61 protein-coding genes (2 of these 61 only partly in view) are annotated in these 57,671 nt (G+C 36.3%); 24 read left to right on the top strand and 37 right to left on the bottom strand.

The genetic code is table 11. The annotated features are described in order from the left end of the window. Together GIY83_RS05575 and GIY83_RS05570 are read left to right on the top strand one after the other, a co-directional pair. A protein-coding gene (locus GIY83_RS05575) for a glycosyl hydrolase (RefSeq protein ID WP_208685497.1) crosses the window boundary here: on the top strand, positions 1-451 show its 3' end. Its footprint begins 2,351 nt before the window's first position; 451 of the gene's 2,802 nt are visible here — the last part of the coding sequence; its start codon lies beyond the left edge, outside the window; its stop codon occupies positions 449-451. A 22-nt stretch (positions 452-473) separates the two neighbouring features. After that, positions 474-1,598: a glycoside hydrolase family 88 protein gene (locus tag GIY83_RS05570; RefSeq protein WP_208685495.1), complete on the top strand. Its 1,125-nt coding sequence runs from the start codon at positions 474-476 to the stop codon at positions 1,596-1,598. A gap of 439 nt (positions 1,599-2,037) precedes the next feature. Here the strand turns inward: GIY83_RS05570 and GIY83_RS05565 are convergent, their stop codons facing one another. The 15 genes from GIY83_RS05565 to GIY83_RS05495 all read right to left on the bottom strand — a co-directional run bounded on the left by GIY83_RS05565 (position 2,038) and on the right by GIY83_RS05495 (position 16,717). After that, a complete protein-coding gene (locus GIY83_RS05565; protein WP_194619503.1) occupies positions 2,038-2,838 on the bottom strand; it encodes a hypothetical protein in 801 nt (266 codons plus the stop codon). A gap of 29 nt (positions 2,839-2,867) precedes the next feature. Next, positions 2,868-3,701, bottom strand: a complete 834-nt coding sequence (gene traN, locus GIY83_RS05560) for a conjugative transposon protein TraN (protein ID WP_208685493.1) — start codon at positions 3,699-3,701, stop codon at positions 2,868-2,870. Between the two features lie 17 nt (positions 3,702-3,718). Then, positions 3,719-5,005 carry a conjugative transposon protein TraM gene (traM, locus tag GIY83_RS05555; RefSeq protein ID WP_208685490.1) on the bottom strand — a complete coding sequence of 429 codons (1,287 nt, stop codon included), beginning with the start codon at positions 5,003-5,005 and terminating at the stop codon, positions 3,719-3,721. A gap of 4 nt (positions 5,006-5,009) precedes the next feature. After that, positions 5,010-5,468 (bottom strand): hypothetical protein, encoded by a 459-nt coding sequence (locus tag GIY83_RS05550; RefSeq protein ID WP_208685487.1) that lies wholly within the window; start codon positions 5,466-5,468, stop codon positions 5,010-5,012. Positions 5,469-5,474: 6 nt separating this feature from the next. Next, positions 5,475-6,083 (bottom strand): conjugative transposon protein TraK, encoded by a 609-nt coding sequence (gene traK / locus GIY83_RS05545; RefSeq protein ID WP_228520594.1) that lies wholly within the window; start codon positions 6,081-6,083, stop codon positions 5,475-5,477. A gap of 26 nt (positions 6,084-6,109) precedes the next feature. Continuing rightward, positions 6,110-7,312, bottom strand: coding sequence for a conjugative transposon protein TraJ (traJ, locus tag GIY83_RS05540; protein ID WP_208685484.1), 1,203 nt, complete (start codon positions 7,310-7,312; stop codon positions 6,110-6,112). Between the two features lie 9 nt (positions 7,313-7,321). Continuing rightward, a complete protein-coding gene (locus GIY83_RS05535) occupies positions 7,322-7,960 on the bottom strand; it encodes a TerB family tellurite resistance protein (RefSeq protein WP_208685481.1) in 639 nt (212 codons plus the stop codon). Positions 7,961-7,970: 10 nt separating this feature from the next. Further along, positions 7,971-8,585 (bottom strand): hypothetical protein, encoded by a 615-nt coding sequence (locus tag GIY83_RS05530; RefSeq protein ID WP_194619517.1) that lies wholly within the window; start codon positions 8,583-8,585, stop codon positions 7,971-7,973. Positions 8,586-8,597: 12 nt separating this feature from the next. Beyond that, entirely contained in the window at positions 8,598-9,287 is a 690-nt protein-coding gene (locus tag GIY83_RS05525) for a conjugal transfer protein TraI (RefSeq protein WP_208685478.1), read from the bottom strand. 7 nt (positions 9,288-9,294) lie between these two features. After that, a complete protein-coding gene (locus GIY83_RS05520; RefSeq protein WP_208685475.1) occupies positions 9,295-11,766 on the bottom strand; it encodes a TraG family conjugative transposon ATPase in 2,472 nt (823 codons plus the stop codon). A gap of 35 nt (positions 11,767-11,801) precedes the next feature. After that, complete coding sequence (locus tag GIY83_RS05515) at positions 11,802-12,110, bottom strand: DUF4133 domain-containing protein (protein WP_194619523.1); 309 nt, start codon at positions 12,108-12,110, stop codon at positions 11,802-11,804. Positions 12,111-12,139: 29 nt separating this feature from the next. Then, positions 12,140-12,430 carry a DUF4134 domain-containing protein gene (locus GIY83_RS05510; RefSeq protein ID WP_228520600.1) on the bottom strand — a complete coding sequence of 97 codons (291 nt, stop codon included), beginning with the start codon at positions 12,428-12,430 and terminating at the stop codon, positions 12,140-12,142. A gap of 183 nt (positions 12,431-12,613) precedes the next feature. Continuing rightward, positions 12,614-13,099: a hypothetical protein gene (locus tag GIY83_RS05505; RefSeq protein WP_208685472.1), complete on the bottom strand. Its 486-nt coding sequence runs from the start codon at positions 13,097-13,099 to the stop codon at positions 12,614-12,616. A 241-nt stretch (positions 13,100-13,340) separates the two neighbouring features. Continuing rightward, complete coding sequence (locus tag GIY83_RS05500) at positions 13,341-14,720, bottom strand: hypothetical protein (RefSeq protein ID WP_208685469.1); 1,380 nt, start codon at positions 14,718-14,720, stop codon at positions 13,341-13,343. An 8-nt stretch (positions 14,721-14,728) separates the two neighbouring features. Then, a complete protein-coding gene (locus tag GIY83_RS05495) occupies positions 14,729-16,717 on the bottom strand; it encodes a phospholipase D-like domain-containing protein (RefSeq protein ID WP_208685466.1) in 1,989 nt (662 codons plus the stop codon). A gap of 346 nt (positions 16,718-17,063) precedes the next feature. On the opposite strand from GIY83_RS05495, the gene GIY83_RS05490 reads away from it, so the two are divergent. Both GIY83_RS05490 and GIY83_RS05485 read left to right on the top strand, forming a co-directional pair. Continuing rightward, a complete protein-coding gene (locus GIY83_RS05490; RefSeq protein ID WP_208685464.1) occupies positions 17,064-17,921 on the top strand; it encodes an AraC family transcriptional regulator in 858 nt (285 codons plus the stop codon). A 77-nt stretch (positions 17,922-17,998) separates the two neighbouring features. Further along, the gene (locus GIY83_RS05485; protein WP_208685461.1) at positions 17,999-18,577 is read left to right on the top strand and encodes a DUF417 family protein; all 579 of its coding nucleotides are present in this window, start codon (positions 17,999-18,001) and stop codon (positions 18,575-18,577) included. A gap of 467 nt (positions 18,578-19,044) precedes the next feature. Here the strand turns inward: GIY83_RS05485 and GIY83_RS25085 are convergent, their stop codons facing one another. Continuing rightward, on the bottom strand, positions 19,045-19,176 hold the full coding sequence (locus GIY83_RS25085; RefSeq protein WP_255474394.1) for a hypothetical protein: 132 nt from the start codon (positions 19,174-19,176) through the stop codon (positions 19,045-19,047). Positions 19,177-19,816: 640 nt separating this feature from the next. On the opposite strand from GIY83_RS25085, the gene GIY83_RS05480 reads away from it, so the two are divergent. Genes GIY83_RS05480 through GIY83_RS05455 form a run of 6 tightly spaced genes read left to right on the top strand, consistent with a single transcriptional unit; the run spans position 19,817 to position 23,447 of the window. Further along, positions 19,817-20,122: a TIGR03643 family protein gene (locus GIY83_RS05480; protein ID WP_208685458.1), complete on the top strand. Its 306-nt coding sequence runs from the start codon at positions 19,817-19,819 to the stop codon at positions 20,120-20,122. 17 nt (positions 20,123-20,139) lie between these two features. Then, positions 20,140-20,556: a DUF2452 domain-containing protein gene (locus GIY83_RS05475; protein WP_208687107.1), complete on the top strand. Its 417-nt coding sequence runs from the start codon at positions 20,140-20,142 to the stop codon at positions 20,554-20,556. Between the two features lie 16 nt (positions 20,557-20,572). Beyond that, positions 20,573-21,223 carry a flavin reductase family protein gene (locus GIY83_RS05470; RefSeq protein ID WP_229029227.1) on the top strand — a complete coding sequence of 217 codons (651 nt, stop codon included), beginning with the start codon at positions 20,573-20,575 and terminating at the stop codon, positions 21,221-21,223. Continuing rightward, on the top strand, positions 21,220-22,647 hold the full coding sequence (locus GIY83_RS05465; RefSeq protein ID WP_208685456.1) for a cryptochrome/deoxyribodipyrimidine photo-lyase family protein: 1,428 nt from the start codon (positions 21,220-21,222) through the stop codon (positions 22,645-22,647). The genes GIY83_RS05470 and GIY83_RS05465 overlap by 4 nt, the downstream gene beginning before the upstream one ends. Further along, complete coding sequence (locus GIY83_RS05460; protein ID WP_370514237.1) at positions 22,592-22,771, top strand: DUF2256 domain-containing protein; 180 nt, start codon at positions 22,592-22,594, stop codon at positions 22,769-22,771. The genes GIY83_RS05465 and GIY83_RS05460 overlap by 56 nt, the downstream gene beginning before the upstream one ends. Position 22,772: 1 nt before the next feature. Further along, the gene (locus GIY83_RS05455; RefSeq protein WP_229029226.1) at positions 22,773-23,447 is read left to right on the top strand and encodes a cryptochrome/photolyase family protein; all 675 of its coding nucleotides are present in this window, start codon (positions 22,773-22,775) and stop codon (positions 23,445-23,447) included. A 258-nt stretch (positions 23,448-23,705) separates the two neighbouring features. Here GIY83_RS05455 and GIY83_RS05450 read toward each other — a convergent pair whose 3' ends face one another. After that, positions 23,706-24,053 (bottom strand): DDE-type integrase/transposase/recombinase, encoded by a 348-nt coding sequence (locus GIY83_RS05450; protein ID WP_208685450.1) that lies wholly within the window; start codon positions 24,051-24,053, stop codon positions 23,706-23,708. A 191-nt stretch (positions 24,054-24,244) separates the two neighbouring features. On the opposite strand from GIY83_RS05450, the gene GIY83_RS05445 reads away from it, so the two are divergent. Next, entirely contained in the window at positions 24,245-25,090 is an 846-nt protein-coding gene (locus GIY83_RS05445) for a GNAT family N-acetyltransferase (protein ID WP_208685448.1), read from the top strand. Between the two features lie 413 nt (positions 25,091-25,503). On the opposite strand, the gene GIY83_RS05440 is transcribed toward GIY83_RS05445, so the two are convergent. From GIY83_RS05440 to icd, 3 genes are all read right to left on the bottom strand, one after another. Beyond that, positions 25,504-25,695, bottom strand: coding sequence for a cold-shock protein (locus GIY83_RS05440; protein WP_194617527.1), 192 nt, complete (start codon positions 25,693-25,695; stop codon positions 25,504-25,506). A 328-nt stretch (positions 25,696-26,023) separates the two neighbouring features. Next, entirely contained in the window at positions 26,024-26,299 is a 276-nt protein-coding gene (locus GIY83_RS05435) for a DUF983 domain-containing protein (protein ID WP_229029308.1), read from the bottom strand. Positions 26,300-26,486: 187 nt separating this feature from the next. Further along, the gene (gene icd / locus GIY83_RS05430) at positions 26,487-27,707 is read right to left on the bottom strand and encodes an NADP-dependent isocitrate dehydrogenase (protein WP_370514263.1); all 1,221 of its coding nucleotides are present in this window, start codon (positions 27,705-27,707) and stop codon (positions 26,487-26,489) included. A 262-nt stretch (positions 27,708-27,969) separates the two neighbouring features. Here icd and GIY83_RS05425 point away from each other — a divergent pair, with 262 nt between their 5' ends. After that, on the top strand, positions 27,970-28,575 hold the full coding sequence (locus GIY83_RS05425) for a Crp/Fnr family transcriptional regulator (protein WP_229029225.1): 606 nt from the start codon (positions 27,970-27,972) through the stop codon (positions 28,573-28,575). Positions 28,576-28,618: 43 nt separating this feature from the next. Here the strand turns inward: GIY83_RS05425 and GIY83_RS05420 are convergent, their stop codons facing one another. Beyond that, a complete protein-coding gene (locus tag GIY83_RS05420; RefSeq protein WP_208685441.1) occupies positions 28,619-29,365 on the bottom strand; it encodes a YoaK family protein in 747 nt (248 codons plus the stop codon). Between the two features lie 692 nt (positions 29,366-30,057). On the opposite strand from GIY83_RS05420, the gene GIY83_RS24870 reads away from it, so the two are divergent. From GIY83_RS24870 to GIY83_RS05405, 3 genes are all read left to right on the top strand, one after another. Next, the gene (locus tag GIY83_RS24870) at positions 30,058-30,423 is read left to right on the top strand and encodes a DUF6624 domain-containing protein (RefSeq protein ID WP_370514262.1); all 366 of its coding nucleotides are present in this window, start codon (positions 30,058-30,060) and stop codon (positions 30,421-30,423) included. Between the two features lie 22 nt (positions 30,424-30,445). Then, complete coding sequence (locus GIY83_RS05410) at positions 30,446-30,673, top strand: hypothetical protein (RefSeq protein ID WP_208687270.1); 228 nt, start codon at positions 30,446-30,448, stop codon at positions 30,671-30,673. A gap of 236 nt (positions 30,674-30,909) precedes the next feature. Further along, a complete protein-coding gene (locus tag GIY83_RS05405) occupies positions 30,910-31,926 on the top strand; it encodes a chemotaxis protein CheB (RefSeq protein WP_208685440.1) in 1,017 nt (338 codons plus the stop codon). A 370-nt stretch (positions 31,927-32,296) separates the two neighbouring features. Here GIY83_RS05405 and GIY83_RS05400 read toward each other — a convergent pair whose 3' ends face one another. Beyond that, positions 32,297-32,572, bottom strand: coding sequence for a hypothetical protein (locus tag GIY83_RS05400; RefSeq protein ID WP_208685439.1), 276 nt, complete (start codon positions 32,570-32,572; stop codon positions 32,297-32,299). A gap of 400 nt (positions 32,573-32,972) precedes the next feature. Between GIY83_RS05400 and GIY83_RS05395 the strand changes: the two genes are divergently transcribed. Then, positions 32,973-36,158 carry a CheR family methyltransferase gene (locus tag GIY83_RS05395; RefSeq protein ID WP_208685438.1) on the top strand — a complete coding sequence of 1,062 codons (3,186 nt, stop codon included), beginning with the start codon at positions 32,973-32,975 and terminating at the stop codon, positions 36,156-36,158. A 631-nt stretch (positions 36,159-36,789) separates the two neighbouring features. On the opposite strand, the gene GIY83_RS05390 is transcribed toward GIY83_RS05395, so the two are convergent. Both GIY83_RS05390 and GIY83_RS05385 read right to left on the bottom strand, forming a co-directional pair. Further along, entirely contained in the window at positions 36,790-37,167 is a 378-nt protein-coding gene (locus tag GIY83_RS05390; protein ID WP_208685437.1) for a hypothetical protein, read from the bottom strand. Between the two features lie 290 nt (positions 37,168-37,457). Beyond that, positions 37,458-38,318, bottom strand: coding sequence for a LysR family transcriptional regulator (locus GIY83_RS05385; RefSeq protein ID WP_208685436.1), 861 nt, complete (start codon positions 38,316-38,318; stop codon positions 37,458-37,460). 89 nt (positions 38,319-38,407) lie between these two features. Here GIY83_RS05385 and GIY83_RS05380 point away from each other — a divergent pair, with 89 nt between their 5' ends. Next, positions 38,408-39,382: an alpha/beta fold hydrolase gene (locus tag GIY83_RS05380; protein ID WP_229029223.1), complete on the top strand. Its 975-nt coding sequence runs from the start codon at positions 38,408-38,410 to the stop codon at positions 39,380-39,382. Between the two features lie 708 nt (positions 39,383-40,090). On the opposite strand, the gene GIY83_RS05375 is transcribed toward GIY83_RS05380, so the two are convergent. The 5 genes from GIY83_RS05375 to GIY83_RS05355 form a co-directional block, all read right to left on the bottom strand. Continuing rightward, positions 40,091-40,504 (bottom strand): response regulator, encoded by a 414-nt coding sequence (locus GIY83_RS05375; protein ID WP_208685434.1) that lies wholly within the window; start codon positions 40,502-40,504, stop codon positions 40,091-40,093. 475 nt (positions 40,505-40,979) lie between these two features. After that, positions 40,980-41,402, bottom strand: a complete 423-nt coding sequence (locus tag GIY83_RS05370; protein ID WP_208685432.1) for an organic hydroperoxide resistance protein — start codon at positions 41,400-41,402, stop codon at positions 40,980-40,982. Between the two features lies 1 nt (position 41,403). Further along, entirely contained in the window at positions 41,404-41,838 is a 435-nt protein-coding gene (locus GIY83_RS05365; RefSeq protein WP_208685430.1) for a MarR family winged helix-turn-helix transcriptional regulator, read from the bottom strand. A 28-nt stretch (positions 41,839-41,866) separates the two neighbouring features. Beyond that, positions 41,867-42,499, bottom strand: coding sequence for an NAD(P)H-dependent oxidoreductase (locus GIY83_RS05360; protein WP_208685427.1), 633 nt, complete (start codon positions 42,497-42,499; stop codon positions 41,867-41,869). A 257-nt stretch (positions 42,500-42,756) separates the two neighbouring features. Further along, positions 42,757-43,734 (bottom strand): fasciclin domain-containing protein, encoded by a 978-nt coding sequence (locus tag GIY83_RS05355; RefSeq protein ID WP_208685425.1) that lies wholly within the window; start codon positions 43,732-43,734, stop codon positions 42,757-42,759. Positions 43,735-44,065: 331 nt separating this feature from the next. On the opposite strand from GIY83_RS05355, the gene GIY83_RS05350 reads away from it, so the two are divergent. After that, positions 44,066-44,488 (top strand): response regulator, encoded by a 423-nt coding sequence (locus tag GIY83_RS05350; protein WP_208685422.1) that lies wholly within the window; start codon positions 44,066-44,068, stop codon positions 44,486-44,488. A gap of 68 nt (positions 44,489-44,556) precedes the next feature. Here GIY83_RS05350 and GIY83_RS05345 read toward each other — a convergent pair whose 3' ends face one another. From GIY83_RS05345 to GIY83_RS05335, 3 genes are all read right to left on the bottom strand, one after another. Further along, a complete protein-coding gene (locus GIY83_RS05345; protein WP_208685420.1) occupies positions 44,557-45,222 on the bottom strand; it encodes a GNAT family N-acetyltransferase in 666 nt (221 codons plus the stop codon). Between the two features lie 323 nt (positions 45,223-45,545). After that, entirely contained in the window at positions 45,546-46,199 is a 654-nt protein-coding gene (locus GIY83_RS05340) for a GNAT family N-acetyltransferase (RefSeq protein ID WP_229029222.1), read from the bottom strand. Positions 46,200-47,066: 867 nt separating this feature from the next. Further along, positions 47,067-48,983, bottom strand: a complete 1,917-nt coding sequence (locus GIY83_RS05335; protein ID WP_208685418.1) for an RICIN domain-containing protein — start codon at positions 48,981-48,983, stop codon at positions 47,067-47,069. A gap of 12 nt (positions 48,984-48,995) precedes the next feature. On the opposite strand from GIY83_RS05335, the gene GIY83_RS05330 reads away from it, so the two are divergent. Continuing rightward, entirely contained in the window at positions 48,996-49,307 is a 312-nt protein-coding gene (locus GIY83_RS05330; protein WP_208685416.1) for a hypothetical protein, read from the top strand. A 204-nt stretch (positions 49,308-49,511) separates the two neighbouring features. After that, entirely contained in the window at positions 49,512-50,126 is a 615-nt protein-coding gene (locus GIY83_RS05325) for a class I SAM-dependent methyltransferase (protein ID WP_208685414.1), read from the top strand. 437 nt (positions 50,127-50,563) lie between these two features. Here the strand turns inward: GIY83_RS05325 and GIY83_RS25160 are convergent, their stop codons facing one another. From GIY83_RS25160 to GIY83_RS05305, 4 genes are all read right to left on the bottom strand, one after another. Continuing rightward, positions 50,564-50,680, bottom strand: coding sequence for a DDE-type integrase/transposase/recombinase (locus tag GIY83_RS25160; protein WP_208685412.1), 117 nt, complete (start codon positions 50,678-50,680; stop codon positions 50,564-50,566). Between the two features lie 172 nt (positions 50,681-50,852). Continuing rightward, complete coding sequence (locus tag GIY83_RS05315; protein ID WP_208685410.1) at positions 50,853-51,224, bottom strand: helix-turn-helix domain-containing protein; 372 nt, start codon at positions 51,222-51,224, stop codon at positions 50,853-50,855. Positions 51,225-51,391: 167 nt separating this feature from the next. After that, a complete protein-coding gene (locus GIY83_RS05310) occupies positions 51,392-51,982 on the bottom strand; it encodes a Crp/Fnr family transcriptional regulator (RefSeq protein ID WP_208685392.1) in 591 nt (196 codons plus the stop codon). Positions 51,983-52,327: 345 nt separating this feature from the next. After that, positions 52,328-52,720: a hypothetical protein gene (locus tag GIY83_RS05305; protein ID WP_208685390.1), complete on the bottom strand. Its 393-nt coding sequence runs from the start codon at positions 52,718-52,720 to the stop codon at positions 52,328-52,330. A 1,205-nt stretch (positions 52,721-53,925) separates the two neighbouring features. Here GIY83_RS05305 and GIY83_RS05300 point away from each other — a divergent pair. The 3 genes from GIY83_RS05300 to GIY83_RS05290 all read left to right on the top strand — a co-directional run bounded on the left by GIY83_RS05300 (position 53,926) and on the right by GIY83_RS05290 (position 56,536). After that, positions 53,926-54,753 carry an AraC family transcriptional regulator gene (locus GIY83_RS05300; RefSeq protein WP_208685388.1) on the top strand — a complete coding sequence of 276 codons (828 nt, stop codon included), beginning with the start codon at positions 53,926-53,928 and terminating at the stop codon, positions 54,751-54,753. Between the two features lie 113 nt (positions 54,754-54,866). After that, positions 54,867-55,442 carry a sugar O-acetyltransferase gene (locus GIY83_RS05295; protein ID WP_208685386.1) on the top strand — a complete coding sequence of 192 codons (576 nt, stop codon included), beginning with the start codon at positions 54,867-54,869 and terminating at the stop codon, positions 55,440-55,442. 8 nt (positions 55,443-55,450) lie between these two features. Beyond that, positions 55,451-56,536 carry an alpha/beta hydrolase gene (locus GIY83_RS05290; RefSeq protein ID WP_208685384.1) on the top strand — a complete coding sequence of 362 codons (1,086 nt, stop codon included), beginning with the start codon at positions 55,451-55,453 and terminating at the stop codon, positions 56,534-56,536. Positions 56,537-56,977: 441 nt separating this feature from the next. Here the strand turns inward: GIY83_RS05290 and GIY83_RS05285 are convergent, their stop codons facing one another. After that, positions 56,978-57,154: an IS6 family transposase gene (locus tag GIY83_RS05285; RefSeq protein WP_208685382.1), complete on the bottom strand. Its 177-nt coding sequence runs from the start codon at positions 57,152-57,154 to the stop codon at positions 56,978-56,980. Between the two features lie 369 nt (positions 57,155-57,523). Between GIY83_RS05285 and GIY83_RS05280 the strand changes: the two genes are divergently transcribed. Next, positions 57,524-57,671, top strand: partial view of a hypothetical protein gene (locus GIY83_RS05280; protein WP_194617499.1) — the start only. 1,142 nt of this gene lie beyond the right edge of the window; the window shows 148 of its 1,290 coding nt (coding positions 1-148); the start codon lies at positions 57,524-57,526; its stop codon lies off the right edge, out of view.

The following is a 57,671-nucleotide window of genomic DNA, read 5'->3' as shown; positions in this document are numbered from 1 at the left end:
GGAGCTTCCTGCAAATGCAACAGTAGCTACTTTAGAATCCTGGACAAAATTAGGTCCTCAGGCAGAAGCATTTTCAGGAACTGCAACTTACAGCTTAGAATTTGACAAACCAAATACTAAAGCAGAACAATGGAGTCTTAATTTGGGAGATGTTCGCGAAAGCGCCAAAGTCTGGCTCAATGATGAATTTATCGGTACGGCCTGGTCTGTTCCCTATCAATTGAATATTAACAAACTAAAAACCGGAAAAAATACGCTGAAGATTCAGGTTACCAATCTCTCTGCCAACAGAATCAGGGATAAGGAACTTAAAGGCGAAGAATGGAAGATTTTTTACGAAATCAATATGGTCGATAAAGATTATAAAAAATTCGATGCCACAAAATGGACTCCAATGCCTTCGGGATTATTAGGCCCTGTTACAATTACGCCATTAAAACAAGAAAACTAATTACTAAATAACGAATATTAAAATGAAAAAGTTGCTTTTATTTTTCGCTATATGCCTGTGCTATACTAACTCTACAAATGCACAACAAGCCTTTGATAAAAAACTGGTACTCAAACAAATGATGCTTGCCAATGATTATTTCATGCAAAAATGGCCTGAGACCGGCAAAACCATCATTACCAATAAAGAACGCCCCAGTAATATCTGGACGCGTGGGGTTTATTATGAAGGACTCATGGCATTACACGAAATTTACCCTAAGGAAGCGTATTACGATTATGCCTACGCGTGGTCTGAGTTTCATAAATGGGGTTTTAATGGCGGAAATACCACCCGAAATGCCGATAATTATTGCGCGGCACAGACTTATATCGATTTGTATAATCTGGAGCCTGATGCTAAAAAATTAAAAAACACAAAGGCGAATATCAATATGCTTTTAAATACACCTCAAGTAGATGACTGGTCATGGATTGATGCCATACAAATGGGGATGCCGGTTTTTGCAAAACTAGGGGTTTTAGAAAAAGACAATCGCTATTTTGAGAAAATGTATCAGATGTATATGTACTCGAGAGACAAACATGGCGATCACGGGCTATATAATCCTAAAGATGGCCTGTGGTGGCGTGATGCTGATTTTGATCCTCCTTACAAAGAACCTAACGGTGAGGATTGTTACTGGAGCCGCGGAAATGGCTGGGTAATTGGAGCCCTTGCAAAAGTGCTTTCTATTATTCCTGAAAATGCGCCTGGCAGGGCGCAATATGTAAAAGATTTAAAAGCGATGGCTGCAGCCCTGGTTCCCATCCAGAGAGCTGATGGTTTTTGGAATGTAAGTCTTCATGATCCAACTAATTTTGGCGAAAAAGAAACTTCAGGCACAGCATTATTTGTCTATGGAATGGCCTACGGAATCAACAGCGGAATTTTAAAAAAAGAGACTTACCTGCCTGTAATTCAAAAAGCATGGAATGCTATGACAACCGAGAGTTTACACAACAATGGCTTTTTGGGCTATTTGCAATCCACAGGAAAAGAACCAAAAGATGGCCAGCCTCTGTCTTATGATAAAATTCCGGATTTTGAAGACTATGGTCTGGGATGTTTTTTACTGGCAGGCTCTGAAATTTACAAAATCAAATAATGCCAATTGCGCTGATGTCAACGGGCTCTGAAAATAAAAAACAGTAAAGAGAATACCTGTAACCAAAAGCCTGCTCCACTTTAAAAAAGAGGGCAGGCTTTCTGGTTTAGCGGGTTTTGATTTTTGTGTTCAATTAGTTTGCCTATCGCATGCTCCCAGCAAATAAATACAGCTGGGCTTGTTTTTCTTAAAAGAAGCCTCGTACTTGATATAGCCGTACTGGCTTAGTTCGCCAATGTATTTGATATAGGTCCGCGGGGCCGATATTTTGGCCAGTGGCATGATCTGATAGCTATACGCATTGATGGGATTCACAAACCCACTAAGACTATAATAGTGTAGCAGGGCTGCAAATAAACCAAGGTGGATATGGCCAATGCGCAAATCTTTTTCTGCGCCAGCAAAAAATACACTCAGTGATTCTTCAACAATTCCCTGCTTAGAGGGAATTGGCGCGTTTTTGTCTTCTCTTACTCCCTTCTCTGGGTTCTTCATCCTCACTGCTCTGGGGTCGCTGGCTTTTTTTTTTATGCTCTCCTACCTCTTCATAAACCACTAGAATCTGTCCGATGTCCTTGTAATGGCGGTTATCGAGTTTTTTTAGATCCTGATCGTAAATTCCGATGGTTTTAAATTGTGGGCTGGCCTCTATAAAAAGCTTAGATTCCTCAGACCCTCTTAAAAAAGTAACCTGGTGCAAATTCCCTCTTTTAAGGGAGCGCAAAAGATCCTCTTTAAAAATATCGTTACCTAGCTCCTTAATAGGATATTTATCAAGAGTGGCCTCAAGGTCATAGCCGTAATTTTGATGGTACTGTTTGAATTTAAAATTTTCATTTTCATCGCACTGTATAAAATCGATCTGCACCCAGGCGTTGTAGGTGTGTCCCTCTTTGCTGGCCAGTTCTTTATAAACAGATCTTCCCATCAAAAGATTATAAGACTCTTTCATGGTAATATTGCCTGTCTTTCCCATATAAAAGGTATGCTCCAGAACATCTGGGATATTCTCTTTTTGAACTTCTACCGTGTAGGAGTTAAAAAAATAAAGATCCCCTTGCTTAGCCTTATTGAAATTCAGTGTGGCCCTTGCTACCCGATCCTCATAGTAGGTCTCATGGTACAAGGTAAAAGAGGGTTCTTGCTGGTGAAGTTTTTGTTTTAATTCCATTTGCAATGCTTCACCAAATCCGGTGTATTTGAGCTGATCGCTCAAGTACTCAAAATTTTTCTCATTCATGATATTTAAGTTTTAAAATTCGTTTTTCCTTACAGGGCTCCGAGTATTTCAAGATCCATTAGCTGGTGATCTTTAATATCAAGTCCCAGTTGTCTCTGGCCGTTTTTCTCCAGAAGCTCTACGGTGAGGTATTTTCTCTCACCGATAGTAAACTTAGGCAAGGCGCAAACAAGGGAAAGCTCCGATCTCTCAGGGATTTTGATCAGCTCTGAGGTGAGCAGAAGGGGACTCATTTCAATTTCCTGGGATGCCGTGCGGGTGGACTTGCGCTGGTCACCGATAAAAAAGCGCAGCTGGTCGATATCAAAATTAATTTTGGATTTGTTACCCAATAAAAGCCTTAGGTAGATGACATCCTGATGAATGTATACCCCTGTAAGGCGAAGGCTGATATCAAACTTGCTCTTACTTATCCCAATTAGTTTTCTCTTTTTCATCAGGGCCAACTGGGCATACTGCTGTATTTTTTTTTGATTTTCATTATCAAGGCTAAAAACAATATCGTCATTTAACGCTGATGCGCTCTGTACCAAAAAATTCAGATCAGGACACTGCTCATCGTAATTCAAAATAAAGCCGTAGAGATTGCCCTCTGTGGTTACAACTGTTAGATTGGTCTGTGAGAAATTCTCTTTACCGGCTTTCACCAAAAGGATATTCTCTACCCCTTTGGCCTTTTGTATTAATACTTGCGAGCTTCCCTTATCGATGCTCTTGATGGGATAAGGAAAAACCACACTGGTGGTCTTCATCTGGGCTATTTGCAGATTTTTAAATTCAGCCTGACTACTGCCTCTCTGTCCAAAGACTGTCATTGAGATCAAAGCCATAAAGGGCGCAAACCATAAATTTCTATTTTTCATCTCTTTCAATTTAGTGTTCAATGGGAATTATTTTGCTTTTTGTCATATAAAAGCACCCGGTAGCCTGCCTTTACCATGACTTTTATAAGTTTTACTTTTTTACTCATCAGGCTCTTGGCAGCTTCAATACCCATACCGGCTGCCTGTGCTCCCCAGGAGTCCGTAAGAGATGCTACCCCCAGGGTCTGGATGGAGCGATCTGCAGAGGCTTTGGCCACATCGCGGTTAATGGCCCCGGGTATGTAAATCCCCTCAATACCGTCCAGGTCATACACGACGAGTTCAACGGGAAAAATCGAATTGCCATATTTTATATTGGTAATTTTAATTTCTAATCGCTCTGCTTTTAAAAGGGCCGTTCCAAACAAAAAACTGTTTCTTGGAATCTCTACACCTCGAATTAAGACCTCATTGCACAGGCGCAGTTTCACTAGCGATCCGTCTACAATACTCTGGGTGAGATGTATCACCGCCTCAATGGCATTTTGCCCCTGATGTGTTGTATCTACTTGCTGAAGGGAATAAAATGAATTGGATTGTAAAGCCATCTGCTCATTGCCCACATAATTATCGATTGCAGCAAGATTATTTTGCCCATTTTTGCGCACCACTCTGAGCGCTTTTTCTTTTCTACCCTCAGAGGCCTTGTTTAATTTTTCCTGCATGCGGGCCGGATGCTGAATATCGAGAATATTTTCAAGTATTCCCCCTAATTGCCTGAGCTCGGGATCCTCCCCTTGAGGCTGACCCATAACCGAGATTAGCTGCTCGAGTTTTCTCATGTCTTCTGACTCAGACGATGAGCCGTAGTGTTCAAACTCGCGCATGTCGTGCTCTTGCTTCTCCCCCACACCGGGCTGCTCAATGGCTTTTTGAAGTGCCTGTAATTTTTGATATACCTTTTTCGTGTTCTGATCCTGGTATGAGAAGGTGTTAAGGCCCGACTTGCCTCTTGGAAAACTTCTCATCTCGGGCCCTTTTGACCATCCAGAGATGGAATCACCTATTAAAAGGGTACTGGAGTAGTTGGGATCCTTTCTCATTTGTTCGCTTCTTTTTAGCGAATCCATAGCAGCCCTCTGGTAATAACTCAATTTGTCCAAGGTCATCTCTTCTTTGAACTCAGGGCCAGGAAGTGCGGTATTGAATTTCCTTTTCTCTAGTGTCTCTGCACTTATAGTTGGCTCTTTTCCCCCACCCAGACTCCAGAATAAGAGCGTTATAAAGGGCAGGGCCAATAAAGGGAGTACCAGTAGCATTTTTCGTTTTTTTAACTCTTTAATTGAAATTGTTTTTCTCTCCATGGCCTTACTCTTTTACATTGGACTTATAATAATTTTCAATAAAAATCAGGCTGTCCAGAAGTCCCGGACGCCTATGCATAATATTATCATATGATGTTTTACCTTCCGCGCTTGCCTTTAGACTATCCAGGTACTGCCGCGCGCCAGTGATGCTTTTATATTCCGCCGGTGAGATAAAAAAAGATTTTCTTTCTATTTTTATCACTCTCTCATGGGGCTGTATCCGCTCAGAGATCCGATCCATAGAGATAACAGAAGAGGTACCTGAAACAAGCCCCCTGTAGAGGATAACCAAACTAATCGCGCTACTAAGCCCTGTAAATACAAGCAAAAACACAATGAGCTTTTCTCTGGATAACCCTGAGGTAATACGGCTCATTTCTCTGGCCCACTTCTGTTTTAAAAGCTCATAATACCTGTTAGTTCCTTTGCTATTGATACGTTTTTTAAACCAAGGTTCCATCACTTTTTATTTTCGGGTCTCCATACTGAGATCTTTGTTCTCCAGGGTACTGAGGCGCTCTATTAAAAAGCCATGCGGATTATTATCACTTCTCGATACGTTTCTTAAATTCCCCTCTGTGATAAGACTCCGGTTGACAACACTCGTGGAACGGACTATTTTTTGTCTGGCAAAACATTTAAAGAAGTACGGATACTGCCTCAAATCAATCTGGATACTATCAATGGTAATGCTCTGGCTAATATTTCCCGAGATAATTCCCGAGTAGTAACCGTTCTCTCTCAGATCATCGTAGATCCTCTTGGCACTCTTATCGGCCAGGTAAAGCGACCTTGTAATGTTTGTTTTGATCACCTTATCATCGGGATCAAGGGTAAAGAAATAACTATGGAAAGTCTTTACGTGATCACGCGCCTCCACCACAACATTGTCTTTCCTCTCCGAGGCGTAAGCCTCCAGAGCTTTACCGTTGGCCAGGATATACACCTTGTCCTGCAATAGACTTACAGTGGTAAAACTTTTATGCAGGGTATAGCAGCAAATTACAATACACCCCACAATAATTAGCATAGTAAAGCCGCGCACATAGCCAAAGGCGGTATCGATATTTTTCATTTTGGTAAACATCTTTTCTATTGGTTTTATGATTTGGAATTTCCTTTTAATCTCTGGGACATATAATTTCCTTTTTCCTCAAAGTAAGCAGAACTCCCCGATGAGGAGGACATGCTCTGAGACATTCTGCCCGGGGCATCTCCCATGACATCCATCACCATTGCATTTCCTTGTATGGTTCTGTTATCTCCTGCACTGGCAGTGCTGTAAAACAGGTTGGTTGCTCTTTGAGAAAGGGCATCACCCCCTGCGGCGTGCACAATGTAATTGGCCACCGAGGGTACGGTGAAATAACCAATAATGCCGATGATTATAAAAATAAGGTAAGCCATATCGGTCCTGCTAAAAAAAGTATCCCCGCCTTGATTGACCTGCGCAATATCAAGCTTTAGCATCTGCTCCTGTATCTTGCCTATAATACTTCCAAAAATATTGGCCACGGGAAGCCACAAATAAATATTGATATAACGCGCCAGCCAAATGGTCAGAGTATGCTGAAAGCCATCAAATACAGCAATTCCAAATACCAAAGGCCCCAGTATAGATAATACCACCAGCTGAAAGGTGCGAAGGGTATCAATGCAGAGCGCTGCCGCTTCAAAGAGGACGTACAAAACCTCGCTCATCCATTCCTTTACCGAATTTCTAAAATTGTACGAGGCTTTTTCCATGGCAAATTTCACATCATTTCCAATACCAGCAATGACCCCTTCATCGGCAGGATCCCCGCCATGGGTGGTATACCTATACCACTGCTCGCGATTACCCGCTCCTGTCTCCCCCACATACATTTTCCAGGGGTCGGTTTGCTTGATGGCTTTTTCTTTCTCTTTTAAAAGAACTTCAATGGCTTTATTGGATCCTTCTACCATCGCGGAGGTGGCAGTGACTGTAGGCTTCATCACCCCGTTGATAAGGCCAAGAACCGATGGGAAAATCATAATACAAAAGCCAATGACAAAGGGCCGGAAAAGCGGATAAAAATCTATGGCCTCGGCCCTTGCGATATGCTTCCAGACGCGCGCGGCGATATACCAAATGGCGGCAAAACCTGCAATTCCCTGCCCTGTTGCCATAAGGTTACTGCAAAGGGGCATCATCTCATCGTAGAGCTGCTCGAGTATCTGGTGCAACCCTTTTGAATTACCCCTTGCCCCTTGCGCCTGCAGGGTAAAGGACACCATAAATGCTCCCAGTATAAAGCAACTCCTTTTACTGAATTTCAACATATAGATTACTTATTGGTTTTTAAGGCCCTGGATTGCGCGGGCTGTACTGATATCATTAGATTCCCTAGCCCTTTGGATGACCAGCACATTGGAAGAGGCATTAAAATTTCTCATAAAAAGCAGTTTATCTTGCATCTGAGCATAGATCCTATCAATGGCCTGCAGCCTTTCATCATCGGACATCCTGAGCGTGTTAGCGCTGAGGATCATCAAGAGTTCATCGAGATTTCTAAGGCTCTGGCCCAGCAAATTCTCATACACTTTTTCAAAGTAAGTGATCTCTTGGGGTGTAAAACTCCTACTTTTGCTGTAGCGAACAAAAGCTGCCTTACTTTCCTTTACCAGCAGGACCTGGAATGTGATAATATCCCCAACTTTTTTGTAATTTCTCACCAGAGGACTCACCTGAAAAAGCGCATCTAAAAACCTCTTATGCAAGGTGAAATTTCCCTGGGAGAGATCCCTTACCGCGTTGTAGCCCCCTGATAAAATATCATAGCCTTTTTTCATGTCTTTAAGGATCCCTTTGAACTGGCTTAGCTTTTCAATATTTAAAACAAGCTGCTGGATCTCCTGAGACTGAGCCTGGGCTTTTACAGGCAATAAGATTGTTATTGCCAGAGTTATTTGTAGAATTAGTTTTCTCATCCTATCAATTTTATAATCCATTTAAAGTGCGGCTCCAAATAATATTATTTCTCTGCTTGGCTTTCCACAAAGCAAGCATCTTGGCCTGGTGACTAAAGGCCAAAGAGAACTCATAATCAGATACCATCGTTGCGTATAGCGCATCGATACGCTCCAGGCGCTCATCATCTTTCATCTCCAGCTTGTCATTACCGCTAAGCCGTAAAAGCGCATCCAGGGTACTGTTGCAATTCTCAAACAAACCCTCAAAGGATCTTTGTATAAAATCAATTTCATCGCCATGAAAAAGATCATCCTGTCTCAAGCCCCTTAGCGTATTATTGGAAATTTTAATGATCCTTAACTGCAGTGCTATAATTTCTGCCACCCTGGAATATTTTTTTATCTTGGGGTTTATTTTCTTTAGCGAGGCCAAATAATCACCATGCAGGCTCACTTCTCCTTTTTTGAGATCACCTATGAAATTCAGCCCTTTTCTGGCAACATTGTATCCTTTTTTAGCATAATCCATATACACCTGAAGAGCCGCGATCTGCAATAGCAATTCCTTGCGCCACTTGGCCTGAGCCTGCAGGTTTTGAAAAGAAACTCCCACCAGTACGACTACTACAACTAACTTTTTCATGATTTACCTCTATTAGGGAACTGCGTAAAACTCCTTGACTTTATTTACATCATTACTCGCTCTGGCCCTTTGAAGGCGCAGCATCATATTTTGCCTATTGAATAGCATCAGGCTATCATAATTATCATCGATCCGATCAGCGGCATTGTTGATAATCTCAAGCCTTTTAAGATCGCTCATCTGGGTGGTAAAAGAATCCAGTACCAAAAAAATCTGATCGATGTTCTGAGCACTTTCCCCTAAAATGCCTGAGTATATCCCTTGCATATAATCCAGCTCTGAGGCATTAAAATGATTATCCTGCCTAATGAGGTACCAGGCCCTTTCATACTCGGAGATTAGCCTGGTCTCTTTGGCGGTGATTTCTTTAATGCGCTTGTAATAGGTAATGGCTGATTTTACCCTCATAAGCTCCTGATAGTAGTCCTTATAGAGATCACGCTGTTTTTGGGTCCATTCTGAGATCTGTTCTAGTTTTAATTTAGATAGGATATTCTCAATTTGTTTTTGCGCGTTTTGAAGCCAGATAGTTTTGTTCTGGAGTCGCTGTATCCTCAGATCAATGGCCTTGATCACTTTTTTGGTAACGGCTTTTACTATTTCCAGGATGGGAAGCGCCACAATATTACTGGAGGCTCGCACCGGGCTGCTTACTAAAAATAGACACAGCAGCCCCATAATTATTTTTGAGCTTGTTTTCATTTTTTCTTTATTTGATTTGGTTTCTCATCTCTTGGGCCAGCGCGGCGATGCCTCTTTTAATATCACCCCCGAATTTTCTGGCATACTGCTGCACCTTTACTTTTTCAGGCTCCTCGGTTGTATAGCAATAATACTCTTCAAGCGACACTTCAGTTCGAAATACTTTCGATATAATGCCCCCTAATGATATGAAAACCTCCTTATACTTTTTATCGGGATCATTACTCTTGTTCACCGAGAGCACCAGTGCCTTTGCTTTGTCAGTGAGTCCCAAAAGCTCCTGAATCTGCTCGAATTTATTTTGGTACTTGCTCTGGTCCAGCAGTATAATGCAATCACTGCTATTGATAATGGCCTGCTTGACTATGGGAGAAGAGATAATATCTTCCACCTCCTGAGTCACCACAATGGCCTCGCCAAAGAATTTGCGAACGGTCTTAAAAAGATATCGTATATATTCGGCCATACCCTCGCGGGCAATGGCCTTCCATGCCTCCTCAATTAGAATCATCTTGCGCACACCTTTGAGTTTTCTCATCTTGCTGATAAATACCTCCATGATAATAATGGTCACCACGGGAAAAAGAATCGGATGGTCTTTAATGTTATCCAGTTCAAAGACAATGAGCCTTTCTTTTAAAAGGTCCAGATTCTCTGTGGCATTTAATAGATAATCAAACTCGCCTGCTTTGTAATAGGGACGCAGCACATAGAGAAAGTTATTGACATCAAAATCCTTGTCCTTTACCTTGTCGCTTTCCAGAATCGGCACAAAATCCTCTTTCAGGAATTCATAAAAACTATTAAAACAGGGAAATATCTCAGTGTTTTTCTCCAGTTTCTCATAGTAGAGCTGTAGGGAATTAGACAGGGCCACATACTCACTCCTGTTGAAAGTCTCATCATCTTTTTTCCACAGCGCCAAAAGCAGGGTTTTAATACTTTCTTTTTTCTCGGTATCCAGGCTATCTCCATCGCCTATATAAAAAGGATTAAACCGGATGGGATTATGCTCATCATAGGTAAAATAATACCCGCCCACCATATCACACAGTCCCTTGTAGCTGTGCCCGACATCCACCAGAACAATATGGGTTCCTTGCTCATAATAGCTCCGGACCATATGATTGGTAAAAAAGGATTTGCCGCTTCCCGAAGGCCCCAATATGAACTTATTGCGATTGGTACAGATGCCCATTTTCATGGGCTCATCACTAATATCCACATGCACGGGTTTTCCTGTCTGTCGGTCTCCAAGTCTTATCCCTACAGGACTAAGCGAGGAGCGGTAGGAGGTTTCCATACTCAGAAAACAAGCAGCCTGTTCAATGAAGGTGTCAAAGGTATCATTCATGGGGAAATCTGCCTCATTACCGGGTATTCCAGCCCAATATATCTGGGGTGCCCCAACAGTTTCCTGCTTGGCGGCCGCATCCATCTGGGCCAGGGCTGATATGACTTTGTTTTTGACTTCCTTGAGCTCTTCTTTATCTGTAGACCAGGCCAGTACATTAAAATGCGCCTTTACCGGGAGCCTTTGCTGGGCAATAGCCTCGTTTAAAAAATCATTGGTGGCATCCCGCGCTATCATGTTCTCACGGCTATAGGCCGATAGGGATTGCAGGCGCAGTCTTTTGCTCTCGAGTTTCTGAATGGTTCTCTGGGCATCCTCTATAAAAATGTACTGGTTATAGATATGATTGCACGATAAGAGCTGGCCAAGGGTTGAGGCAAAACCCACACTGAATTTTGTTTTATCGCTGCAATAGCGGTCAAAATTGATTCTCGAGCCGCAAAGGGCAGGAAGATCAGCGGCATCCCCCAGGGTAAAGAGCTGGCAATGCTTGTCTCCGACCTCAAGGCCCTTGTCAAACTTCACATCCTGATAGACAAAGGAATCTGCATCCTGGGATAAAAAACAATACTGTTCAACAAGGCCCATTTTTCTGCTCTGGCTCTTAAGGGCATTATTATCCAGACGCGTGAGCTTTACAAACCCACTGTCCTCCATAATGCGTTTGAACTGGCCTGCGCTATCCATAAAATCCTCAAGGAGCTCAAAGCTCAGGGTCTCCTGGGGCACTATGGAATGCCTGATAAGGTTTGAAAACAGGGAACTCGAAGTTTTCCTTCCCAGAGGCTTTTTGGTAAGCATAATATAACAGGAGTGATCCAAAAAAGGGCGCCCGTTAAAGAATCGCTCACTGGATCTACTTAGAAAACTACTGTCCTCTTTTGTAAAGTCAGCCTTGTAATTACTCTCTAAAAACCAGTCCTGCTTGTGAAAAACACAAAATTTTGGAAGCACTTTCAGGGCCTTTATCCACGACTGATGGAAGGCTTCATATTCCTGGTCCGAGAGGGTGAAAATCTCTGGGAGTTCCACCTTAAATACAATAGTTATATCTCCATGCTTTGATACTATACAATCATGCTCCACGTCCATAATGGGCAGCACATCCTCCATCTTTCTCTCCATCCCTTCTCATTTTTAACATCAACTCTTTACGACTATCACATTATAAAAACTCCCCTGCTTTGCAGCTTTATAACTTTTGGAATTTGTTTTCTAGCCAAGGCTTTCATCATACCGTACTGACCAAAGCGATTGCTCATACGGTAGATCTGAAAGACAAGAAATCCTCCAGAGCTTCCAATAAAACCAACACAGATAACAGAAGGAAGCCCAATAATAAAAAGCACTGCAAAAAGGATCATTAGCCCTACCACTCCTGCCCCCAGATACCAGATGTACTGTGCCTTGAGTCCTTTGAAGTGAATGCTCTGGTTGATTCCCTTATTGATTGGGTATACACTGTTCATCTCTTTTGCTGCATTTAATAAGCTCTGGCCTAAACCCCGAAAAAGGATTTAATGACCGTGGCTACTACCACCAAAAACACGCAGCTTCCAAACCAGGCCGCTGCCACTTTTCCCGTATCGGGATCCCCGGCATTCCATTTCTGATAGACCTTCACAGCCCCAATTAGTCCCAGTATGGCTCCCACAGCGTACATGAGTTCTGTTCCGGCATCAAAATAGCTTCTGACTTTTTGGTTGGCCTCATTTATTCCTGCCACACCGTCCTGGGCTCTGGCACTGAAATGAAAAACAAACAACATTACAAACAGGCAAAGTGCCATTGCCTTTTTTCTTTCAATTCTTTTTAATTTCCAATTGTACTTTTCCATCTCGCATCATTTAAGTTTTGGATAATCACTTGTTAAAAAAGCGGAGGAATACCGCCGTTGCATAACTCTATTTCCTGTCACATTATGCCATACCGCACCAGAGAGAACAGGGAATATTCCTCCACTGTGTCTTATTTAAATACTCTCTTCCCAAAGGACATCCACCTGAGAAAGAGTCAAAAGCAGCGCTGGGTAGCTCGCAGAGCTCTTCACTATTATAGCATTGATATTCTCTCTAAGGGTAGAGATCCTCACAAAGGGATACTCACTTAGCAGTAATTTGAGATAATTTTGGAATTCTTCCAGTGAGAGATTTCGCTCTGCGCTCTCCTTAATTGCGCCTTGAATCCTCCCGGATAGTTCCTCGGCGTCAGCCAAGGTATCAAAAGATTCTTTGTATGAGTGCAATTCTTTGTTTTCAACGCTGCTGCCTTTTTGAAGATGGACAGCTAATTTTTTTTCCGGATTGCTTTTAAGACTCAGAGACTGTAGGCTTTTCTCACCGCTTAAAATTGCTCTTAGATCAGGATAATAGCATCTGAATCCTAAAATCAAATACCAGATCAGTAAGAGGATACTAACGGCAATTATATAATTGCCCCATGAGATATTGGTAAACATATCTTTTTCATTTAATCGTTCCACATCTTCTTTCTCTCTATGTAAATCATATAAGATATATGATTTATTCTATAGACCAAAGGAACAAATGCAATATAAATACTACAAGTACAACTTTGTCTTGTACTTTTTTGTACCTTGGATTCGACGCTGAGATCTTTATTTGCTGAAATAGCTAAGCTTACCCAATACCCGTGGAATTCTATTTGTAAATAGTCAAAAAAAGGAAAGCCCCCCTTTTTTATCTCATATCTATAATGGGACGCAAATTGCCCAACAAGGAACTATCATACTTTAGGTAGGTAACATCCCCAGATGATAATTTTTCATATTCCACCTGAAATCCTTTTACGGTTTCAGAACCGCTTGATTGCAAATAGTCAATAAATTCTGATGCCGAGGTTAAATCGGTAAAAAATAATTTTATGTGCTGTCCATAATAATTCAAATATAGTCTTGGAGCATCTCCAGGATTTTGGGGATCAGTAATTATGGAATACAATTTTGGAAGAAGTTCATGTTGTGTAATTAGTTTAACATCCAACTCAGTTACCTTTCTATCTTTTACTTGATAAAAATTAATCTTATCATCAAATTCTCCTATGGAATTCTCTCCAGATTCAATATCACGATAAAGGTAGGTGAAGCTCAGCTTACCTGTAACATCTTTTCCAAAAGGATTCGGAAGGGTCAAATAAACTTTATTAATTAATATCTTCGAGGGGTCTGTAGTAAAGGTATTGTCTTTGAACAATCCTTTGAATTTTAAAATAGGTACCGAATAATTGTTTACCGTTTTAAATATAATCTCCAAATTGATATTATCATCAAGATCCTTATTGGGAACACCGTTCTGCATCAAGGAAATCTCTTTTCTATTGAGTGATCCCTTTGAAATAATAACAGTATTGCTAAGAGCCATAGCTTCGGCAATTGTACGGCTGTTAGTGTAACTTGCTCCAAGAGTTGACGTGTTGGAACTGGTAGTGCCATTAACATCTGTATTGGTTCCGTTATTACCCGTTGTAACATTAGTGCTATTAACAGCTCCTGTACCTAGTATATTAACTCCCGCATTTAAAGTAAATCCAGTAGTTTTATCCAATGAAACACTACCATAGTCAATAGTATAAAACTTAGTGGAGAGTTGTCCAAAACCGCTGAACTCAACAAGGGTATTATCGTCCAGGGTAAGCCACATGACCAGTTTAGCAATACGCCCATGGGCAGCCTGTTTGTTATTTACTACAATCTCAACTTTCTTTGAAAATTCGATTCGTTTAAAATCTACAGGTATATCAGCACTTGGAGCTGATTCTAATAATGTTGGTATTCCCTTTAGTAATTCAGGTAATTCTTTGGATTTAGAATTAACTGCCTCGATAAAAGCCTTTTGCCCCTTATCGCTAAGGGTAAATACATTGCGTTTTGTCGCCTCACCAGTGCTTGCGTTATACAAATTGGCATCAGGGACATTATTTAATTTGACCTCTACAAACTTATTTTCAAGGTTATCAGTAATTGTGTTTTCAGAGAGTATTTTTTTCTGATAACGGGCTAATTTTGTTTGGGCCATTCCTATTATAGGAATCAGCAATAAGAGTAAAAATATCTTTTTCATAATTTACATTATTTGATACGAATTAATTTTCCTTTACCTACAGCCCCTGTTATTGCATTACGGATCGCAACTTCTCCAAGATCGCTCAGTATAGGGCATGATCCTATGGTTTTGATATCGGTATACCCAATAGGGTTTTCAGTTGGAGGCTGGGTAAAATTTCTTGACAATATCTTCCATGCTCCTGCCTGCTCATGGATCACTACTATATAAACCGATTCAAGATCAAGTATCTCTAAATCAAATTCCGCGGAACTAAAAGCCTTCAGTTTTGATATTTCACTAATAGGATCTAATGGAGAATTCAGAAAATACTTTCTGCGTTTCTCCTTGTAGCTCGCGGGATTAAAATGAGATTGGGTCCAACTACCATCCTCGGCCAGATAACCGCTGCTTTTATTTTTGTCTTTATCGGAATTATCGAATTTTCTTTTAAGATATCTCACATAATGATGATCAAAGATTCGCATAAACTCCCCAAAGTAAATATCTGCCACCCGGGTATCACCCACTATTACTAACATGTTCTCATCGTTGGATCTTTGAGAGGGTTTACTAAAGTTAGCCGAACCGGTAACCACAATGGGATTATCACCCAGTGGATCCACAAGCATAAACTTATTGTGGATGTAATCATTGCTATTAAGGGGATTATCACTGAGCTCACTCAAGAAATTGGGCCAATTATTTTCTGTAAAACTGCTCCCCGATGCAAATATAACATCACGGTCGTTTCCTATAATTTCATTTTTACCCAGATCATCATCTTTTACAAGATAACGAAGCACGTCACTTTCTTTTTGTATCACTCTTTGGAAAGTCTCATCAAGATTAAAGGCAATAGTAAAGCAAATTATTTCTCTGGCGCTATCCATCAGGGAGGCATACCAATCCAGGGTGGTATTTTCATCTTTTTGATCCCTTGGGCTAAAAATAGGAATGATAGTTCCTGGCTCTAATGGAAGCTTGGGAAGCGCAAACATGGCTTTATGCTTTTGGCGTAAATCTTTAACGCTCATGTTTTTACTTAAAGATTTCCAATAATCTTCATAAGCTTCTGCTACAGCCTTATCACGCACAATATGCCCCACATTGGAATGTCCAAATATCCCCCCGGGGGATATATTCACAGAACCGGTCCAAACCGCAATAGGTTGTTTCTTATACAAAAGAACTATAAACTTATTATGGCGTATACCCTCGGTAACAGTTCTTGGAAAAGCATTTTGACTGTTTTGTAAACCGGCAAGTTTTAAATTCTCATAGTTTTCTTCCTTATAAGAACTCTCGGCATCATAGACAATTTTAACATCAGCCCCCGTCGTGGCTGCAGCGGCCAAAGCTTTAGCCACAGGCTGATAGTGGAATTCATAAAAAGCGGCATACAATGCAAAATTTTCATTTTTCGCTTCAGCGATAAAATCAATAAGAGCCTCAAATAAACCACGCGAGAGCCATTTCATTTCTTTAGAATAAGGCTCCTTGGCATTAGGCTTTTGATTGCCAAATTCTCTGGCATAGGCCTGGGAACCAATTACGCCCCTATTGAAATAAATATCATGACTGGTATTGGCTGTTAATTTATTCTCTTCTCCTGTTACTCTCTCGGTTAGTACGCTAATTTCCAAAGCATTGCTCTCATCGAGTGTAAGCAGTTTTGGTTTCCCGTAGCAAGCCACAATACGATAAGTGTAGTGATGGTTTTCTTTTGCTGTATAGTCTGACCACTGAAAGGATTGATAGGGATGCTCGGCGGTAGAAACCGGAGTGCCCACTGGCAGCCCTTTATCTTTCTGCTCAAAGCGCTTAAGACCTTTCATCCAGTATTTCTCCAGAACTTCACCTTTTTTTAATTCCGATCTCTCAATGGCAAATCCTAAGAGATTAGTTCTATCAAATGAATCAGGATCAATAAAATCCCATGCTAGTATCACTACATAGGTCCCTGCTATGGCACGAGCTTTTAGCACATCGTTGTTAACAATTTTTGTTCTCATATGAAAATATTTGTTTTTGGCAGCATTAAAATTAACACAATTAAACTTTTAAATCACTAAGTATAAATACCTGTATTTAACTAACAAACAGAAACTTAACAATTTAAAAACAAAATAATATTGATGGGCAGCTATGGCTGTTTCATAGAGATTGAGAAAACCAAAAAAGAAGTGATTGGGATGTAAGACAGCCAAATATTTAAATTATACTTTTTAGATAAGCAATCCAATTCTTTTGAAGTCTTTTTAATACTTTTGAAACTATCGTTTTGAATAATTTAAAATGATATTCAGCAACACTATTTTAAAATTTTAAATAGTTTTCTTTAACCCATAAAATCAAATTATGAATACTATTTTTGGAGAACAGGGAGAATGTCTAATTGGAATTGAAAAAAGTGACTATTATTCTTTAGAGCATCCTGTTCAGTTGGCCGAATATTGCATAATTGTAATTCATAAAGGAGATGGTATTTACCATGCCGATTTCACTTCCTTTAATTTCTCTGGGCCCATAATCCTCTTCTCTACCCCTTTGCAAAGCATTTACATTGAAAATTGTAAAAATATTGAGTACACTATTGTCAAATTTCACGGTGATTTTTATTGTATTGAAGCCCATAGAGACGAGGTAGCCTGCAATGGTTTGCTTTTCAACAACATCTATTTGGAGCCCTCTTTAAGTCTTTCACAGCAACAACATGAAGATTTTCATAAGGTTTTAAATCATTTACAAGAAGAACTAAAGGATCCTAATTCTTCCCCAATGATTCTAAAATCATATTTGCAGGTTATTTTGGCCAAATGCAGTACGGCTAAATTAAGAACCATGGAAAAGCAAGATCTAACGCTGGCTAAAGATCAACAAATGGAGCAATTTAGAGTATTGCTAGACCAAAAATATTTAACACTTCATAAACCCAATCATTATGCTGAGATACTTGGCATTTCTGCCAATACACTGACCAAAAAAAGTATTAAATATTTTGGCAAGACCCCCTCGCAGCTAATTCAAGACCGATTAATCCTGGAGGCTAAAAAAAAGCTGCACCTCACCACCTTAAGCATTAAGGAAATTGCGTACGAATTGCAATTTAGTGACGAGTATTACTTTAGCCGCTTTTTCAAAAAACACACCCAGATCTCCCCACAGGTTTTTAGAAACAAAGGGGGCATTTCTCAAGTGGCATATTTGTCCAAGTAATATCCCTTTTCGTCCATTTTATAGACTGGCAATCGACTATAACTTTGCTTAAAATTAAATAATTAAAAAAAAAGCAAATGTTACAATTTTTAGCAAACGCGCAACAAGAGTTTATCAATTCCATGAGAATTGCTATTGCCATAGTGATGATCTGGATAGGTGGACTTAAAGCCTTTCAATACGAAGCTGACGGTATCGTCCCCTTTGTGGCAAATAGTCCTTTAATGAGTTTCTTTTATAGTAAAGAAGCCCCTGAGTACAAAGAATACAAAAACCTTGAAGGCCAAGAAATAAACAAAAACATCGCTTGGCACCAAGAAAATGGCACGTATGTTTTTGCAATCGGACTCGGGATTGTTATTGTGGGCATTGGGTTTATGAACTTACTTGGAATTTATTTCAACAAAATAGGTCTGATAGCAGGGCTGTTAACTTTTGGAATGTCCCTAGTAACGCTCTCTTTCCTAATTACCACCCCTGAGGTTTATGTGCCTAATTTAGGTGGTGACTTTCAGACAGTAAATCACGGATTCCCATTTCTTTCTGCCGGTGGAAGATTAGTCATTAAAGATATCATTATGATGGCTGCCGGTCTGGTTGCTGCATCTGATTCCGCGCGAAGAATATTAAACAAAAAAGTAAAAAACAAAAATTAATTCTGTACTTATAGGATAAAAACAATTTCAGTTCCTGCAAGGATCAATTAAATACAACTTCTCAGTATATACTGTATACTATTGAACTAAAATGGGGGAAATCCCTATTCTTTATGCCGCTATTGGTTATTGATTATCCCCTTTAAAAGCCGTGATAGACAGTGAGTCAAAACTAGCTTAGGTACACCTTGTCCTAAAAGACAGTATTATATACAATTGACGATGACCATCACTCAAATTAGATTCTGGTAACAATTCTTAATACTTTATTAATTCAAGCCTTGCAGTATTCTTACCATTTTTATCACAAGAGTATAATCTTGGACAGTAGCCATATAGTAATCTTCCACAAGTAATCTTACAAATTCAATAAATCAATACTTTTTTAGTGATCCAATACTAAATAGGCAAGTATTAATACACATGATGATTTAGGTCGATTATTAGTCAATAATCTCAAAACGATATTATTGGATATCATCCATCATCCAGCTAGTCCCTACTTCTTTTGTTCGTTTCTTCATTTTTGCGTCAGCAAAATGAATTAAATTTAGAAACCAATGCCAGATTGGTGCATGATCAACTTTAACTCCGATCATTTTTACTATCTATTCAACATCTCAAAAACTTAAAGCAAAGTTAAGTTTGAAATATACTACCTGAAGCATTATGATTTTTGGATAACAATGATCTTTGATATTCGTTTTTTTGACGTATTTAAAGCTATAGAGATAAAATTTATTTTTGCTCTGTAAAAAACAAATCGCATGCCAAAGAAATCTGAATTACATTAAGACACTGCTTAACAATTAAATAAAAATAAAAAAAACAGTTATAATTCAATTTTAAACTGATATCAAAATGATACGATAAGAAGTGCAAAATGAGAGACATAATAGTCATTTTGGCTAAGTTTTATAACCATGTAATAGATTTGTCATGCAAAAAAGCTTAGTCAGAAGAAAGATTATTTGAAGGTAAATGCTCGGAATTAATAAAAGCAGTAGGCAATTGGCATTAGAGAGCAGGTTTGATAGTATTAAATTCTTAGGAGCTTTTGAAATTCTTTTATTCAAGAATTGTGTTGTGGATTTTTTATCAATTTATAAAATGGAATTCTCCTTATTTTTAAATTACATCTATTGGTTTATATTAAATGTATTATCAATTTTAATTCTCTCATAAATGTAAAAGCACTACTTTTGTTTAATATTATTTAATAATCGTTAAACAAAATATATGATAGAGTCAATCATTGTAAAAATCGATAATGGTGTATTGAATGAAGTTCAGATCGATAGAATTATAGAAATGGCATGGGAAGACCGAACCCCTTTTGATGCGATAAAATTTCAATTTAATTTATCTGAAGCCGATGTGAAAGCTTTAATGAAGAAAGAATTAAAGTTTAGCAGTTACAAGTTATGGCGTGAAAGGGTTGAAAACTGCAATACAAAACACGCTGCAAAGAGAAACCAAGAAATTGACAGGTTTAAATGCAACAGGCAAAGGGCAATTTCAAATAATAAAATCTCTAAGCGTTAATAAAATATTCGACGATGATCAAAAAAGATAAACCCGATAATGTAGTATTTTCTACTGAGCATGGTTATAATGCAAGATTGCTGCCCTATGGCACAAGTGTTGGTGCACCTGTAATCAAAACAGATGACTTAGCAGGCTGGAAAAACATGGGCATAAATAAGGTAAACAAAGAATTTGAAAGTAAATTCAATGAACTAAAAATGCAATACCAGGATTTAATCCAGGAATTCCAGTGGAATGAATTGGTATACAATGCCAGATTTTCTTTTGAACCCATTGTTGGTGAAATATACCACTTATACAAAGATCCAGACGGTTCTAGTTTTCTCTCACTAATAGGCCCGAAAGAATGGAATAAGGAACATGTTGGTACTTTTAGACTTAACAGTGATAAAAAATGGATACTCATTGATTTGAAAAGTTCGATTTTTTAATAAAAACTTCAAGATAGTGGAAAACAAAATAAATTTTAAAACCAGTGATCTGGAAAAAATGGAGAAGCAGACTGCCGTGCATTTAATAAACAGTTTAGGCGGTTTTAAAAGTGTGGCTTTGGTTGGAACTTCTAATGGGCAGGGAAAGACCAATTTATCCATTTTTAATTCTTTTTTTCATATTGGAGCTAATCCGCCATTAATAGGCATGATTTTTCGCCCAAGTCCGCCAGAGCGTGATACTATGAGAAATATTATAGATACAGGATTCTATACCATTAATCATATCAACGAGCAGATCTACAAGAAGGCACATCAGACATCAGCGAGATACAACAAAGATATCTCAGAATTTGACGCTACAGGACTCAGTGCGGAATATAAAAATAACTTTCAAGCTCCTTTTGTGCTTCAAAGCAATATACAGTTAGGCATTGAATTTAAAGAAAAAATAGATATTTCAATCAATAATACCACTATGATTATAGGGGAAATAGTCCAGATTTTTATTCCTAAAGACTGCTTGTCTGATGATGGTTTTGTCAATTTGGAAAAAGCAGGTACTCTTACGTGTTCGGGTTTGGACAGCTATCATAAAACCCTGCAATTAGACCGGTTAAGCTATGCAAAGCCTGATAAGGAAATTACATCATTACTTAAAAGTTGAGCAAAAAAAGGATAAATATTATCTGGTTCAAACGTGATCTTCGTTTTGCAGATCACGACCCTCTTTTTATGGCGCAACAGCAAAATGTTCCTGTTGTTTTGGTTTATTTTTTTGAACCCTCAGTAATGGCTTGTGATGATTCTGATGCGCGTCATTGGCGGTTTGTTTATGAATCCTTACAGGAAATGCAGTCTAAATTAAAGTCAATTGACACGCAGATTTATTATTTTCATAACGAAGTCCAGATTGTTTTTGAGCACCTATACAGGCTGTATGATATTCAAAATGTGTTTTCGCATCAGGAAATTGGCAATAAGGTTACTTTTGACAGGGATATTGCCATGCAGTATTTTTTTGATGATCATAACATTCTTTGGAAACAGTTCCAGCTCCATGGGGTAATTAGAAAGTTGCGATCAAAACAAGATTGGGATAAGCGCTGGGAGCAAACAATGCGAGCAACTCCGAAAATGATTGACCTGAAAGCTTTTAAATTTGAAAATTTAGATCCTGATTTCTATCTAAAGCTAAAAGGAAGTACGCTTTGCAGTGAAATTGTCAGCCGAAATGAAAACTTCCAACAGGGTGGCGAATATTGGGCGTGGCGATATTTGAAAAGTTTTGCAAAAGATAGACACGTAAATTACAGCCGGCACATTTCCAAGCCCAGTTTAAGCAGAAAAGGCTGTAGCCGTCTATCTCCCTATTTAACTTACGGAAACATCAGTATGCGAATGGTGTATCAATATACCAATGAGTTTTATGAAACATCACCCAACAAAAGAGCCATGCTTAATTTTGTTTCAAGACTACACTGGCATTGCCACTTTATGCAAAAATTTGAAAGTGACTGCCAAATTGAATTTAAAAATATAAATAAGGATTACGATGCCTTGGTAAAACCTAAAAACGAAAGGTACATAAAAGCCTGGCAGGAAGGAAAAACCGGAGTTCCTATTGTTGATGCCTGCATGAGATGTTTAGTTCAAACGGGATATATCAACTTTAGAATGCGTGCGATGGTAGTTTCATTTTTCACATTCAATTTGTGGCAGGACTGGAGGGAACTCCATTTTCTTGCAAGACAGTTTTTAGATTACGAACCTGGGATTCATTATCCGCAAATTCAGATGCAGGCCGGTACAACAACAGGCAATACCATTAGAATTTATAATCCCATAAAAAACTCACAGCAGCACGATTCAGAAGGTGTTTTTATAAAAAAATGGCTTCCCGAACTTGCAGAGATTCCATCACAATTAATTCATGAACCATGGAAATTAAATCTTATTGAGCAGCAATTTTACAAATGCGAAATAGGTAAAGATTATCCAGAGCCTATAGTTGACATAGAAGAAACTCGGAAATATGCCAGTGATATTGTTTGGGGTTTTAGAAATAAACAAGAAAATGCGAGGAGTTAAAAAACAAAATCTGCCCACTAAAATCTGCATTGTCTGCCAGAGACCATTTGTATGGAGAAAAAAATGGGAAAAGGTTTGGGACGAAGTGAAATATTGCAGTGATAAATGCAGTAGCAGTAAATAATATGGAAACCAAAACTTTAAGACTCATTCTTGGAGATCAGTTAAATGGCAATCATTCCTGGTTTGAAACGATAGACAATTCAATAACCTATGTGATGATGGAAATACGCACAGAAACCGACTATGCCATACACCACATACAAAAAATAACGGCATTCTTTGCGGCAATGCGCCAGTTTTCCAATTTTCTAAGATCCAAAAAACACCATTGTATTTATCTGGAAATAAACGACAAAGACAATTTACAGTCTTTTGAGACCAATTTATCCTTTATCATAGAGAGAGATCATTACACAAGATTCGAATACCTGCTGCCCGATGAGTATCGCGTAGATACAGTATTACAAAAATTTACATCTCAGCTTGCTATTGCTTCCAAAGTTTACGATACCGAGCATTTTTTCAGTCCCCGTAATGAACTCGGAAAATTCTTTGAAGATAAAAAAACTTTTTTGATGGAAAGTTTTTATCGTGCCTTGCGAAAGAAACATCATGTACTAATGTCAGGAGACAACCCAATAACAGGTCAATGGAATTATGATCAGGAGAATAGAAAGAAACTGCCTAAAAATCATAAACCCGCTCCGCCTTTAGTCTTTAATAATGATGTTTCCCATATATTAGATGCCATTTTACAGAATGATTTAAACATAGTTATCCCTGGTCTAACCATCTGATTCTTTCTCAGCATAGGCACAACTTCAATCCCACTTAATGTTGGTTTGGACCATTCAAAATTTTTAAAACCTAAACCATTTAAAATCCTCCACTTTATAAAACCATGGTCCTATTCTACAATATTGCTGAGATATTTACACTGCCGGATTTTAATCTTTGACAGCGAACGCTTGTCATAGACTTTGATCGCTGCTGTATTAGAACTGCTTTCATTAATATTTATTTCTTGTGGTTTGTAGTTATCACTAATTGCTTAATTAGAAAAACCGAGCGCTCATTCTGTATCTTTTTCTGGTCAAAAGAAAGTCTACTGTATTGCCTAATTTATCTACTGCTCGATATAAATAACACCTAATATCTTTTACTTCGATATAGGTTTCATCCAATCTCCAGCTTGCCCCCACTTTGAACTTTCTCTTCTTGATCTTTGATTCAATGAAAGGTATAAATTTATAAACCCAGTGCTGAATCGTGTCATGATCCACAATCACGCCCCTTATCTTCATTATTTCCTCAACATCTCGATAACTTAAAGTAAACCTAAGCTTAAAATATAATGCCCGGAAAATAACAGACTTTGAATAGCAATGATCTTTGATATTCATTTTTAGATGGGTTTAAAATTATAAAGATAAAATTACTCCCAAATGCGACAGAACCCTTACCAATCCATATAACACTAAGTTTTAATCCAAGCACTTTTTCAATCCCCTTAAATCGAGTATATTTACCAAAAATAGGTTCGAAAAATTAGCCAATTTTGATTTTTACATGAACACATGTTAGCAGTAATTTTATGACTACTATACAAACATTAGAAAACATTCCTATCGAAAAACTTTTAGAAGTTTTCAATTTATCATTTTCAGACTACATAGTGCCATTTTGCTTGACAAAAGAACAACTCGAAGATAAAATAAAAAGCGACAGTATTACCCTTGAATTCTCCGTAGGCGCTTTCCAGGATAATCAATTAATTGCCTTCATACTTCACGGCTATGACCGTGTTGACCAATTGAAAATTGCTTATAATGCAGGAACAGGTGTAATTCCAACAAAAAGGGGAAATAAATTAACCACAAAAATGTACGAATATGTTTTACCCATTTTGCAGGCAAATGATATTGACAAGTTGTTGCTTGAAGTAATAACCACAAATGAGCGTGCAATAAAAACTTATAAGAACATTGGGTTCAAAATTATCCGAGAATTGAATTGTTATAAAGGAGCAATCAATATAACCAATAGAAAAAATGATTTTGAAATTCGCAAATTGGAAGAGTATAACTGGCAAAAACTTCAAACCTTTTGGGACTTAAAACCATCGTGGCAAAATTCGATTACAGCTCTTGAAAAACTGAAAAACTTCAACATTTCTCTGGGAATATATGATAATGAAAAATTGTTAGGATACACGATTTTTAATCCTAAACTAAAAAGAGTTCACCAACTTTCAGTTGACAAAAATTACAGAGGAAAAGGAGCTGGTCGGCAACTTTTAGAACACATCGCAAAAAATTATGGAAAGGATGTTTCTGCTACAAATATTGAAAATACTTCAAAAGAAACACTAAATTTCATGAAAATCATAGGAATTGATATTTTCATTAAACAATATGAAATGGAATTTCCTTTGAAGTAAAAACTAGCGCTTAATGATCGCTTCAGGATATCCAAACTAAATTTCTAGTGCCTTTAAAAGACAGACCATACTTAATAGTAAGACAATCTCTTCAAGTCCTCCATAAAATAATTTGAAATGTATTTTTTAGGGGCACCATAGCCAAAAGACGCCAATTGGCACCTTTTATTATTATAAAACTTTTTAATTTTTATTTCTCAAAAATAAAATAAGGCTTCTTATCAGCCCTCAGCCCTGATAGGAGCGAAATGCTTTGTAGCGGGATTCAGCTCAAAGATTGCAGTGTATAGGGGGAAGAGCTCCTGAAAAATAATTAATATAATATCCATAAAAAACAATATTACACCAAATACATAAAACAAAAAAGGCACCTCAATGTGAAGTGCCTTTATAAGTTAACCGTTATAGTTTAATTATGCTACGACTACGTTTACTGCATTTGGACCTTTACGGCCTTCTTCAACGTCATAACGTACTTCATCGTTTTCACGAATGTTTTCTGATAGACCTGAAGCATGAACAAAAACCTCGGCTCCTCCATTTTTAGGAGTTATGAATCCGAATCCTTTTTCTTCATTGAAAAATTTTACTGTACCTTCTTGCATTTTAATATATTTAATGTCGCAAATGTAGCTTAAAAAAAAATGATAACTTACTGAAATTGAGTTTTTTTTATTTAGAAAGTAAAACTTGTTCGAAGCCTTTTGCAGGATGCTTTCTGCAAAGCGTAATGGTATCTTCTAAATTTTCTTTACCGATAAATGCAACTTAATTATTACTTACTTAAATACCAACACCTTAAATTCTTTTTACTCTGTCAAAAAAATAAAAAATAGTTTGAAATAGTATAAGACTAACTTATCATTGGTCAAGTTTTTTTTAACATATAGCCCATATAACAGCCTTTTTTAAACTGCACTTCACCCTGCCATATTATTTATTTCCCCTTCCTATATAATGGATGGTAAAATGAAGTAAAAGAGCCCTGGAAATACGCATTATTGGGATCTGAAGTCCAAAACAAATAATAATAAAAATTCCCACCATCAGTTCCAAAGAAAGGCAGTAAGTCTCTTTCAAAAGAAACCCGACAAAAATCATTGGCACAAAAAGGATTAAGACTATAGGATAACTAATCCATAGCGCAGCGGAATAAAATCCGGGTTCAATGCGGAAATCCTGATTACAGTGCACACATTTCTCGGGCATTTTTAAAATGGATTTAAAAACAAAAAGTCCCGGCCTTGTAAATAAATTCCCCTTATAACACCGCGGACATTTTAAGGCAAAAATGTTGTATAATTTTGTTGTTTCTCTCATGGGTAAGGTAAATTATTATAATATAATCCAGACAGCCCCATAGGGACCCCCTGGATTAAGCAGCTAATGAAACATACTACATATTATCGACAACTGCCTGGCCGAATTCAGAACATTTCACCAGAGTTGCCCCTTGCATCAATCGCTCAAAATCATACGTAACGATTTTATTACCGATTGCCCCTTTTAGTCCTTTTATTATAAGATCAGCCGCATCCTGCCAGCCCATATACTCAAGCATCATCACCCCTGAAAGGATTTCAGAAGACGGATTTACCTTGTCAAGATCTTTATACTTAGGCGCCGTTCCGTGTGTAGCTTCAAAAATAGAAACCCCTGTGGCGTAATTTATGTTGGCTCCGGGCGCTATCCCAATTCCTCCCACTATAGCCGCCAGGGCATCTGAAATATAATCCCCGTTAAGATTCAGCGTAGCAATGACATCATACTGCTCAGGCCTTAATATGATCTGCTGTAAAAACGCATCTGCTATTACATCTTTTATAATCACCTTATGTCCATATTTTTCCATAATAAGCCACGGACCTCCCTCATACTCTTTGGCTCCAAACTCCTCTCTGGCCAGCTGATAGCCCCATTCTTTAAATTGCCCTTCGGTAAATTTCATGATGTTTCCTTTATGCACTAGGGTCACAGAATCTTTCCTGAAGTCAATGGCATGCTTGAGAGCCGCTCTGATAAGGCGCTGGCTTCCTTCTTTGGATACGGGTTTTATTCCAATGGATACCGAATTAGGAAATCGAATGTTTTTAACCCCCATCTCCTCAATAAGAAAGTCCTTCACCTTTTCCAGTTCCGGTGTTCCTGCCATCCATTCAATACCGGCATATATATCTTCTGTATTTTCCCTATAAATAATCATATCTACATTCTCGGGCGCTTTCACCGGAGAAGGAACTCCTTTGAACCACTTTACGGGTCTGACGCACGCATATAAATCCAGTTTTTGTCTCAGGGCAACATTCAGTGATCGCATCCCGCCACCAACCGGAGTGGTTAGCGGCCCTTTAATGGCAACTAAAAATTCCTCAATATCCCTAACTGTCTGATCCGGAAGCCAGTTTCCTGTCTTTTCAAAAGCCTTCTCACCAGCATATATTTCCTTCCATTGGATCTTTCTACTTGTGCCGTATGCCTTTTTAACCGCAGCATCAAAAACCAACCTGGACGCTTTCCAAATATCCGCCCCTATGCCGTCTCCTTCAATAAAAGGAATTATAGGATGGGAAGGCACAATGAGCCTTCCGTTTTGAATACTTATTTTATTTTCGTTCATCATATTGTAAATTTTTGAAAAAAAGTTCCACGCAGACTTTCCTTGATTCAACTTTATTTTCGTTATTTAACCTTTACTATCTGATTCTGTTTTATAGTGAAACAGAATCAGATAGTTTTACAAATATATAACATTTGTTATGTATTTAATTAATAAAAGTTATATTTGTTTTATGAAAGATTTCTTTTCCCAATTTGATTTCCAGAGTAACTTGCTCTTTGAAGACCTAACAGAGTCAGAAAATCACACCGTTAAAAACGCTATGGAATCCCTTATGATAAAAAAAGGCAGCATGCTTTTTTATGAAGGTGGTATCCCAACGGGTATCTATGAGATAAAACAGGGTAAAGCCAAAAAATTCAAACGCGGTTTTAGCGGTGAGGAGCAAATATTTTACATTTATACGCCACATGATGTACTGGGTTATCATGCCCTGCTTGGACAGGAAAGATACCAGGACTCGTGCGAGGCCCTGGAAGATCTAAAAGTAAACTTTATAGCTAAGGAAGATTTCCTCAGACTGCTCAGGGAAATTCCGGCCCTGCAGCAAAAACTCATTAAAAATATCGCTCACGAATTTGGTGTTCTGGCCAACATCATTGCTGTACTGGCACAAAAGAATCAGAATGCACGCCTGGCACTGTTTTTACTGTTATTGGAAAACAGGTTCAACCGAAACTCTCCAACCCTAAAAGGCATCGACCTTACACGTGATGACCTGGCGAACCTTATCGGAACATCACAGGAAAGCCTGGGCAGAAGCCTCAAACAATTCAAGGAACTAGGCTGTATCGAAATAGATAAAAGGAATATTTACATCAAAGACAAAAAGCAACTAGAGGAATTATTGCAAGTAAAAATAAACTAATTTTTTAATCAAGTAGCATTAAACCTGCTGCTGTATCCTAAAGCTATTTGCTTTTAAACTGCACTATACGTCTTCTGTATTTCCTTTGCAATAAAAAGGCATTGAACATGATCCTGTCATATAAGAGTCCTAAAAGCAAAGCCATAACTGCTATAAATAAAACATGCAATCCCATATTAGAATAAAAAATTCCACCGGTAATTCCACCTATAAAGAAAAAACTGATAATGGTCATTCGTAATTTTATCGAGACAAACAGTTTTTTTCTAAAAGAATCTTCATGATAAAAAAACAGTTGGGATAATTCGATTCCAAGATCTGTAAAAAGCCCTGTCAGGTGTGTTGTTCTTACAGTAGCATTAGATATTTTTGTGACCAAAGAATTCTGTAAACCCATTGAAAATAATAATATATAGGCTATAAAGTCAGGACTCTTTACAATTAACTGCTCTGCAAAGACAGCAATCCCGAACAAAATTATGCTTTCAATTGCTGTTGGAATTACATAACTGTATTTTTCATTTTTTCGCAAGAGAAACTCAACGATTAAACTTGAAAAAAAAGATCCCAGGAAAAAAAAGAAGATATATAAAAAGTAAATAAATCCCTGCTTGAAATTAAGCTTAAAAATCTCATCTACAAAAAAAGCAAAGTGTCCTGTAACATTGGTCGTTAATTTTTGAACTGCCAAAAAACCCGCTACATTTACCAGTCCTGCCACAAAGGATAATAAAGAGGCAATTTTAAGATTATGTCTTAGATTTCTTTTGTTTCCCTGATGTTTGAACATTGTATTTTAGTATTTTATAATCCTTAAATTATAATTAATTCTGAACGATAAAATTCCACTTAAACTAAGTAATATATAAACTCTCAGCAAAAAAATGGTATAACAGATAAACGATCTATTGATCTTAATTATTAGCTAAAAAAGTAATCGTATCTGGTAGATTTTCTTTATTGCTAAATGCTGCAATAAACTCTTGTAATTCAGCAGTGGTTTTAAATGGGATTTCAAAAAAATTGATATAGTATTATCCTGATCCAAAATACGTATAATTTTAAATATATTCTTAGAAATTAAACTTTTATTTAATTATAATCGAGTTTGTTTGCTAGTATCCAGTTCCTTTGAACTTTCCGTTTTATATCATCCATGGCAAGTGTTTTTTTATATACCTGAAAATAAATCTGTAAAATGAAACTAATTATAATCTTTGCCTAGCTTAATTTTGTATTTTAATATACAATATAAAGTAGCTGGTAAATATTTAGGTTAATGACTTTTTTTACAACAACACCTCGCAAAGGAAATAATGACATTTAAAAATGGACTACAAAAGGATTGCAAAAAAAATAATAGACCTAAGAAACGCGGATTTAGCATTGAGAGATCAACTCATTGAAAACGGACAGCTAAGCGAAGGTTATAACCAAGAAATGAAGCAATTGCATAACTGAAATGCTAAAACATTAAACGAAATAATTGACGCTGCTGGCTATCCGACAATAGAGAAAGTTGTTAAAGAAGCAAACCAAGCGACCTGGTTGATAATACAGGGCTCAATCGGACAGCCTGAATTTATGAAAAAGTGCGCTAAAGAATTGGAAATTGCCGTTAATCAAAACAAGGCAGACGCGAAAAATTTGGCTTATTTGCTTGACCGAATAGCAGTTCTTGAAGACAAACCACAACTTTACGGAACTCAATTTGACTGGAATGAAAATGGGATTCTAAGCCCAAATAAGTTTGACAACATAATCAAAGTAAACCAGAGAAGAAAATCCATTGGACTTAACACCCTTGAGCAGCAAACAAATATTATCCGTAAACGAGTACAGGACTAAAAGCAAAAACCACCCCCTGACTTTGAAAGACGCAAGCAAGAAATGGAAGAATGGAAAAAAAGTGTTGGATGGAAAAAATAAAATAGCCACTAAAATGGTTTTTGCCTTCAGCGGGGTTGACGCGTCAAAAGGAGGTTATCTTCCAGAGTTTAAAAATCGTGAAATGACCATAAATACTAATTTAGCTTCTTCTTTTTTATCAAATGAAAATCCAAATCCTACTTATCTTAGGCACAATACTACTATCTGAAAGACTTATTAAACAAATTATTACCCGACTTACCATAAGTGGCTTATAGTAGAATACCTTTTTGAGTTTGGACAGGTTTGGCTATATCCTTCATGACCAATTATCTCTTTTAAATCTATTTCTATAGTGCTGCTAATAAAAAGTATTGGAACATCATTTGCTAATCCTTTGAAAGTATTTTTAATATTTCTATAAATGCAACGCTTTTTTACTTATATCTTGCTTATATTTATGAGATGAAAGCAATTCCAGACCAAAATAATCATATTGTTGTAGTGGGTACATCAGCAGGCGGAATGAAAGCCTTGATAAAGTTGGTGGAACAGCTTCCAAAAGATTTCCCTGCTCCCCTTTTAATTGTTCAACACATCTCGGCAGATGCAACTGGAGATGCACTGCTAAATTCACTTAATAAAATTGGCAAACTCAAATGCATCCACGCCAAGCAGGGAAATAAGATTGAGTCTGGTCACCTTTATCTTGCCCCTTCTGATCATCACCTTATGATTGAAAAAGATGGTACGCTTTTAGTAACCAAAGGTGCTCAGGAAAATCGTTCCCGCCCTGCGATCGATCCTTTGTTCAGATCAGCAGCAGCATCTTTTGGAAACAGGACAATTGGGATCCTTCTAACAGGTTATCTTGATGATGGTACAGCGGGTCTAATCACCATTCAAAGGTGCAAAGGCATCACCATAATACAGGATCCTGCAGATGCGGATTATCCTGATATGCCCAAAAATGCACTAAATCAAATCAAGCCGGATTATTGTATACCCATCGCAGAGATGGGCGGAGTGCTTTCAACTCTTATGACAAGAAAAACCGGCAAACAGTCGGTAATTCCAGAAGACATTCTAAAGGAAGTTAAAATTGCCCAGCGTGTATTAAGCGATCTGCCTTCGGTTAATTCTCTGGGAGAACAGGTTCCTTTTAACTGCCCAGGCTGTGGAGGTGTTTTATGGAAAATAGATAAAGGCTCCAGTCTGAGATATCGTTGTCATACCGGTCATGCCTATACTGCTATTACTTTACTCGCAGAACAAACAGAAAAAATTGAAGAGACCATGTGGACCGCTCTTAGAATGTTTGAAGAAAGAAAAAATCTTCTCACCACTATTGCCAACGGTCAAAAAGGCGCAATGGCAAATTCTGCCAACGAAAGGGCAAAAATGTCACAGGTTCATATCGACAGGATAAGGGCTATTTTATTAGCTGATGATAAATCAAGTGAGAGTGATTCTCCTGTATAGGAGCAATGTGTCTGTGCCAATTATTGTCAATTCTGTTTCCTGATACAGAAGATAGAAACTAGACAATACCTATTGAAGCCATTAATCCCGATGATTTCAGAGTATGTTATCTTACAGTATTATTTTCTGCAGAGTTAATAAACCCCAATGTAGACATAGCTACACCTCTACTGGATATTGGTAAAGACAAAGTCAGTTGCAGTGACTGTGGCATTTACACGCCCATCTATAGTCAATTCAGTTTACTAAAGGATTCTCAATAGTACCACTGACCGAATACCCGCTGGCGGTGGCATAGATTAAAACTGAACTATAGTTTGCCAAACCTGTACCGCTTACATTTAAGTAAGCCCTAGCAGTTTCACTAGTGCTACTTATCATTGCAATGGTCAACACCTGTAACAGCACCCGAATTTATGGCATCAAAAGCTGCCTTTAAAGTAGTGTAGTTTCCACCCGTACCAAACGTTACAGATGACAAAGCAAGATTACTGCATTCATAATTCTTTCTTTCCCGTATGGTCATTGCAGAGAAAAAATTCAAAAGAAAAACAAATAAAAAAACAGAGGTAGAAATAGGTAGCTTATCTTTTAAAAAGGTACTAATTGCTTTTCCTTTACTTAAAAGAAGCATTAGATTTTTCATGATAATCAGAAGGGAGTTTAAGCCTGGGTGCAAGTCTTACCTTTTAGATACTTTATCTTATAAAAAAGCTCGCAATATGCTTTTAATCAGTCAAATATATTCTTTTATCGATAGATTCAATCATAATTTTCATAAGTTTATTCTTATTCTACCAAACAATCAAATAAAACACTAACAATGAATTACTTAACCATAAAACATTTAGTCAAAGGTAAGTTTTTAACTATTAAAGGTTCACTTTCTGATTTTGCATAAATTATAATGATATATTTACAGTCAGACAGATAAAAAGATCTTTGTTGCTGTCATTAAATTAATGCAACCGATAGCCAACCGAGCCATTAATTCATAGTACTATGATTAATTCCTAATAAAAAACAATAGCACTCAATTTATAGTTATGAATCAAGAAGAACCTAAATACGTAATTGCAATTGGTGCGTCGGCGGGCGGCATGGAAGAAATAAATACTTTTTTTGAACATACCTCACTTGACGGTGTTGCCTATGTGATTGTTCAGCATTTGTCATCCGATTTCAAAAGCGGTATGGTCGAATTATTGTCAAGACACAGTCAGCTCGCTGTTAAGGAAGCTATACAGGGTATAGCCCTATGCACCAATGTCGTTTATCTTATTCCCAACGATAAATTCATGACCATCAAAAACAATCGGCTCTATCTAAGCGATAAAAATAAGCTTCTTGGCCCGCACTTGACAATTAATGCTTTTTTTAATTCACTTGCACAGGACAAGGGTAAAAGGGCCATTGGAATCATACTCTCGGGTATGGGCTCAGACGGCAGCGAAGGGATTAAATCAATTAAAGAAGCTGGGGGAATGGTAATTGCCCGAAATCCTGAATTTACTGAATTTACCAGCATGCCTACAAATGCGATAGCAACAGATATGGTTGATTTCATTCTGGAGCCTGAATTCATGCCACAAGCCATAGCATCTTATGTCAAGCACAGTGAAGAAATTTTAGATGGCGACAAATCTGACCAAAACGCCATCATTGAAATTCTTTCCTATATCCGGGAGAAACTGCCGTTTGATTTTTCGGATTATAAGCTGACAACTATACTTCGCCGGTCAAAAAGAAGAGCTGCTTCACTAAACATTTACGATCTTGAAAAATACCTGATTTTTTTAAAAAACAATCCCCAAGAGCTCAAGGCGTTGGCCAAGGATTTTCTGATCAGTGTCACGTCATTTTTTAGAGACGCTGATGGTTTTGAAGTAATCCAAAATGAGGTTTTGCCGCAATTGCTGGAAAACCTAAAGCCCCATGAGGAAATCAAGTTGTGGATAGCTGGTTGTGCCACAGGTGAAGAGGCGTACTCTATTGCAATTTTGCTCAGGGAGCTTCTGGAAGAAAAATCAAAGGAGACTACCGTAAAGATTTTTGCTACTGATATTGATGGTCCTGCTCTGACTTATGCAGCAAAAGGAGTTTACCCCGCCGATAAGATAAAGGGTGTGAGCCCTGAGAGGCTAAAGAAGTATTTTGATTTAAAGGCAAATAATTATGTTGTGAAACCAGAAATTAGAAAAATGCTCATATTTGCACAGCATGATCTGGTCAAAAATCCACCTTATTGCAACATGCATTTTATAAGCTGCCGCAATATACTCATTTACATGTCCCCTGTTCTTCAGAAAAAAATATATGCAATGCTGCTGTTCGGTCTCAGGACAAATGGTTATTTATTTTTGGGATCAAGTGAAAATCCCCTGACAATAATGGGCAGCCTGGGAGTCATCAATAAAAAATGGCGGATTTATAAAAACCTTAAACACAAACGCGTAGTTAGTTTTGACACATTTGCACTGCCCGAACTTTCTGATACCAGATCTTCCTTATCTTTAAAAGAAGATATTGTTCCATCTTTAAATCACTCATTGAGCGAAACAGCCGTAGCAGCACTGACAAAACAAATGGGATCTTTGGTAATATGCGTGAATTGTGAAAATACAGTAATAAAATCCTATGGAGATACTTCAAAATACCTGCTGCCACAAAACTTCAATACCAACCTGGTAGAGTTATTGCCCAGGCCACTGGCTCTAGCATACAGCACTTTAAGTAAAAAAACTTTAAAAAATCAACACAGCACAAATGTAAAGGGAATATTAATAAAGCACAATGATGCTGTTATGGAGGTAAGTATTTCTATAACGCCAATCATTATTGACAATAGCCGACAAAAGGGATTGATGATTGTTTTTAGTGATGATACCCTGGTGAGTAATGCCAAAAACAAGTATCCTGTCTTTGAAGAAATCGCTTATAACAACGAGTATACCACCGTTTTGGCAGAAGAGCTCAAAGAAACAAAAAATAAACTTAATGCTGCTTATGATAAATTGGATGCTTCAAATGAGAATATGCAGTCTTTTAACGAAGAGTTAATATCTGCAAATGAGGAAATGCAAAGTACAAATGAGGAAATGCAGTCCGTTAATGAAGAACTACATACCATAAATACCGATTACCAATTAAAAAACAAGGAACTTCTTGAAATCAATGATGATCTAAATAATTATTTCAGGAGCAATATCAATGGGCAGTTATTTATTGACAACGAATTAAGGTTACTTAAATTTTCTCCTGGAGCTGTAAAACATATTAACCTTCTTGACTCTGATATCGGAAGGCCTATAAGCCATATTTCCACAAATATTAAATTTGAGACAATATTAGAAGACACAAAATTAGTACTGGAAAAAGGGGTTGTTATCAGCAAGGAAATTGAATCCAACAATGGAAAATTCTATCAGATAATGATTATGCCTTACCTACAGTCCAGTAATCGAAATAATGGTGCAATTATCACTTTCAACGAAATTACTGAATTGAAAATTACACAGTCTGAACTTTATAAAAAAAATCAAAGCTTAACCCGTATTAATAATGATCTGGATCATTTCATTCATGCGGCATCTCATGACCTATTGGCGCCCCTGGGACATATTGAAAGCAGTATAGAAATGCTCAATGATTTAAAAATAGAGGATAGTGATCTCTCGGATTATTTAGTGATTATCAACAGTTCTGTTAAAACTTTCCGTTCCCTTATAAAGGATATTGCAGTGATTGCAAAGGTAGAAAGCGATATAATTGTTACAGAAAAAGTAAACCTGAATGAAATTATAGACAATATAGAATGGGGCCTTAAAGATAAAATTGCCATCACAGATGCAAAAATTATTCGCAAATTACATATAAGCGAGATCGTATATTCTAAAAAAAACATGAGAAGCATACTCTATAACCTGATCGCAAATGCGGTGAAATTTCGTAGTGAAAAATCACCCCTGATAACTATCAGCACTTTCCAGGAAGGGAGTTATAATGTCTTGACTGTACAAGATAATGGCAAGGGAATTCCCGATGGGGGCTTAATTAAAATTTTTGATATGTATGGAAGGCTGCATCAGGATATTGAAGGCAGCGGAATTGGTCTTTACTTAGCAAAAAAAATTATTAATGCTGCAGGAGGAAATATTATTGTTGAAAGCGAACTTGAAAAAGGAACAAAATTTAGCATTTACATGAGTCAGGAAACTTTAATAGAAGAATGAACATCGGATCATTTGAAGGATAATAAATTCATTTTTAGCCATTGATCAAAATTGTAATTATACTGGTTATGTAATGGCCTGTTAAAAATTATAAATTAGCTCAGCTAATGGCATGGGATTGTAAATGATCATTTTTTTTTCAATTCCCTAACAAAGTTGGCCACAAAAATTACAATGTAACTAAACGACAATTTTACAGGATGTTTTTGCAATAACTAGCAAACAAAAGTTGTTTAGTTAGTAGTAATGAAAAAAAAATTCATGGCTCCGTTATTAGATGAAGTCATATAGAAGCAGACCCACGGTAATTTAAAAAAGACATCAGTCCCCTTTGCTTATCTCTGGAATGCGAACCATAAATCCCATTTCAATTTTATTTCATGTTTCTTTAAGTGCGCCTTATTTTATTTTAGTTCTCTAGCCATATGAGATGTCATTATTTTGTAAATGCAGACAATTTGAAAAATAATTCACCTTTAGGTTAAAATCACTTAGAATTGTACTGGAAAATATTTTATGATACAATTAAAGTGCAGCTTCAAGTCCTATAGGCTCTCAATAAAAGAGTTTTTAATTTGAGAGTTTTCCCATTTTTTTTGTGACTCCCCTACTCTTATCAGTAACCCATCATTCATAAATCAGTTCGCCTCTTTAAACAAATAAACTTCGATAATTCTTCTGTCGAAGCATTCAGGGATTCGGCAGATTGAATAATCATAAGTAAAATTTCTCTCAACTCATTATTTCCAAGATTTACATCTTCACACAACAATTTTGAAAGACCTAGAATATTGGCAACGGACTTTCTAACCTTGTGAGAAATTGCAAACATCATCTGCTCTAAACCACTGTTAAATTCTTCCATATTCAACTCTTTTTCTGTTTCTCTAATGTTCAAATTTACATTAGCGATTTTTAAATCGTTAGTACATCTTTCCAGCTCTTCGTGATTAAAAATAAGTTCTTGCTTCGCTTTTTTTAACTTATCTAATATAATATCCTGATCCATAATTTACCATTAATAAAGTTATGTTAAAAGTATAACATTTAAAACTACTTTTACCACATAAACACACACAAAATCAACCACTTACCAAATATTAAGTTTTTTATCTAGATGTTTTCTCATAATTAATCTTGGGAGCTAAAAAATAAATTATTTTAAGAAATAAATATTTATTCTGATGGGTATTCCAGAGCAAACCCAACAGTCAATTCCGGGCAAAGTAAACAGTTATTTTTGGGATGAAATGACGGTTCTAAATTATTATGCTTCAAGGAAAGAAAACATTTCAATGTTTAATTGCGATACTGATCTAAAAATACATTTAGAGCCTTAGAGGGCATCTCATTATTTCTATAGATTAATAGTGTGGTCATAGTAGCGAGTTCTTTACCAATAGGAAAAGTTTTTACATTTCTTTTACTGTAATACTGATTTACCACTTCTACTGGCAGTATACTAATACCAAGGCCAGCTTCAACAAAATTAATGATACCTTCTATTGAATTGAGCACAGTACTTTTATAACGTAATATTCCTTTTGAACCCAGCCAGGTTTCAAGTCTTGCCCTGAAAAAACAACCTTGCCCAAAAACCACTATCTTTAAAGGTTCTTGTTTTAATAGTACTGAAAGCTTATTGACATCGCCTGCTGCAATTATTACAAGCTGCTCATCACGAACAACAAGTTGCTGTAAACCCGGAATATTTATCGGCGCCGCAACAAAAGCAGCATCGAGTTTATAGCTCAGTACATCCTGTATTAGTGCGGGCAGCATTGAGGAATGAAATTCAAGTTCTACATTGGGATAAAGCTCAGCAAAACCTTTAATAATTTCAGGCACTTTAAGAGCCATAGTAGTCTCAATACATCCTATACGTATTGTCCCTCCTATTTTTTCTGCACTCTGAATATCACTTTTCGCATCATCTAATAATTTTCCTATTTTTTTAGCATATTGTAAAAGTGTTTCTCCGGCCTCAGTTAGAACAACTTTTCTCGATACCCTTCTAAACAGTTCTGCTCCAAATTCATCTTCGAGATTTTTTATGCGCGCCGTTACATTAGATTGCACCGTAAAGGTAGCTTCTGCGGCTTTTGTAAAACTTCCGAGTTTTGCTGCCGCTTCAAATATTTTCAAATCATTACTATTCATAGTATCACTTTTAGTGATTGATCAGATCATTATAAATCGTTTTCAGGTATCAAATATAGAATGTAATTTTGTCATAAACAATTGAAAAAATGAAAAATACAATTAAATCATTAACTCTAATTCTAGTTATAATTATGCTATCACAAACAGCTGCAAAAGCACAAGGAAAAAACAGTTTGACTGCAAAAGGAAACATTGAAATTCAGCCTACACATTACAACAAGATAGAGGTCAACGGACTAAAGATATTCTATCGTGAAGCCGGAGCAAAAGATGCACCTACTGTATTATTGCTTCACGGTTATCCTACATCGTCTCACATGTTTAGAAATCTTATTCCTATGCTAAGTAAAAACTATCATGTAATAGCTCCAGACCTGCCGGGCTTTGGTTTTTCAGATGCACCGGATCATCTTAAGTTTGAGTATACTTTTGACAATCTTGCCAGCGCTATGCAGGGATTCATTGACCAGCTTGGCTTAAAACGTTTTGCTATTTATGTCTTCGATTATGGCGCACCAACCGGATACAGGCTAGCTCTTGCTAATCCGGAAAAAATAACCGGCATCATATCACAAAATGGTAACGCCTATGAAGAAGGATTAAGTACAGGCTGGAATCCGATCCAGAAATACTGGAAAGATCCTTCTCAGGCAAACAGGGACGCACTTAAGGATTTTGTTTCTAAAGAATCGACTTGGTTTCAGTATCATGAAGGTGCTTCGGATGCTGCTCTTATCGCACCTGAAGCATACACATTAGACCAGCATTTTCTGGATCGCCCAGGAAACATCGAAATACAGCTTGATCTTTTAAAAGATTACCGAACTAATGTTGCTTTATATCCTCAATTCCAAGCTTACTTTAGAGGTAAAAAACCCATGCTGTTAGCTGTTTGGGGCAGTCAGGACCCTTATTTTCTTCCTGCCGGAGCAGAAGCTTATAAAGGTGATAATCCAAATGCAACTGTAAAATTTTACAAAACAGGTCATTTTGCCCTTGAAACACATTGCACAGAAATTGGCACAGATATATTGTTATTTCTTTCCAGACTTCCTAAATGATTAAGACATACAATTTTTAAAATAGCGGCTATAAAAAGACCGCTATTTTTTTTGGACCTGATACTTTTTTTTACAAAGAATTAAGGCTGTGTGTTATTTTAAATAAATAAATTAAAAATTATCGTAATATTATGCATTGAAAGTATCGCTTAGGTGGAAAATCCAAAAATTGAGCTTAATTTAGTTTCAACCCAATATAATACCGGAACGGATACTGGCCAGGTTCACAGAAATAGTGATGGCCCTGACCTATACCCCGATTGCTTCGCCACTTCGCTATCGCGGGTGAACCGATAGCGGATTAGCTCCCGAAAAAAAGATTTGGTTTTATCATAGAAATCAAAATGACAATATCGTGTCTGAGCTTTGCAACTTTAAAAGAAAAATTAAGGTCAAAAAAAGCTTGACTTAATGATAGAGGGCACCCGGGTGCAACGTATAGCGGGAAGAGCTCCTAAAAAAAGCTTTATTTTTCGCGACAGGAATAAAAAAATTCCCAATTATCCAAAATAGCTACTCTTTGAATTTCGATTTCAAGAAATACAAATGATCCTGCCAGCAACCCTTTTTAATCCAAATCGCGTTTTCGATACCGGGAAATTTTATAAAGGTCACTTATCAGAAAATAATTAGTGAATGATCTTGTTATAAACTAAAACACCCGAAACCTTTAATAGTAGTAGAATTTGCAAAGTTAAAAGTACTACTTCAAATTATTATATTTTTTTTACCAGACTTTTCAGATATAATTATCTCTTGTAGGGACTTAAAAAGCTTTCTAAAGTTGGTACTCTTCTTCAAAAACTGCACTTTCTTGAATTTGGTAATCGCTTCCTGTAGCATATGTCCTGAATTTCGAGAATAAAGTACAATTGGAATTCTTTTTAGACTTTCAATATCTCGAAGTAATTTAAGAAATCCAGTTCCATCAAGATCTAGCATATTATAGTCCAAGAAAATTATGTCGGGTGATAATTTTGAATTCTGAAGCTTTTTTAGAGCTTCAAGTGCACTACCTTCTACTGATGATCTAATTTTATGATTAATTGCACTGACAACTAATACAAAAGTCTCTGCATCATCGTTAATATCGTTGACTAGTAATATATTTTTGTATTTCATCTCTAAACTAAATTTTACAGCAAAAAAGTTCTAATCTAAGCCAGTTATTGTCTTTAAATTCACTGCAATTTTATTACAAAATAAAACTATATCAAAGAGCAGTAATGCTAATTTGTAATAACTCTGAAAAACTTTGTAATAACTTACGGTCTGTATTTTAAATTCATAAATATAAAGTCAGTGACTATGATATTTTTTTTATTTCGTAAACAACAAACTTAGTAGAATGGGTTGATTTTTGATCCTTGAGAAGCAAGCCCTTTATAGCAAAAAGTCAAGAAACGCTTAGCAATTTCCTAAAGTTGATTTTCTCGGTTTTCTGGCAGAACCCTGGCACATTAGGTTTCAGATTTGGTACTTTTTATCGCAAAATTTAAAGACTGCCTCTTTTTACATTTTGTAACAAAATTATCTATATAAATAAAAAATCTGCATCGAAAAGGAAGCAGATTTATATAATTTAAAGAAATTAATCTTAGTTATTTCTCACTAAAAGCTTAACTTCAATATTAGATCTTGTCGCATTTGAATAAGGACAAATCTGATGCGCTTTTTGGGTCAGTTCCTGAGCCTCTTCAATAGAAACTCCTGGAATATTCACATCCAATTCTACTGCCAGACCAAAACCACCGTCTTGATTTTGCCCGATACTTACTTTTGCAGCTACCGAAGTTTCTCCTGTTTGAGTTTTTGATAAACTAATAACACGATTCAGTGCACTATCAAAACACGCTGAATATCCTGCCGCGAAGAGCATTTCGGGATTGGTAAAGTCATCATTGGCTCCACCTAAAGCTTTGGGCATCCTAACCTGAAGGTCCAAAATTCCGTTTTCACTTTTCACCTGTCCGTTTCTTCCGCCTTTTGCAGTAACACTGGTTGTATATAATGTTTTCATTTTATTTTTGAATTTTATTTAAAATTTTCTCAACAGTTCCTTTGAGCTCCAATAGATCTTCTGTTGTTAGATTGAGTTTCTCCTGCATTTTTGCAGGAATTTCACATGCTTTTTGCTGCAAATCTCTTCCTTGATCAGCTAAAAAAACTTCAACAACTCTTTCGTCTTCTTTTTTTCTTTTTCTTAGGACAAAACCCTTAATTTCAAGTTTTTTTAAAAGCGGTGTTAAAGTTCCACTGTCCAGATATAGTTTTTCCCCTACCTGATTCACCGTCAAGCCATCCTTCTCCCAAAGTACCATCATCACAAGATACTGAGAGTAGGTAATTTGAAGCTCATCGAGAAATGGTCGGTACAAACCAATAATTTCTTTTGCGATAACATAAAGCGGAAAACAAAGTTGGTTTTCCAATTTGAGAGGGTGGTAATTATCCATAATTTAATGCTAAAAAGTGGAGTTAATATTATTTTCTGATAATAAATTCCTCCATAGGAATTCTAACTTTCTTCATTTGTGAAAGCCAGTCGTTTTGGGTATCTCTGTAACCCAGATATAAAAGGGTAACACTTTTTAGACCTAACTCCCTAAGATCCAAAATCTCATCTACCACTTTATTGCTAAAACCTTCAGCCGGAGTGGAATCAATTCTCAGTTCGGCTGCCTGAGCCATTGCCAAACCTAATGCAATATAGGTTTGTCTTGCTGTGTGGGCAAAATGCTCCTCAGGAGTTTGAGCTGCGTAGATTTGCTTGATTTGATCAGTATAACTGCTGAAACGACCTCTTGGTAATTCTCTTACATCAGTGTGATGATCATACACTTTATCGATTTTCTCGTTAGAATAACTCTCCCATGCGGCAAAAACCAAAACATGAGAACAATCTCTCATAACTTCGGGATTTAATGCCCCTTTTACCATTTTCTCTTTCAACTCCTGATTCTCTACAACAATCACGCGGAAAGGCTGTAAACCAGATGAAGTTGGAGCTAATCTTGCAGCTTCTAAAATTTTATTTAAATCTTCTTGTGAAACTTTTTTTGTTGAGTCGTATGCCTTGACGGCATGTCTCCAGTTTAAATCTTCTATTAACGACATTTTTTTTTATTTTATAAATTAAACATCTGATTCTTAAAATTATTGGAATCAAAATAATAATGCAAAGCTACAGAATAATTAAATTGCATACAATTTAATTTTACGAAACATATTTTTTAAATGAAGTCTATACTATTTGCTTCCATACCAATTGGTGCTAAAAAGCGATTAAGAAAAATTACTTTAACTTAATCGCTCTTTTAAAAACTGTTTAAATTTTATTTTTTAATGCCTGCTTTAATACAGTTTAACTATAATTAAAATTTAGGCAATAAAACTTTGTCAATTACATGAATTATTCCATTTGAGCATTGCACATCCGTAGCGACAATATTACTTACTCTGGCACTTGCATCGGTGATTTTTGCACCACCAGTCAGGCCAATTGTAAAGTTTTGTCCTGCAAAAGTACTTACAACCTGACCATTTGTTAGAGCTGATGACCGAACATTTGCACCGGCTAGTACATGATACTTTAAAGTTGTCTCAAGAACATTCGATGGAACGGCAGGAAGTCCTGAAAATCCAGTTTCGGTTAAAAAACTTGTAAAGGCTGTATTTGTAGGAGCAAAAACAGTAAAAGGTGAACTGGCTGTTCCTGATAATATTGCTGCAAAACCCGAGGCCGGATTATAGGTTAAAGCTGACACCAGGGTTGTAAAATTTTTATTGGCAATAGCATGATTCACAATAGTAGGAAGTCCAATAACCCCGTCAACTACATGAACAACTCCATTGGAGGCTTCAATGTCTGGAGTTGTTACTGTCGCGCCACCATTTGTTTTACCTCCATTTACATCGACATTCGCCCCCTTTTCGATATACATACTGATAGTATTTGAAGCTGATGCGCCGCCCTTAGCTAACGTTTTAACATAACCCGTTGTAATTTCGGTTGATTTTACTTTTGCACTTAACACATGATTGAGTAATATTTCCTTTAAAGCAGCAACAGGAACTGCATCAAGATTGGCATAACCTTTAGCAGACAAAAAAGCAGTAAAAGCCGTATTGGTAGGTGCAAAAACGGTGTAAGAACCCGAGGAGTTCAATGTAGCGGTGAGACCTGCTTTTTCCAAAGCAGCAACCAAAGAGCTAAGATTAGGATTTGCTTTGGCAATTGATGCGATTGTTTGAGGTTGCTCAGATGGGTTATCATCATCATTATTACATGAAATACTGACTAAAGTAATTAAAGCTAAAAAAGCAATTAATTTAAATTTGATTGTTTTCATAAGATATTTGTTTTTTTATTAACCTAGCTAAGTTAATTAATTTTGTTTAACAAAAATACAAAAAGATTAAACAAAATAAACATTTTAACATTTTAAAAATTATTTACCTAATTAAATACCAGTTACTTATGTAATAATAATAATGGATGAATGGTAAGTGTTGAAGAAAGAAAGAAAGAAAGAAAGAAAGAAAGTTGACCACAAAATAATCAATCAATAAGCAAATGAAGGGGCTTTGCTAAATATATCAGTATAGTCAAATATACTTTATGCTCTAATTATGAATATATAAAAAAACGTTATACATTTAAATCCCCTTAAAACTAATAAAATGATAAAGAACGGTAATATTCTAATAATAGAAGATGATGCAGATGACAAGGAGATTTTAGAAGATGTAATCGTATCTCTTGGCAACACTAACAAAATCGTGTGGAAAATCAATGGAGCGCAGGCACTTTCCTACCTATGTGAGAGTAATGAAAAAATGCTGATTATTTTTTGCGATGTAAACATGCCCATTATGAATGGACTGGAATTAAAGCGCCTTATAGATGCTGACCCGGTTCTCAGAAAAAAAAGCATACCTTTTATTTTTTATTCTACCGCAGCAACGCAAAATGCTATTGAAGAAGCCTACACCACACTTAGTATCCAAGGTTTTTTCAGAAAAGAAAATGACTATCATAAAACAAAATCAATTGTCAATAATATACTGGAGTACTGGAAAAACTGCGTTCACCCAAACACATAAATTTACTGCTTTACAATCTTTAAAAAAAGAGCAGTAACTCTCTTGTTTTTGCTCTAATTAATTATTTTTTAACTGCAACTGCTATTACTTTTCGGATCATAAAGCATTGCAGTGCACAAACAGTTTTTTCTTTCTTTATTGTTTAATATAGTGCAATTAACACAGGTCTTGCAATTTTCCCAAAAAAGATCATCACTGGTAAGCTCCGAGAAGGTAACAGGCTCAAAACCCAGCTGATGGTTTATTTTCATTACCGCAAGAACAGAGGTGAAGCTAAATATAAGTGCATCGGGATACTTCTCTCGACTCAGCTCAAAAATCTTTCTTTTAATTCTTTTTGCAAGTCCGGTATGTCTGAATTCAGGTGCTACAATAAGCCCGGAATTAGAAACATATTTTCCATTCTCCCATGCAGAAATAAAAGAAAAGCCTGCCCATCTCCCATCTGATGTAAAAGCGATGACAGCTTCACCTTTTTTCATTCTTGTTTCCAGCAGTTCAGGTGAACCTCCTGAAACACTATTGCCCTGGGCTATAGCAGATGATAAGGTAACTTCGCATATCTGCCTGATCCAGAAAGTATGAGAGGACCTGGCTCGTACTACATCAAAATCAACTGGTTGCTCACTAGCATCGACAGGCAATTTTTTAGAGCTTTGAGATGAACTTGAATAGAAAAAACCTCTCTTGTTAAGGGTTATTATTGGATCTATTAATGGGTTTATAATCTTCATAAGGTTAAAGTATTTGAGAGATCATCATAATAGTAATAAAAAATACGATGGTAAATACCAACAAGTTTATAACCCTTTCTTTATTGCTTATCGATTTATTTGATAAATATAATTTTGTAAGCTCCTTGTTTCTTGTTTTATCTACTTTCATGGTTATTTAAATTGAGATTGTTTTGGGTTTATGCGAACTTATCTGCGCTGTCACGAAAACTGCTACATTTTTTTCAAAATCAATTTATAATATTGATTTGAATTAATAAAGCAACTGATTTTGCAATGGTTGAAAACCATTGAGAAAAAATCACACAAGAGTCGAAAAGTCGTTAATTAGACTCCTTTTCTTTTGGGTTATACAACATGGCTGTACATAAACAGTTTTTTCGTTCTTTATACATTAATATCGGGCAATTGACACAAGTCTTACAATCTTCCCAAAAATCGTTGTCTGCTGTCAAATCTGAATAAGTGACTGGCTCAAAACCAAGTTCGTGGTTCATTTTCATCAAAGCCGAACCAGTGGTCAGACTAAATATTATCGCCTGGGGATATTTCTGGCGGCCCAACTCAAAGATTTTTCTTTTAATTCTTTTTGAAAGATCTGTATGAATGAACTCAGGAGCTACTATAAATCCTGAATTGGAAACATACCGATCATTATCCCAGGAAGATATAAAACAAAAACCTGCCCATCTCCCATCTGAGGTAAAAGCAACAACAGCTTCACCTTTTATCATTTTTGTTCCTAGAAACTCTGGAGTACGTCCTGAAACTCCTGTTCCGCTCTCTTTGGCAGATGCTAATGTAGCATCACAAATTTCTTCTATCCAAAAGACATGATCTGCGTTGGCTACCTGAACCGTAAAATCTATTGGATCAGAAACTTTATCATTAAGCAGTAGTATTGTTTTGCTTCGCACAGAATCAGGTCGAAGAAAATCTGTGCCTGAAAAATCTATATTGCGTTGTTGGGTTTTCATATTTGATTTAGTATTCTTTTATTTTGTTTGTACTAATGAATGAGAAATACAAAAACATTATACCCAAATCACATACCACTATTAGGCGTATAACCTCCTAAAGCCTGTATATCAATAATTTGTTTTAAAAAAAACATTTAATACTTATTTTATATCCTTATCAAAATGATATGATCTTATCATTTTGATCAAATTTTAGCAGCTCATTATTACTGATCCCAACAGGGGATCTAAACCAAAATACTAAAGACATATAAAGACAGCCTCTACTTCCAATACGCCAATCTAATCTCTTCAAGTCTTTCATAAAATGCATGGAAATTTGTCTGGTAGAGGTCACAATCAGGCGGAAGTTTAAGCCCTGTAAGTAACTGGGCAAAGAAAATTTTAACGCAATCCCTATAGCCATCAAAAGCAAAAGATTAGGTAAAGCTCCCAAAGTTTTGTGAATTGCGCCTTGCTTTGATATCGCAAAAGGATGATGTTTAAAGCTTAACAGAATGACATTGCCCGAGGGACCACTCTTAATGAATTAATTCAAATTCTCAGATAAACAATTCAGTAAAACAGCAATTTGTAATAAAAATCATTTACGTACAAACCAATTTTAGTATTTGGTCGAAAAACACATACCTGATAAACCAGCCACCCGAATTAATTAATTAATTAATTAATTAATTATTTACACAGAAAGGCTCGGCGTATCTTAACTTATTTGCCTGCAAAGATTAAAGGATGCTCTTTACCTTTGTAGTAAAAAATAAAACCACTACTTTATTTCAAATAGTGGTTTTGTAATCAATAAATAATGATCCATACAATTATACAGTAAGTCTCAAAAAACTATATGTACTATTTTACAATAGGCTATTCGATTATTATTTTTTTGGTTATTTTAGTTGAATTTTGAGAAATCATCGCCACATATATACCTCTGGCAAGTTTAGCTCTAATAACTTGATTGGTATTAGATTTTAGATTTTTTGTTTCGTATAATGGCCTTCCCTCTATTGAGTATATAGCTAAAGAATAATTTTCCTCTGACTGTGAAGCAAAATAAATATTAAACTCTCCACCCTTTGATGGATTTGGATATACTTGGACATCAGTATTTATTAAAACATTATTCTGCTCTGCACTTCTTGAAGTATTTCCTATTTTATTGAACTTAAATAATTGACATGAAGTCCCGTAATAATCCCAAAGTTGAAGATTTGCTGTGCCATCCATATTACAATTAGAAATGTCCCAGCCTTTTGATGTATTTAGGGCTGATTTTATGCTATAATAACCATTCCCCACATCGGTTACTAACCATTTTTGAGCATCATTGCTATAACTATCCCAAAGTCTTATCGATTTTCCATTTGTCGGATCTGCGCTATCAAGATCAATTACACGTCCTGTAGCACTTGCATTTGATTTAAAACGCCAATAGCCATTTCCAGCATCAATAGCAATCCACTGTTGTGCCGTTGCCCCTGATTTATCCCAAGGACGCATTACAGTGCCATTTGCATTAGTGCCATACTTAAGATCTAATACTTTATTTGAATTTGTTTTAAATTCAATTTCATAAACACCATTGTTTATTAATGGTGAGGTATTACTACAGATTTGTGATGGTATATTACTATTTGCATATACAGAGAACCACTGCTTCACTGGCGCCCCGCAAGACTCCCAATCGTTATTAAAAGCAGTTGTAACATTATAGGGATCTGCTTTAGTTATCAGCCCTTCTGGTGCCAGCAAATTCCAACTACAATTTCCCGTAGCATCAATTCTGCCTTTCATATTAAGACCAAAACCGCTTGTTGTACCAGTACCCCATGTTTCAGCGCCACTAGGAGACCAATCTGTTTCTGTTATCATAATAGGGGCTACATTAGCAATGGGCTGCACATTAGCATTCCAGGCATTGTTAAAACTAGTGGTATTCTCCGCATTAGCTCCCCAATATCCCGGATAAACATGAACAGCATAACCTATATTTCCTCCTGTTATCAAATGGTTTGGATATCCTTGGTAATGAGATTGATATCCCGTTCCTGGTATCCAGCAAACATTATTTGCGCCATTGCCCTTAATTATATTTACTAAATCCTGAAAGTAATTATGCAAAGCGGCAAAATGCTCATCACCCGTTGCACCCCAATTTCCATTTGTCCCAAGTATTTCTATAGGTTCATTGGCTATTTCAAACATAACATTATCTACATTCTTTAAACTTGGATGGTTCGAGAGATATCCCCACACCTTTCTTAAATAATTATGGTAATTGTCCCCATAAGCAATTCGTTTAGGACATACACCAGGAGGACGAAGCACAACATAGAGTCCTCTGCTTCTGGCATGATTAATTAAAGGGACTATAACTTGATTTACATAAGTTACTAATCTATTGTAATCAAAGCATGAGATATCATTTTCTGCTGCTGAGCAACCAGGTGTATTGGTCCAGTAAGGGTCAATATGAAGCCTTATATAATTTAATTTCCATCCGTTATTGGTATCGGTGAGCGCATCCATAAGGGCATTATTATAATTTAAACAACCTTGAACATTATAGTTATCCCAACGACATTGATTATAAGAGCAACCATTAAACCAGGGACTCGGAGTAATGGCAACACCATGTAATAAAACGTTTTTCCCGCAAGGATCCTTTAAATTCTTGCCTTCAACATGCAGAGCAGGCAGCGGCATTCCTGGCCATGCAAATAATTGTACAAGGGGAATAAAAACTAAAAATAGAAAAAGTAATTTTTGAACTCTTTTCATAACTTAAATGGTTTGATTAATAAATATCCTATCTCACCTTTGAGTAGGTTTTTTACTGCTAATTTAACAATAAAAATAATTAAAAAACAACCGATTGTCTTATTTGTTTTATTAATTACAAAATATAATCCCAATAAAATAGATTATACATATATTTATAGCCAAAAAATAATTAAAATCACTAATAGCTTCTTTTTCAAACTAAAGCTTACAAGTTTAAAAAAAAGCTGGCTTAGAATCTTACAAAAAAATATAGAATTAGTTTTTACAATTATCCCAAATAATGATTATTATTTACTTTCAAACATTCAAAATAAAGATTAAAAAAGCAGACATTCAAAACAACTGGTTGCTTAACTATCTTAAATAATTCTCTGGCAGCTCTCACAATGAGCTATAAGAATTGATTCAGTCCCAATTTTTGATTTTTAATAATTATTAAAATAGTATTTTAGCATACAATTAAGGCAGTTCCAAGCTGCTCAGATCAGAAGAATTTAACCCTGGATTTATTAAGTGTTTATAAATATGGAAAAAACATCTTTAAACAAAGTGTCTTATAATAAGATTATACCTTTGTGGACCTCCGTGAGAAATACTGCTAAGGTGAACAGCCCCATTATTGATTTGGCGCAAAAGATTAAGCCAAAAGGGAAAATTCTTGATATAGGCTGTGGTACAGGCAGGCCTGTAGCAGAATATTTTGCTGATAAAAATTTATCGGTTACCGGAATAGATCTCTCTGAGAATATGATCGCCGAAGCAGAATCTAATGCAATAAGAAATTCACGTTTTTTTGTTTGTGATTTTTTTGATTTTTCAAGTGAAGAAAAATTTGATGCAGTAATTGCATGGGACTCCCTGTTCCATTTTCCAAAAGAGAGACAGAGAGACATTTATCTTAAAGTTTCAAGTTTGCTGACCCTTGGAGGATATTTTCTTTTCACACATGGAAAACAAGAAGATGAACATATAGACCAGATGTTTGGTGAATCATTCTATTACAGCTGTTTATCAAAAAAAGACGTTATGAGATTAATGAAAAAATCAGGCTTTGTAATTAAATATTCAATTGAGAATTTTTCAGAAAATAATGATACTAGGCACTGGGTAGTACTGGCAAAAAAAGAGTTCGAGTTATAGTGCGAAAGTTTTTTTGTGCGCAATTAAAATTATACTATAATACTTGGTTTTAATTTAAAATAAGTAATAAAGATTCTTTGGCATTTGCCAGAATCAAATATAGGAATTTAACTAATTTAAAAATTAGCCCGCCAATTTACAGAATGATTTAAACATACTCCACTTATCTAATTAACTGATCTTTATAAACATACAGACAAATTCAATTCCGCCAAGAGTGTTCTTTGCAGATTCAAAACTTTTAATACCCTAATGTGTTTTGATAAAAACGATGGTTCTGTTCGAGAACATTCTTAAGATATTTACCTTGCCAGATTTTAATCTTTGACAGCGAACCCTTGTTATATACTTTGATCGCTGCTGCATTACAACCCTTTTATCAATGTTTATTACTCGTGGTTTTTAGTTTTATTACTAATTGCTTTAATTAGAAAACACTAAGCGCTCATTCTCTGTCTTTTTCTGGTCAAAAGAAAGTCTGCCTTATCGCCTAATTTATCTACCGGCAGATATAAATAAGACCAACTACCATTTACTTTGATAATAGGTCTCATCTAATCTCTAGCTCTATCCACTCTGCCTTTTCTCTTCTTTATCTCTGAGACAATCAAAGTGTAAATTTATACACCCAGCGCTGAAACGTGGCAGGATCCACAAGCACTCCTCTGATCTTCATTATTTGTTCACTTTGCTGTTTTTTTTGATTTGAATCGCAGCCTTTTACGATCAATTACAGCATCGCTTTTCTTTGTAAAACTGAAGCTCTTGGTCTGTTTTACAAAGAAGCCTTTCCAAAAGCGCAATCTTCTCCTCATAAAGTCTTGTGACCAGTTCAAAGTTCTTACCGCTGCATGAGCTGGGGCCTTTTACAATAATACTCTCTTGGTTAAAATAGCGATGACTCTCAAAACGGATGATATTCTCCAGAGGCATTTCCAGAATAAGAGCCAGCTGCTGAAGTTTCTCCAGGCTCAGACTTGTTTTGCCTTTTTCAATTTTACTGTAACCGGCCTGGGTTATACCGAGCTGATCTGCAATATATTCCTGAGTGTAATTTTTTAATTCCCTTATACTTTTAATCTTATCGCCTATTAACATTTTGATGCTGTTTTAATCCTCATAGCCCTGCCTGCAAAATCCAATTCGAATTATTCATATCTATGATACTGCCGACACCCTTGTGAATCTCCATTAATTATTTTGGTGTAAAATTAAGCTTCAGAAAAAAAAACAGCAATAACATTTGTTTATGTTTTGGATCATTCCTACTCCACGCCACGCTTGAGACGGCTTAAATGAACCGGGCTAATATTAAGGTAGGATGCAATATAATGCTGGGGCACACGGGTGAGTATCTTTGGAAAAGAAGCGTTCATGCTGTTGTAGCGCTGCAGGGGAGTTTGGGTGTAAAACGCCTTGATTTTATCGTTCATTAAAAAAAAATAATCCTCCGCAATAAGCCTGCCTAACTTTTCTCCATTGCGAAGATTGCCGTAAAGCAGCTGTAGCATATCATAAGTGATCTGCACCACTGTTGTATTTTCAAGAGCCTGAATATAGAAATCGGCAGGAATAACCTTTAAAAAACTTTGGTAATCTGTAGCAAAGGTATTTTCCAATGAAAAATGGAATGTCTTTTCATCATCATTCTGATCAATAAAGTAAATCCGAAGTAACCCCTTTACCACAAAATAGATCCCCCGGCAGACCTCTCCTTTGCAAAGAATGATTTCCTTTTTTTTAATACGCCTGACAATAAACATGGATTTACACTGCTGCCATTCCATCTCGTCAATCTCAATATATTGGAGTATAAGATCCCGTATACCTTCAAAGTCATTATTCTTTTTGTTCATCTGCAATTTACATAACAATATCTTATTGCTATAACGCTTTAAGATATGCCTTATTTTCCATGCTGATGCACGAGGGAGTCAAATTCTTAGAAAAGAAGTACCCTGGCTGTTTCTGCACAAAAGATCTTCGGCACTATCACCTGATTTCAACACAAAAGTAACGATCCATTTTGAAACAACAGCTAGCCTAAAGTTCAAGTTTTATTAAATAAAAAACATTACAGCTCTACTTAGATCGATTAAAAGGATATTGTAAAAATAAAAGTACCCTGCAAAATCAATAGAAATTACAGGGTATCAAAACAAGTAATAATCTTCCAAAACTACTTACCCGTCTGACTGAACTTAAATATATACTCGGGCATCAGGCCTGTTTTTAGAATACTGATTTAAATGGAACCTAAGCTGGTCTATTACCTCTTTCTTTGTAGCGTTGATATTGATAAATTTAATATCAAACCAGCTTTTTAATTCTTTAATGTCCTTAGGCTTCTTCTTTAATGATGACGCAAATAGTATCTGAACTCTGGAATTTAAAATTTTAAAAAACTCATTTAAATTAATTTCATTGTCGGCCACAAAAAGAATTAAATTATAATCATACAAACTAAAATCAGCACCTTCAGTTCCTGAAAAAGCAATAAAGTCACAATCAGAAATTCCTTTTGTAAAATACCTGAGAAAAACCCCGCTCTTATCATAAACCAGAATTTTTGTTCTCTCGAGAATAACTGCCATTTTAATTACTATATTAATTTTTAAAAACAAACGATCTTTACATGATCCCCTCAGATTTACATCTATCCCTATTTCTGCCTGTAGCCCTCCGGTTTTGAATCGGTTCTCTGAGGAAGTTTTTACAAGAGTTTGATTTTATCTTCATAAAGCTTTTTCACTAGGGTATTATTATCCATATTTATATTTATATTTATATTTATATTTATATTTATATTTATACTTGCATTATAATCTGCCTTCACATTATGAGAACCATCGAAATATTCATCAGAATCAACTCCCACTACTGTCTCTACCTTAAACGAGCACACAGGAAATTTTCTCTAATTTGCCCAAAGTAATATCCGTTGTGCCCTCTGTTTTACTAAATCTACACTTTAAGAAAACAAACAGGTGAAAATTTCCACTTCTGGCTCATTAAGCTCATTATTACAAACCAGCCCTAAGCATTCTTTGTAGAAAACTACACAAAGAAGCGTTTTTTTTTAAAGGAAAGACAACAGCTTTACTGATCAAGGAAGAACTCTAAAAGCCATAAAAACGAATGCTGTTTAAATATGAAAACCATATTGATTTAACAAAAATACTTTGTAAATCTAAGTTTTTGCTCTATTTTAAATTGTAGAATATAACGTCTAGTTGTAATTAATAATTTTAAAAAAAAATAAAAGAATTCTAAGAATCATAAAATAGAATAATGAAAGAAATAATACTAAAAACAATTATCTGATCTTTTGCTTTCTTATTTGCAACCTATAGCTCAAAGAGCTCCTAAAAAAAAACATTAAGCAAGTAAACTACAAAGAGCACCTTCAACCTAGTCTGCCCCTTACCGGCCTCCAAAAAAAACTGCAAAAACTAAAGACAATCTACAAGAAAAAACCAAAAACTAAATAACTAAGAAAAAGAATATCTTTCTTTCACTAACCGGTAAGCCTGTTCTCTTTCCTAAAAATTTGTAATTCATCTTTTTAGTTTTTAAATTGAATTACAAAGGTATTTGCTAAAGTATTACTTTATATTAGTGCTATACAAAAGGTTAGTAATTATTATTTGGTTATCAGTTATCTAATTTTTGGATATTTATCATCATTTGTAAAATAAAATAAGGGTAAAAGTATTTGTTTTTAGAAAAGATTATAAATGAGCCTTAGAGTAAAGTAAACTAACATCTAAAACTTTAAATTTGCATATAATTCTACAACATGAACCAAAAACAGGAAGAAAAATTAAGAACCCTCAGCTATTCAGGAATTTTCCTGTCCTGTTTTGCTGATTATAGCGAGAAGTGCATCCATGCTACACCGGAGCATGTTTTGGTTTATATATATTCCGGAGAGCAGGTAATTGAGGACCGTGACCAAAAAATTACACTTCAAGAAGGAGATTGCGCTTTCATTAGAAGAGATCATCGTTTGAAAATGTTTAAGAACAGTAAAGACAAAGATTTATACAAAGGCATTTCCCTTACCTTTAAAAGAAATGTATTGCGTGAGTTTTACAGTAAAATAGATAAATCAGAATTACCAAAATACATACCTGTTTCAGATGATAATGTTTTTAAGCTAAAAGCTACACCGGCCATAGGAAGTTTGTTTCAATCCCTTACACCCTATTTTGACAGCAATATAAAACCAACAGAAGAAATAGCCCATTTAAAACTACAAGAAGGCATTTATGCTGTACTAAATAGCAGCGAACTTCTTTATCCTGTACTATTTGATTTCGCAGAACCATGGAAAGTCGATATTTTAGAGTTTCTTAATGAAAATTATATGGACGCATTGTCTATGGAAGAAATAGCATCCTTTACAGGCCGAAGTCTGGCAACTTTTAAAAGAGATTTTAAAAAAATAAGTAATCTTACACCACAAAAATGGCTGATTAAAAAAAGACTTGAAGTAGCCTATGTTAAACTTAAAGAAGAAGGTCAAAAAGTACATGATGTATCTATCGATGTCGGCTTTAAAAATCCTTCGCACTTCTCCACAGCATTTAAAAAGCAGTATGGAATACCGCCAACAAAAGTTTAGATTTGTTGCAAAAATTGAGCTTCTCAGAAAAGACATTTGAGCCTCGCAGTAAAGTTACTGCGGGGCTTTGTTTTTAATTTTGTATTGTAAAAAGATATTAAAAAACACTAAAAATGAAAGCAATAGCGAGAGATATATTTGAAAGATTACGAAATGGTGAGACTATTAATCCAAACGATCCTCAGATTCATGAGCTTAGGGAAGCTTCTTATGCTGCTAAAGAATTACTGCTTCAAATGAATAATTCTTCTGATGCTGAGAAGATCAGAATGATACTAAGTCAAATTACAAAAACTCAAATTGATAAAAACACAACTGTATTTACGCCATTGTATATCAATTATGGAAAACACCTAAGTATCGGTAAAAATGTGTTTATCAACTTTGATTGTACATTTTTGACATTAGGAGGTATTACAATAGAAGATAATGTACTTATTGCGCCTAAAGTCAGTCTACTATCTGAGGGACATCCTGTAGCTATTAATCAAAGACATTCACTTGTTCCAGGTCATATACATATTAAAAAAAATGCCTGGATAGGTGCAAATGCAACTATTCTTCCAGGAGTTACTATTGGGGAAAATTCAATTGTAGCCGCTGGGGCTGTAGTATCTAAAAATGTTCCTGACAATACTATTGTGGGTGGTATTCCGGCAAAATTTATTAAGACAATAAATGACAACTAATAAAAAAGATGATGAAAATTAGAATTTTAGCAATCGTTAGCCTAATGATATTAGTTCAGGCCTGCACACAAAAAAAAGAAAAAGAGCAAAAGAACCAATCTGCAAAAACGAAAAAAATGGAACAAATAGAATCAAAAGAATATACAACTTTTAAAGTCAGTGATCATGTTACAATGCATCGCGTTGCTTTTAAGAACCAATATAATATGGAGGTTGTCGGGCACTTATTTACACCGAACAATTTTGATCCTAATGCAAAACATCCTGCTATTGTTGTTGGGCATCCCATGGGAGCAGTTAAGGAACAAAGCGCTGATGTTTATGCTTCAGAAATGGCAGACCGTGGATTTATAACTTTAGCGATTGATTTATCTTTTTGGGGAGAAAGCGCAGGTGAACCTAGAAATGTAGTAGCTCCCGAAATTTACGCTGAAGATTTTAGTGCTGCTGTTGACTTTTTGGGAACGCGACCATTTGTCGATAGAAATAATATTGGAGCGATTGGAGTGTGTGGAAGCGGAAGCTTTGTTATTAGTGCGGCAAAGATTGACCCAAGAATAAAGGCTATTGCAACGCTTAGCATGTATGATATGGGTTCAGCAAGTCGTAATGGACTAAACCATTCTCTGACAGTTGAGCAAAGAAAGAAAAATCAACTTGAAGCTGCAGAACAGCGTTATGTCGAATTCGCAGGCGGTGACACAAAATATACCAGCGGAACTGTTCATCAATTAGATGACAAAACAGATCCTATCCAGCGTGAATTTTATGAGTTCTATCGAACCCCACGTGGCCAATATACACCTAAAGGTGGATCTCCAAAAACCACAACCCATCCAACACTTAGCAGCAATACAAAATTCAATAATTTCTATCCGTTTAATGATATAGAAACGATTTCACCGCGTCCGCTGCTTTTCATCACTGGCGACAAGGCTCATTCAAAAGAATTTAGTGAAGATGCCTATAAACATGCTGCAGAGCCTAAAGAATTATATTATGTTAAAGGTGCAGCACACGTAGATTTGTACGACAAAATTGAATTAATTCCTTTCGATAAGTTAGAATCATTTTTTAAAAGATATTTACATTAAGAAATTTTAAGTTTTTAAAAATTATTATCGAAGTAGCTTCTAATGCAATTAAATCTTCTCGCTAAATCTCTAATCACTTATTATTACTAAAAAACTAAAATAGGAGTCATAATCCCCAACAGGACATCCAAACCAAAATGTTTATGCCATACAAAGACAGCCTCTACTTCCAGTAAGCCAATCTTCAAGTCTTCCAAAAAGTTTATAGAAATTTGTCCTGTTGCTGTCACAAACAGGCCAAATGGCGTCAATTGAAGACAATTGGCGCTGTTTTTTTATAACCTTACTTATTTTTATTAGTCTAAAGAGCCGGGCTCCTCAGCAGCCCTAGCCCCGATTACTTCGCCAGTTCGCTTTGCTCGTGTGCAGTGAAATCCTTTTGTGCCGGGGCTGGGCACAAAAGATTGGAACCAATAGCGGGAAGAGCTGCTAAAAATAGCTTCAATGAGGTGTAAACTTATAAACCCGGCGCTGAATAGTAGCATGATCGACAAAAACTACTCCCATTTTGATGATCTCTTCAACATCCCGATAGCTTAATGTAAATCTAAGCTTAAAATATACTGCCTGCAGTATAATAGACTTCGCATAGCAATGATCTTTCGTATTCATGTTCATGAGTTGAAGAATTTAAAAAAGCTAAGGATAAAACTTAACTTTAGATGCGACAGAACCCTTTTAGATGTTATATAACAACCAGTTCATGTAGTTTATCGTGCCTTTCGAAGTTTTGTATTTAATTGCTAGTAAAAGTAATATTAGCCGCACTGTTAAATTTTATCATTCTGATGTTAAATATGAGTAAATCCCTGCAGACTCCAACTTGTTTATCTATATTTGTAATAGATAACACAGCGATTTGCGCTATCATTTTCAAAGAGATATAATTTTCAGATTGATTGGCGAAGATTGCAAAAAATGTTGTTAATTTATATACTTTGTTTTTCGGATGTCTAAAGACCTTATAATATCTAATAGCCCCAAACTATGAAAAAAATTACCCTAATGATTTGCCTGCTGCTCGTAGCTGCCGGCGCAAGTGCACAACAGGAAAAAGGAATTATAGGATACAGCAACTGGCTGGATAACTGGACAGAATTCAAGCCTCAAAAGGCCGAGTCCAAAGATGCAAATC

Origin of the sequence: Flavobacterium sp. SLB02 (genome assembly GCF_009664855.1) — a bacterium.
In the GTDB taxonomy this organism is placed as follows: Bacteria; Bacteroidota; Bacteroidia; order Flavobacteriales; family Flavobacteriaceae; genus Flavobacterium.
The sequence above is the reverse complement of the archived record's forward strand: the minus strand, read 5'-3'. Positions and strand labels throughout refer to the sequence as shown.

Bases quoted from the DNA above. Each gene is read 5' to 3' on its own strand.
- GIY83_RS05305 (WP_208685390.1), bottom strand. From the start codon at position 52,720: ATGGCAGTTATTCTCGAGAGAACAAAAATTCTGGTTTATGATAAGAGC.
- GIY83_RS05570 (WP_208685495.1), top strand. From the start codon at position 474: ATGAAAAAGTTGCTTTTATTTTTCGCTATATGCCTGTGCTATACTAAC.
- GIY83_RS05360 (WP_208685427.1), bottom strand. From the start codon at position 42,499: ATGTCGTTAATAGAAGATTTAAACTGGAGACATGCCGTCAAGGCATAC.
- GIY83_RS25160 (WP_208685412.1), bottom strand. From the start codon at position 50,680: ATGAGACCTATTATCAAAGTAAATGGTAGTTGGTCTTATTTATATCTG.
- icd (WP_370514263.1), bottom strand. From the start codon at position 27,707: ATGAACGAAAATAAAATAAGTATTCAAAACGGAAGGCTCATTGTGCCT.
- GIY83_RS05310 (WP_208685392.1), bottom strand. From the start codon at position 51,982: ATGAACAAAAAGAATAATGACTTTGAAGGTATACGGGATCTTATACTC.
- GIY83_RS05365 (WP_208685430.1), bottom strand. From the start codon at position 41,838: ATGGATAATTACCACCCTCTCAAATTGGAAAACCAACTTTGTTTTCCG.
- GIY83_RS05345 (WP_208685420.1), bottom strand. From the start codon at position 45,222: ATGAAGATTATAAACCCATTAATAGATCCAATAATAACCCTTAACAAG.
- GIY83_RS05405 (WP_208685440.1), top strand. From the start codon at position 30,910: ATGAAAGCAATTCCAGACCAAAATAATCATATTGTTGTAGTGGGTACA.
- GIY83_RS05300 (WP_208685388.1), top strand. From the start codon at position 53,926: ATGAACCAAAAACAGGAAGAAAAATTAAGAACCCTCAGCTATTCAGGA.
- GIY83_RS05455 (WP_229029226.1), top strand. From the start codon at position 22,773: ATGGAAACCAAAACTTTAAGACTCATTCTTGGAGATCAGTTAAATGGC.
- GIY83_RS05285 (WP_208685382.1), bottom strand. From the start codon at position 57,154: ATGAACATGAATACGAAAGATCATTGCTATGCGAAGTCTATTATACTG.
- GIY83_RS05490 (WP_208685464.1), top strand. From the start codon at position 17,064: ATGAATACTATTTTTGGAGAACAGGGAGAATGTCTAATTGGAATTGAA.
- GIY83_RS05510 (WP_228520600.1), bottom strand. From the start codon at position 12,430: ATGGCACTTTGCCTGTTTGTAATGTTGTTTGTTTTTCATTTCAGTGCC.
- GIY83_RS05290 (WP_208685384.1), top strand. From the start codon at position 55,451: ATGATGAAAATTAGAATTTTAGCAATCGTTAGCCTAATGATATTAGTT.
- traN (WP_208685493.1), bottom strand. From the start codon at position 3,701: ATGAAAAATAGAAATTTATGGTTTGCGCCCTTTATGGCTTTGATCTCA.
- traM (WP_208685490.1), bottom strand. From the start codon at position 5,005: ATGGAGAGAAAAACAATTTCAATTAAAGAGTTAAAAAAACGAAAAATG.
- GIY83_RS25085 (WP_255474394.1), bottom strand. From the start codon at position 19,176: ATGATCGGAGTTAAAGTTGATCATGCACCAATCTGGCATTGGTTTCTA.
- GIY83_RS05500 (WP_208685469.1), bottom strand. From the start codon at position 14,720: ATGAAAAAGATATTTTTACTCTTATTGCTGATTCCTATAATAGGAATG.
- GIY83_RS05425 (WP_229029225.1), top strand. From the start codon at position 27,970: ATGGAATCCCTTATGATAAAAAAAGGCAGCATGCTTTTTTATGAAGGT.
- GIY83_RS05440 (WP_194617527.1), bottom strand. From the start codon at position 25,695: ATGCAAGAAGGTACAGTAAAATTTTTCAATGAAGAAAAAGGATTCGGA.
- GIY83_RS05460 (WP_370514237.1), top strand. From the start codon at position 22,592: ATGCCAGTGATATTGTTTGGGGTTTTAGAAATAAACAAGAAAATGCGA.
- GIY83_RS05565 (WP_194619503.1), bottom strand. From the start codon at position 2,838: ATGAATGAGAAAAATTTTGAGTACTTGAGCGATCAGCTCAAATACACC.
- GIY83_RS05515 (WP_194619523.1), bottom strand. From the start codon at position 12,110: ATGAACAGTGTATACCCAATCAATAAGGGAATCAACCAGAGCATTCAC.
- GIY83_RS05350 (WP_208685422.1), top strand. From the start codon at position 44,066: ATGATAAAGAACGGTAATATTCTAATAATAGAAGATGATGCAGATGAC.
- GIY83_RS05370 (WP_208685432.1), bottom strand. From the start codon at position 41,402: ATGAAAACATTATATACAACCAGTGTTACTGCAAAAGGCGGAAGAAAC.
- GIY83_RS05375 (WP_208685434.1), bottom strand. From the start codon at position 40,504: ATGAAATACAAAAATATATTACTAGTCAACGATATTAACGATGATGCA.
- GIY83_RS05340 (WP_229029222.1), bottom strand. From the start codon at position 46,199: ATGAAAACCCAACAACGCAATATAGATTTTTCAGGCACAGATTTTCTT.
- GIY83_RS05550 (WP_208685487.1), bottom strand. From the start codon at position 5,468: ATGGAACCTTGGTTTAAAAAACGTATCAATAGCAAAGGAACTAACAGG.
- GIY83_RS05480 (WP_208685458.1), top strand. From the start codon at position 19,817: ATGATAGAGTCAATCATTGTAAAAATCGATAATGGTGTATTGAATGAA.
- GIY83_RS05535 (WP_208685481.1), bottom strand. From the start codon at position 7,960: ATGAGAAAACTAATTCTACAAATAACTCTGGCAATAACAATCTTATTG.
- GIY83_RS05335 (WP_208685418.1), bottom strand. From the start codon at position 48,983: ATGAAAAGAGTTCAAAAATTACTTTTTCTATTTTTAGTTTTTATTCCC.
- GIY83_RS05520 (WP_208685475.1), bottom strand. From the start codon at position 11,766: ATGGAGAGAAAGATGGAGGATGTGCTGCCCATTATGGACGTGGAGCAT.
- traJ (WP_208685484.1), bottom strand. From the start codon at position 7,312: ATGTTGAAATTCAGTAAAAGGAGTTGCTTTATACTGGGAGCATTTATG.
- GIY83_RS05390 (WP_208685437.1), bottom strand. From the start codon at position 37,167: ATGGATCAGGATATTATATTAGATAAGTTAAAAAAAGCGAAGCAAGAA.
- GIY83_RS05530 (WP_194619517.1), bottom strand. From the start codon at position 8,585: ATGAAAAAGTTAGTTGTAGTAGTCGTACTGGTGGGAGTTTCTTTTCAA.
- GIY83_RS05385 (WP_208685436.1), bottom strand. From the start codon at position 38,318: ATGAATAGTAATGATTTGAAAATATTTGAAGCGGCAGCAAAACTCGGA.
- GIY83_RS05435 (WP_229029308.1), bottom strand. From the start codon at position 26,299: ATGCCCGAGAAATGTGTGCACTGTAATCAGGATTTCCGCATTGAACCC.
- GIY83_RS05420 (WP_208685441.1), bottom strand. From the start codon at position 29,365: ATGTTCAAACATCAGGGAAACAAAAGAAATCTAAGACATAATCTTAAA.
- GIY83_RS05445 (WP_208685448.1), top strand. From the start codon at position 24,245: ATGACTACTATACAAACATTAGAAAACATTCCTATCGAAAAACTTTTA.
- GIY83_RS05395 (WP_208685438.1), top strand. From the start codon at position 32,973: ATGAATCAAGAAGAACCTAAATACGTAATTGCAATTGGTGCGTCGGCG.
- GIY83_RS05495 (WP_208685466.1), bottom strand. From the start codon at position 16,717: ATGAGAACAAAAATTGTTAACAACGATGTGCTAAAAGCTCGTGCCATA.
- GIY83_RS05450 (WP_208685450.1), bottom strand. From the start codon at position 24,053: ATGAATATCAAAGATCATTGCTATTCAAAGTCTGTTATTTTCCGGGCA.
- GIY83_RS05315 (WP_208685410.1), bottom strand. From the start codon at position 51,224: ATGTTAATAGGCGATAAGATTAAAAGTATAAGGGAATTAAAAAATTAC.
- traK (WP_228520594.1), bottom strand. From the start codon at position 6,083: ATGAAAAATATCGATACCGCCTTTGGCTATGTGCGCGGCTTTACTATG.
- GIY83_RS05295 (WP_208685386.1), top strand. From the start codon at position 54,867: ATGAAAGCAATAGCGAGAGATATATTTGAAAGATTACGAAATGGTGAG.
- GIY83_RS05485 (WP_208685461.1), top strand. From the start codon at position 17,999: ATGTTACAATTTTTAGCAAACGCGCAACAAGAGTTTATCAATTCCATG.
- GIY83_RS05505 (WP_208685472.1), bottom strand. From the start codon at position 13,099: ATGTTTACCAATATCTCATGGGGCAATTATATAATTGCCGTTAGTATC.
- GIY83_RS05325 (WP_208685414.1), top strand. From the start codon at position 49,512: ATGGAAAAAACATCTTTAAACAAAGTGTCTTATAATAAGATTATACCT.
- GIY83_RS05525 (WP_208685478.1), bottom strand. From the start codon at position 9,287: ATGAAAACAAGCTCAAAAATAATTATGGGGCTGCTGTGTCTATTTTTA.
- GIY83_RS05380 (WP_229029223.1), top strand. From the start codon at position 38,408: ATGAAAAATACAATTAAATCATTAACTCTAATTCTAGTTATAATTATG.
- GIY83_RS05400 (WP_208685439.1), bottom strand. From the start codon at position 32,572: ATGAAAAATCTAATGCTTCTTTTAAGTAAAGGAAAAGCAATTAGTACC.
- GIY83_RS05355 (WP_208685425.1), bottom strand. From the start codon at position 43,734: ATGAAAACAATCAAATTTAAATTAATTGCTTTTTTAGCTTTAATTACT.